Origin of the sequence: Microbispora sp. ATCC PTA-5024 (assembly GCF_000511135.2) — a bacterium.
Taxonomy (GTDB): Bacteria; Actinomycetota; Actinomycetes; order Streptosporangiales; family Streptosporangiaceae; genus Microbispora; species Microbispora corallina.
In genome coordinates this window covers 1-57,671 of sequence record NZ_KI866525.1, presented here as the reverse complement: position 1 = coordinate 57,671, position 57,671 = coordinate 1, and the positions used below count along the sequence as shown (strand labels likewise).

Here is a 57,671-nt window from a genome sequence, read left to right as displayed (position 1 = left end):
AGAATCGTGAGCCAGCCCGCTGATACGAAGCCGGACGAGACGATGGCCCGCATCGTCGCCGCCGTGGAGCTTGGCCGTTCAGGGCAGAGGGGCGAGGCCCGCGACGCCCTGACCGCCCTCTGGGACCGGATCGGCGCCGATGGCGACGCCTTTCACCGCTGCGTCCTCGCGCACTACCTCGCAGACCTTCAGGACAGCGCGGAAGCGGAACTGGTCTGGGACGAGCGCGCCCTGGCAGCCGTCGCCGACCTCACCGACGACCGTGCTCAGCGGTACCACTCCTCGCTACAGGTTCAGGGCTTCCTGCCCTCACTGCACCTCAACCTGGCCGACGTCCACCGCCGACTGGGCAACGCCGACCTGGCCCGTCAACACTTGGCGAACGCCCGTGACCTCGTCCAGCACCTACCCGAAGACCCGTACGGCACCATGGTCCGCGCCGGCATTCGAAACGTCACCGGCGCCCTCGACGCCGGCTCGACGCACCGCCTCGATTCTCACCCGTAGGAGCCGAGCCGCCGGGCCACTCTCGGCCCGGTCCCCGGCGGCCCGACGCCAGGGCGGACGCCGCATGGCTTGTGGGAATGAGTTGGGTGTAACTCTTCCTCAGTGAGTGTCTGAGCTGGGCTTCTGTGGTCGTGACTGTTTAGTCCATGAACCGCCTTCTCCTGTGAGTGCAGACGGTGATGCGGTGGTGACGGTGGGCTCGTTGCTGGAGGAGCTGGCACGGCGTGAGGCTGTGGCCCGGCAGCGGATCGCGGAGATCCGCGAGCAGATCGCCGCCCTGGAGTCACGGCTGGAGGATGAGCACGATCGGTTGTCACGGCTGGTGATCACAAGGGAGACGGTGGAGGAGATCCTGGGCGAAGCGGCCGAGCTGGCCGGTGAGTCTATGGAAACGGCCGAACTTGCAGGCGGGGGCATCGACGCGGTCGGCGCGGTTCCGGTACGGCCGCCGGTGCTCGGTGTGGCGACGGTGCCGCCGTGGCGGCCGGGCATAACGGCGGCGATGTTGCCGCGCGCGTACCGGGGACGCGGTAGAGATCATGGTCGATGCCGGGCGGGCGTTGCGGGCTGGGCAGATCGCGGTGGCGATGGGCTTGCCGGATGAGGCCGCCAAGCGGGAGGGGCTGCGTTCGAAGCTGAAGCGGCTGGTGGTCGACACCTTCTACGCCGCGCGGACGCCGCTGCCGTGCACCGCCTGCACGGTGCTGGCGATCAGCGTGGACGGCAAGGGCGTCGCGATGCGCCCCGAGGCGCTGCGGCCCGCGACCGCCAAAGCCGCCGCCCGCGCCCGCGCCACCTTCCGGACCCGGCTGGCGGCGGGTGAGAAACCGACCCGCAAACGGATGGCCACCCTCGGGGTGGTCTACGACGTCGAGCCCGCGCCCCGCCGGCCGCACGATGTGATCGCCGTCCCCGGCGACCGGGCCGGGCAGCCCCTGCCGCGCGCCAGGCCGTCCGCGACGCGCACGTGGCTGTGCGGCTCGGTCGTCACCGGCCCTGGCCCTGTGATCGCAAAGGTGTTCGACCATGCCGAGGCCCGTGATCCCGCGCATGCCCGTCCCTGGGTCGTGCTCGTCGACGGGGCCCGCCACCAGCGCGACCTGATCACCGCCGAAGCCGCCCGGCGCCGCATCCGCGTCCACATCGTGATCGATTTCGTGCACGTGCTGGAGAAGTTATGGGCTGCTGCGTGGAGTTTGCACCCGCCCGCGGCACCGGCCGCGGAGGACTGGGGCGCCGGGCATGCCCTGGCCCTGCTGGCCGGGCACACCGGCCAGGTCATCACCACGCTGACCACGCAGGCCGCCACAGCCGGCGCGCAGCACCGTGACGGCATCGACGCGTGCTTCCGCTAGCTGTCCGACAACGCCAGGCATCTGCAGTATGACCAGGCGCTGGAGGCGGGATGGCCGATCGCGACCGGGGCGGTCGAGGGCGCGTGCCGTCATCTGATCGCCGACAGGTTCGACCTGGCCGAGCGCGGTGGGGCCTGGCCGGAGCCGAGGCGGTACTGAAGCTACGCGCGCTGGTCGCCAACGGTCATCTGGAGGAGTACTGGACTTTCCATCTCGCCCGACAACACGAACGCGTCCATCAGACCGGCTACCAGGACGGATACGCCCTCACGGCTTGATCGCTTCAGCCACTCAGGAGTAGCCGCACCCATTGAATTGGGTGCAGCTCGATGCTGAGTGTCGCGATGGCATATGTCACGCACGTGGCACGACATCTGAGCTGGAGCTTTGACCGTCAACCGGCTGTGCCCCGGTCGGAGCCGCAGCCAAAGACAGACTGGCTCGCTGAGGACAACGCGGCACGCAGACGTGATCCGAGCTATCGGGTGGACCCTCTCAGCTCCTGAACCGCGTCGATCACGCTGTCCACCACCTCGGTCACCGGCTTGGATGCATCGATGATCGTCGCGCCACGACGTTCGTAGATCGCTCGCATCCGAGGATTCCATTTCAGGGTCGCTGCGAGCTCTTCGGGATGCTGACCGAACGCATTCGTAGTACGGGTCGCGAGCCGATAGCGGAGGGTGTCCTCGTCGATCACCAGGCACACGATGAGGTCGAAAAGATCACGTACGTCTGCCTCGTTCTCCACCGACCCACACAAGAATGCGATTCGGAAACGAGACTCCTCGGCGAGGGTCTCAACGCGCTCGCGATTGATCGCCCACCCGTGTCGATCGAGCCAGCCCCCGGGAACCGGATACGGAGGGTCCGTCACGACCTCGCCCTTAGTTCGGTCGATCCAGCAACTGATGCCGTCCTCGTCGGCGTCGAGCGCGACATAGCCACGCGCTCGCAACACCTCGCAGACCGTCGACTTACCAGCCCCTGAATTGCCCGTCACCCACACCAAGGTCACGCCGCCAGCGTAGAGATGACCAGCCCGGGCTAGCAACGCTATTGCCGCGTTCAGGCAAGGCGTAGCCTCGACCGAGTCACTGATCCGGCACACCCGGTGGACGGCCGAAGCTCCAGCTCAGACGGTGCCATGTGCGTGACGTACGCCATCGCGACCGGTCACTCAGCCCGAGCTGCACCCAAATGAGTTCTACTCTTTCCCGCGATCATGCTGCCGGCGGTGCCCCGGGCCAACCGGTCAACCGCCGCGCCTCGCCTGAAAGAATACGACTTACTTTCATTCGGCGTCCCGTCCTACGGCCATGTCGGCAGGCGCCAGAGAGGGATGCTCAGCGGGCCCAACGGAGCGGACGTCAGACGGAACGCGAGGTCAACGGGGGCAGGCGGAGAGCCACCGGCCGACGATGCCATCATGCTTCACTCCTGTGACAGGAAATAAGCATGCTTACTGTCTTGACAGGGTGTCAGTAACCGGATCGTAATTAGTATCCACGCCTTCGGGACACCCCCTCTTGAGGCATTCTCGCTGGTTCGACACAACGGTCGTGGGGCACCGGCCCCGGGCCCCGCGTCGACGTCCGGTCCGCCGCACCACCCCCTTGTGGCGCCGCCGGCGGGTAGCGCGCGTCTCCTGGAGAAGCACATGACTGGACGATTTCTGCGCAGGTCACCACCCCCCGCCTCCGGCACCCGGTCCGCGTCGCGGCCGTGACTCCCACACCGGGAGGCTCCTCGGCCTCATGGCCGAACTCCCCATCCCCCCATCACGGACAGCAAAGGAAGCTGCGTAACGTGAGGCACAAATCCTTCTTCACCGCGGTCGCCGTAGCGGCGCTCGTCGCCCTGGGAACGGCGGGTACGGCGCTCGGCGCCACCACGTCGGCCACGCGCGGCACCGCTGCGGCTGCGGCGACCGGCGGATGCGGCAAGGCCCCCGCGCTGGCGAGCGGTTCGCACACGATCACGAGCGGCGGCCAGAGCCGCAGCTACATCCTGCGGGTCCCCGCCAACTACGACAACAACCACCCCTACCGGTTGATCTTCGGGTTCCACTGGAACGGCGGCACCGCCAACGACGTCGACTCGGGCGGAACCGACGGGTACAACTGGTCGTACTACGGTCTGAGGCGCCTGGCCGACAACGCCGGCAACAGCACGATCTTCGTCGCGCCCCAGGGCATCGGCAACGGCTGGGCCAACTCCGGCGGCCGGGACGTGACCTTCGTCGACGACATGCTTCAGCAGATCGAAGCGGCCCTGTGCGTCGACACGGCGCAGATCTTCTCCTCGGGGTTCAGCTACGGCGGTGCGATGTCGTACGCGCTGGCCTGCGCCCGTCCGAACGTCTTCCGCGCGGTCGCGGTCTACTCCGGCGCGAACCTCAGCGGGTGCAGCGGCGGCACCCAGCCCGTCGCCTACATGGGGCTCCACGGCCTCAGGGACAACGTGCTGCCCATCTCCTCCGGACGGGCGCTGCGTGACACGTTCGTCAGGAACAACGGCTGCACCCCGCAGAACCCGCCCGAGCCCGCGCAGGGCAGCCTGACCCACATCGTCACCTACTACTCCGGGTGCCGGGCCGGATATCCGGTCGTCTGGGCCGCCTTCGACGGAGCCGGTCACGACCCCGGCCCCCGGGACGGGTGCACCTGCGACGGCTGGCAGACCTGGACCTCGGGAGAGGTGTGGAAGTTCTTCACCCAGCTCCAGAGCAACCCCTCCCCGTCACCCTCCGCCTCGCCGACCACCTCCCCGACCACCTCGCCCACGGGCAATCCGCCGGCGACGTCGGCGCTCCGGGGTGTGGGGTCGGGCCGGTGCCTGGACGTCCCCAACGCCTCCCAGAGCAACGGCACCCAGCTGGCCATCTGGGACTGCAACGGCCAGACCAACCAGCAGTGGACCTCCACCAGTGCCGGTGAGCTGCGCGTCTACGGAAACAAGTGCCTGGACGTCAACGGCGCGGGAACCGCGGACGGCACCAGCGTGATCATCTGGGACTGCAACGGGCAGAACAACCAGAAGTGGCGCCTCAACTCCGACGGATCCATCACCGCCGTCGGAGCCAACAAGTGCCTGGACGTCTCCGGCGCCGGCACCGCCAACGGCACCAAGGTCCAGATCTGGACCTGCAACGGCGCCGCCAACCAGAAGTGGACCCGCGTCTGAGTCCGCTGTCCGCGCCCTCGTGGTGCGGGAGGTCGTTTCCGACGCGATGATGTGATCGAGGGCGTCCGGCGAGAGTGCGTTCGCCGGACGCCCCCATCGCGATCGGTGACACGGGCATATTCCACGAGCCCATGCCGTGCTCGCTTCAGCCACACGGAGGACCGCGGCTTCGAGTGCCTGGCGGGCGTCCAGTCCGCCCGCCGCCGGCGGCCCAGACCACGGAATCGGCCGGTGTAATTTTCAGCTCGGTCGCTCGACGTGGTGGGGGTATGCCCAGTAAGAGCAGATGGGCGAGGTGGAAGCCGTCACCGCCACTTGACCGTCCACGAATTCATTGTATTTGCTCTAATGCGTTATCGCCCACAACTCCCGCACAGTTGTCACGATGCGCTGTTAACGCTAACAGCGTATAGAACGCATTCTGCGGTGTCTCATGAAGAATGCCGCGTGCCCCCGGACGCGTGGCATCGCCGGGACACCTCCCACCCCAGGAGGCGAGAACCCGTGGACCTGTCGCTTCTTCGCGGTCTTGGACGGCGGCCCCGGCTCGCCGCGGGCGTGGCCGTGGCCCTCGTCGGAGCCGTCCTCACGACGCCGCCCACGGCGGCCCGGGCGGCGACCCCGACCGTCAACGTCACCGTCAACGCCCGCGAAGGACTGGGCACCGTGCCCGGCACCGCGTACGGCCTCAACCAGGCGGTGTGGGACGGAAACATGAACACCCCGGCGTCGGTGGACCTCCTCGGCAAAGCCGGCGTGCAGATGATGCGCTATCCCGGCGGCTCGTACGGTGACGGCTTCCACTGGAAGACCACCACCGTCTCGGGGGGCGGGTGGGTGGCGCCCGGCACGGACTTCGACTCCTTCATGGGCACGGTCAAGGCCGTCGGCGCGCAGGCGATCCTCATCGCGAACTACGGGTCCGGCACGCCGCAGGAGGCCGCCGACTGGGTGAAGTACGCCAACGTCACCAAGGGGTACGGCGTCACGTACTGGGAGATCGGCAACGAGATCTTCGGCAACGGCTACTACGGCGCCGACTGGGAGCTCGACTACCACGACAGCAAAGGTCCGGCCGCGTACGCGAACAACCTCGTGCAGTACGCCCAGGCCATGAAGGCGGTCGATCCCACGATCAAGATCGGGGCGGTGGTCACGGATCCGGGCAACTGGCCCGACGGGGTCGTCGCCACCGGTGACAGCGCGGCCTGGAACCAGACGGTGCTGTCGATCGCGGGACCGTACATCGACTTCGTGATCGTGCACTACTACCCGAACCACACCACCGCCGCGGACGTCCTCCAGCAGGTGCGGCTGCTCCCCGGGGAACTGGCGCAGGTGCGGCAGCAGATCAACCGGTACGCGGGCCCGAAGGGCCCGGACATCGGCATCGCCGTGACCGAGACGGCGTCCAACTACCAGTCGGACACCCAGGTGGGCGGCCTGTTCACCGCGGACGTCTACTTCGCCGCGCTGGAGAACGGCGTCTTCACGGTGGACTACTGGGACACCCGCAACGGCATGGGCGACGTCAGCACCGCGCCCGACGGATCGACGTCGTACGGCGACGGCGGCCTGCTGTCGAGCGGCAACTGCAACGGCGACGGCGTCTGCGAACCGCCGCTGAACACGCCGTTCGCGCCCTACTACGCGCTGCAGATGCTCAGCAGGGTGGCGATGCCCGGCGACACCCTGGTCAGGGCCGGCTCGGACAACGGGCTCGTTTCGGTGCACGCGGCCCGCAACGCGGACGGCGGCCTCAGCGTCGAGATGGTCAACCAGGATCCCGCCAACGCCTACTCCGTGCACCTCGGCTACGACGGCTGGACGCCGAGCGGCGCCACCCCCACCGTCTACACGCTCGGCTCCGGGTACACCTCCATCGCCGCATCGAAGCAGGGCACCGCGAGCACCCAGGTCATTCCGCCGTACTCGATCGTGACGCTCAAGCTCAGGCCGTCGGCCACCAACCCGGTCAGCATCACGCTGGCCGCGCCCGGCAGCCCGACGGCCAGTGACGTCACCGCCGACACCGCGAGGATCTCCTGGCAACCGTCCACCGGCGGCGACGTCACCCGTTATGCCGTCTACCAGCAGTTCGGCACCAACAGCGTGCTGCTCGGCGAATCGACCTCGACCTCGTTCACCGCGCGGAACCTGGTACCCGGCACCGCCTACACGCTCAACGTGCTCGCCACCGACCAGAAGGGCTATCTCTCGATGCCCTCGAAGCCGGTCACCTTCATCACGGGGACGCCGCGGAACAGCACCTGCGCCGTGACCTATGATCTCGCCACGGGCTGGGGCAGCGGTTTCGTGGCGAACATCAGCGTCACCAACACCGGCACCACCCCCATCACCGGATGGACACTGGCCTTCAGCTTCCCGGCCACCACCGAGTCCGTCTCCGACAGCACCTGGAACGCCACCTTCGCCGGGGACGGGCAGCACGTGGTCGTCACCCCGGCCGGCTCGAACACCTACCTCGCTGCCAACGGCGGCAACACGGTCAGCTTCGGATTCGTCGGCAATCAGACCGGCGCCAACCCGCCGCCCGCCTCCTTCACCCTGAACGGGACCGTCTGCACCACGACCTACTCGTCCTGACGTGCTCCGGGGGGCGCGGCCTGAACGGCCGCGCCCCGCCGGCACTCTTGTGAACCGCATACTGAGTATGCATACTGAGTATCCATGTCGGTCAGGCATGGTCTGCTCGCCCTGCTCAGCAGGGGGCCCCGGCACGGCTACCAGTTGCGGGTGGAGTTCGAGGCGTCCACAGGGGCGACCTGGCCGCTCAACATCGGCCAGGTCTATACGACGCTGTCCCGCATGGAGCGCGACGGCCTGGTCACGCCGGGGGAGTCCGACGAGCAGGGTCGGGTCGTCTACACCATCACAGCGGCCGGACTGACGGAGATGGCGCGATGGTTCGCCACCCCCGTCGTCCAGTCGGAGCGGCCGCGGGACGAGTTGGTCATCAAGCTGGCCATGGCCGTCGCCGCCAGGGAGGTGGACGTCGCCGAGGTCATCCGCAGGCAGCGTACGGCGACCATGTCGGCCCTCCAGCAGCTGACCAGGGCCAAGCGAGCCGCCGCGGACGGCACCGACGGCGTGGCCCAGCGGCTCGTGCTCGATTCCATGATCTTCCAGGCCGAGGCCGAGCAACGGTGGCTGGACCACTGCGAAGCCGTTCTCAAGGAGGAGAGATGACGGTCGTACGGCTGGCCGAGGTGGCCAGAGTCCACGGGGAAGGAGCGACGGCCGTGCACGCTTTGAAGGGCGTGAGCCTCGAGGTCGATCCGGGAGAGCTGGTCGCGGTCATGGGGCCGTCGGGGTCCGGCAAGTCGACGCTGCTCAACCTCGCGGGCGGGCTCGACCGGCCCACGTCGGGGACGGTGCACATCGGCGAGCAGGACCTGGCCGCCGTGCGCGACCTGGCGGCGCTGCGGCGGCGCGCGGTCGGCTACGTCTTCCAGGACCTCAACCTCATCACGTCGCTGACGGCGGCGGAGAACGTCATGCTGCCGCGTGAGCTCGACGGCGTACGGGCACGCCTCGCCCGGGAGGAGGCCATGGCGGTGCTGGCGGAGGTCGACGTCGACGACCTGGCCGACCGCTTCCCCGACGAGCTGTCCGGGGGGCAGCGCCAGCGGGTCGCGATCGCCCGCGCCCTGGTCGGCGAGCGGCGCCTGCTGCTGGCCGACGAACCGACCGGCGCGCTCGACACGCGCACCGGCGACGAGATCATGCGGTTGCTGCGCGCCCGCTGTGACGCGGGCGCGGCGGTCCTGCTCGTCACCCATGAGCCGCGCTACGCCGCCTGGGCCGATCGGGTGGTGTTCCTCCGTGACGGGGTGATCGCGGATTCCGCGAGCGCACCGCTGGCGAGCGCGTGATGAGCGCCGTCCGCGCCGCGCTGCGCATCGCCCGGCGAACCGCATGGCGTTCCCGGGGACGGAGCGCGCTCATCATGGTGATGATCGGCTTGCCCGTGTTGGTGATCACGGCGGTGCTCACCCTCACCGAGACCATGCAGGTCAGTCCGCGGGAAGGACTGGTGGCGGAGCTCGGCGCGGCCGACGCCCGCCTCACGCAGGTACCCGAGGGCACGTCGGAGCTCCGCCAGACGCCGAACGGGGCGTCCTTCAGCACCGGCGGCCAGGGCGGCGCGCCCGTGCCCCGGCTCGGCGCCGCCGACGTGACGGCGCTGCTCGGGCCGGGCACCCGCGTGATCCCGTTCGACGCCGGCGTGCTGCGGCTGGGCACCGAGCGGGTCGACGCGCTGCGGACCGACCTGCGCGACCCCCTCACCAGGGGAATGCTGGCGCTGAGTGAAGGCAGGCTTCCCGCTGCGGCCCGCGAGGTCGCGGTGACACCCGCGCTCGGCCTGCGGCCGGGCGAGCGTCTGCAACCGTCCGGCGGGGCGCCGCTGACGGTGGTGGGCGTGGTCGAGCATCCGTTCCGGCCGTCGCTCCGAGAGGTCGTGGGCCCGGATCTCGCGGTGGAGCCGGTCGATGAGCTCTGGTCTCCTCACGGGTACGGCACCGGCTGGCTGGCCGACACCCCCAGGCCCGTGAACTGGACCGACGTGCCCGCCCTGAACAAGGCCGGCCTGTTCGTGACCTCTCGCGGCATGCTCACGGGCCCGGCGGGCGACCCGGTCCGCGCCCCGGGCGTCGACGTCCAGAGCACCGTCGGGATCGGCGCCATGGTGATCATGGTGATGCTGGAGATCGTGCTGCTGGCCGGGCCCGCCTTCGCGGTCGGGCTGCGGAGACGGCGCAGGGAACTGGCAGAGATCGCGGCACAGGGCGGCTCGGCCGGGCACCTGCGCCTGATCGTGCTGGCCGACGGACTGGTCCTCGGCGGTGCGGCCGCGCTCGCGGCGACGGTGCTGGGCATCGGGGCCGGAACGCTGGGCGCGCCGGTCGTGGCGCGCTGGGGAGGGCAGGCCGGCCCGCCGGACGTGCCGTGGCCGCCGGTTCTGGTCGTCGCCGCGCTGGGCCTGCTCACCGGGCTCGTGGCGGCGCTGGTGCCCGCCGTACAGGCGGCCCGGCAGAACACCGCGACGGTGCTGGCCGGACGCGCGGAGGCGGCGGCCGACCGGCCGGGACTGCCCGTGGCGGGGGCCGTGCTGGTGCTGGCCGGGCTGGGGGCGACCGTGGTGGCGCGCCGCCAGGCCAGCTCGATGTGGGTGCTCGCCTCCGCGGTGCCGGTCCTGCTCGGGCTGGTGATGGTGACGCCGTGGCTGGTCGGCCGTACGGGACGGCCGGCCGCGTGGTTGCGGCTCCCGCTCCGGGTGTCCGTCCGAGACGCGGTCCGCCACCGATCCCGGACGGCGAGCGCCGTGGCGGCCGTCATGGCGGTCACGGCCACGGTCGTGGCGGTGGGCATCGGCACCTACAGCGAATACGTGGACCGGCGCGACGCCTACACCTCGGCACGCCCGACCGGCACGCTGGCGATCTGGGCCGGCGCCATCGGCGACGCCGCGTGGACCGGGCTTCGCGCGGAGGTGGCCCGTCAGTTGCCGGGTGTGCCGCTGGCCGCCGGCTACCAGGCGAGGAACGCCGAGGGCCGCCGGTACGCGCTGCGGTACACGGTGCGGTGGAACGGCGTGCGGACGCGCCGCACGGCGGCCGTCGGCGACCAGGATCTGCTGGGGCTCCTGCAGGGGCGCCACGACCCGCGGGCGGCCGCGGCGCTGGCGAGCGGCAAGGCCGTGGTGTTCGACGCGGCCGCGGTGCGGAACGGCAGGCTGACGCTGCGGGCGAGCTCCACGGGAGGCCCCCCGCGCACGCTCGACGTGCCCGCGGTGGTGGCCACACCCGCCGACGAGCACCAGGGCGGCGCCCTGCTGCCGCGTGCCCTGGTCGAGCAGGCGGGTTTCTCGACGGCGGAGCGCCAGCTGTACGCCATGTACCGGCTGCCGGAGAGCTCGACGCTGCCCCGCGATCTCGCCAAGGTGACTCCCCGTGTGACCGTCGCCTTCGAGGAGGGCTATCGCAACGTGCCCGACCCCGGCCTGTGGGGCTGGCTCGTGGGGGCTCTCGTCCTGGTCGTCGGCGGCACGCTGGCCGCGACCCGCCTGGCGTCCGCCGACATGCGTCCCGAACGGGCGACGATGTCGGCAATCGGCGCCCCGCCCGGGACGCTGCGGCTGGTCGTGGCCGGCCAGGCGCTCTACATCTCCGGGCTCGGCGCGCTGATGGGGCTGGTCGCCGGAACGGTGACGGGACTGGCGCTGACCCGGCCGATGACGACGCACGGCGCCGGGGATCCCGCCACGATCGCCATACCGTGGTCGTTCGTGGTCGCCGTGGTGGTGGGGCTGCCCGTCCTGGCGAGCGCGGCCGCGCTGATCACCCGGACCAGACTGCCCCTCGCCCGCCGGCTCCCCTGACGGGAATCTCCTCGCGACGCCCCGCCGGAGCATCAGCGATGGTGGTCGTGGTCGTGGTCGTGGTCGTGGTCGTGGTCGTGGTCGTGGCCAGGGGGGCGTCGCGCCAGGACCTCGGTCCGTGCGGCGACCTCGTCCGTGGAGACGGCGCACAGACCGGCGAGGACGTCCTCCAGGGCGGCCAGCCAGAGCCGGTAGTAGTCGTAGGGATCGTCCGGCGCCGCCGCGGTCTCCCAGGCCGCGATCCTGGCGATCAGTGCGGTCTGGAACTCCGGCCAGGTGAACGCGCCCGCCTCGTACAGGCTGACGGCCATGCCGAAGGCGCGGCTCTGCCACGGCTCGGCGAACACCAGCTCGCCGTTGGAGCGGGGCGGCGCGGCCCGGCCCTCGACGTCCAGCGGCGCGGTCACGGTGCCGCCACCTTGGCCACGCCGACCATCGCGTCCCGGGTCACCAGCGGCACGAGTTCGTCCTCGGACAGGTGCTCGGTGCCGGCGGGACGTTCGGGCAGCACCAGCCAGCGCACCTCACTGGTGGAGTCGCGTACGGTGATCCGCACGTCGTCGTCGAGCTGAAGTCCCATCTCGGACAGCACCGTGCGCGGCTCCCTGACCATGCGTGAGCGGTAGGCGGGGTCCTTGTACCAGCTCGGCGGCAGGCCGAGAACCGGCCACGGGTAACACGAGCACAGCGTGCACACCACCACGTTGTGGCTGCTCGCGGTGTTCTCCACCACGACGATGTGCTCGCCCTGCGGCCCCGAGAACCCCAGTTCCGCGATGGCCGCGGTGCCGTCATCGAGCAGCCGCCGCCGGTATTCCGGGTCGGTCCACGCCTTCGCGACGACCTTGGCGCCGTTGAGCGGGCCCACGTTGGTCTCGTAGGTGGCGATGAGCCCGTCCATCACTTTCGGGTCGATCAGGCCCCGTTCGGTGAGCAGTTGCTCGAGCGCCTCGGTGCGCAGGGCCACGGGATGGGATCCGTCCGATCCGCCGGTGGTGGTCATGAGATGGTCTCCAGGTAGCTTTCGAACAGTTCCACGGTGAGCCCGAAGGGTTCGGCGGCGGCGCCCCACAACTCGCGTGAGTCGAACCGCACCGAGTAGACGTGCTGCGGGTTCTCGCCCCGGAAGTGGGCGTTGGTGTCCGGCAGCACGGCAGCGGGCTGGATGAGCTCGACGACGCCGATGTGTCCCCGCACGTAGCCCGGCAGCCGGGTGTGCCCGGGCACCGACAGGTCCTTGGCGCGTACCCGCTCGCCGACGGCGAAGGCCGGCGCGGTGCCGACGGAGCGCAGCGACCCCGCGCCGGGCGCCACGGCGGCCGGCGCGCGGTCCGTTCGGGCGGCGGGGATCGGCGGCTCCTCCAGGTGTTCGCCGCGCAGGGTGCGGACGCGGGCGTCGATCGCGCCCGGCGCCAGGACGGCGCTTTCCGTGAGCATCAGCTCCGCGCCGTTGAGCCAGCGCCCGTAGTAGCCGTCGTCCAGGTAGGCGGCCCGGTCCAGGCGCTCGAGCGCGTGCCGGAAGGCGTCCGTGTTCTGGCCGCCGCACGCGATGCGGCTGGAGAGAAGCGCCAGCGCGAACGCCCGGCCCTGCCACTCTTCCGCGAAGATCGGCTCATCACGGCTCGGTGGGTGCGTGGGTCCCCATCCCGGAGTTCCCCCCATGTCGGCGATACCGTCCATCGCATAACCCCCAGATGGTGCGATCGTGTGTCGAGAATCGGATGCAGCTGTGATCGGGAGCCTTCTGCAAGCGGGAAGGCCGCGCGTCTCTCAGCGGACGCCGGTCTGGCCGCCGGCCCGGTTCCAGCGGTGTTCGACCTTCGCGATGCGCCAGTAGCCCAGAGCGCAGGCCCACACGGCGACGAAGAGTCCGGCGATGACGAAACCGGCGTTGTTCAGGTCGACCCCGGAGATCCGGCTGGTGACCGGGTCGGTCAGGGCGAGCTGGTCGTGCAGGGATCCGACCAGCTCGATCGTGCCGATCAGGAACGCGACCGCGATGGACAGGCCGGTGACGGTCAGGTTGTAGTACACCTTGCGCACCGGGTTGGAGAACGCCCACTGGTACGCGACGTTCATGAAGGTCCCGTCGAGGGTGTCGAACAGGCTCATCCCGGCGGCGAACAGCAGCGGCAGGCAGACGACCGCGTACCACGGCAGCCCCGCGGCGGCGCCGGATCCCGCCATCACCATCAGCGTGACCTCGGTGGCGGTGTCGAACCCGATCCCGAACAGCAGCCCTACCGGGTACATCTGGCCGGGGCGGGAGACGGACCTGGTGAGCCGGCCGAGGACGCGGCTCATCAAGCCGCGGTTGTCCAGGTGCCTCGCCAGCTCGTGCTCGTCGAACCGGCCCGCCCGCATCGCCGTGAAGACCCGCCAGATCCCCGCCAGCGCCACCAGGTTGAGCGCGGCGATCAGGTACAGGAAGCCGCCGGACGCCACCGTGCCCGCCACGCCGAGGCTCTGGCGGGCGCCGGAGGTGTCGTTGGTCAACGTCGTCAGCCGCACGCCCGCGGCGATGCCCGCGGCCAGCAGCGCCACGACGGTCGAGTGGCCCAGCGCGAACCAGAAGCCGGCGGACACCGGGCGTTTGCCGTCGGCCATGAGCTTGCGGGTGGTGTTGTCGATCGCGGCGATGTGGTCGGCGTCGAACGCATGCCGCACGCCGAGGGTGTAGGCGGTCACGCCGAGCCCGAGGCCGAAGACGTCGCTGCCGACCTTGTAGTGGTGCGGAGCCACGAACGCGGCCAGGATCCCGAACGCCACGAGATGCAGCGCCGCGATCACCGCCATCAGTCCACCCGTACGCCACCAGTCCCGGCGTTCCCAGCGAACGACCGAGGCGGCGGGCGTCACGCCGGAAAGCACAACGGTGGGGGAGGAGTTGTCGGGCAGGGCCATCGGGGTCAGCCTCTCCAGGGTCTCGCGAAAGGGTCTCGCGAACGGGTCTCGTACGGTGCCGGGGCGATCGGCTGAAGAAGCGGAGCGTTCGGCATCGGAACAGTCGCCCGTACGTCCAGAGGTTCGTCGGCGTGGGAGTCGTCGCGTCCGCCGGAGCTTGGCGCGACCAGGGCTCAGGACGGTTCCGGCAGGTTGATCGTCTTCGCGAGCCGGACCATCACGTCGAACCGTGCCAGCTGGTCGTCATCGACGACCGGAGGCGGCGCCTGACCCGGCTGGACGGGTGCGGCGTAATCGGCGATGACCTGTTCCACGCCGGGGGGAGTGAACATGAAGATCATCCTTGCGGCATGGTTGCCCTTGTTCGTGAAGCGGTGGCGTATCCCCCGGGGGATGTGGATGAAGTCGCCCGCGACAGCCGTGAAGGTGTGGTCGCCGTCCAGGAACTCCAGTTCCCCGTCGAGGATGTAGAACGTCTCCTCCTCTCCGGGGTGGGCATGGGCCCCGGGACCGCCGCCCGTGGGAACGGTGGCCTCGATGAAACCGAAGCCCCCGTTCGTCTGCGCGCCGGTCGCCTTGATGGTGTAGACGTCGCCGGCCGCCCATACCGTCGGGCCCTGACCGGAGGGCACATACAGCGCACCGCGCTTGTTCCAGCGCGGGTCGGCGGAGTCCAATTCGGCAAGTGAGAAGCTCATGGGTACCTCGTTCGTTCTGGATCAACATGGAGACGAGATGTCGGCGCCGCGCCCCGGCAGGGTAGGGCCGACAGGCCGTGCTGTCTGTCGCAGGCGCCGGGGCGGCTGTGGCCAGGTGACGGCATGGTCGCCGGATACGGAGGCCCCTTCGGTGGAAGGTCTCGCCCATCTCAGGGGTGCCGTCGGAATTAGGAGCATATACTCGTATTTCCGGTACGGCAACGACAACCCCCGGGTCCACCCCGCCGCTGTCCGCCGACGGCCGGGCGGCTGCCTTCAGAGGTGCGAGCAGATGCTCCTATCCTGGGCGGGAAGGCTGTGGAGGACACGATGACGAGTGCGGCGGCGAAGGCCGACCTGTGCAACAACCTGGCACTGCGCAAGGCGAGCCGGTACCTCGGCGCGACCTACGACAAGGCCCTGACCCCTGTCGGTCTCCGGGCGACGCAGTTCAGCATCCTGCAGAAGCTCAGTGCGCACGGGGAGATGACGATCACCACCCTGGCCGACATGATCGCCATGGATCGCACGACGATGGCCTCCAACCTCAAGCCGCTGGCGCGGGAGGGCCTCGTGACCGTCGAGCCGTCGGCGGCCGACCGCCGCGCACGCGTCGTCACGCTCACACCGGACGGCCTCGCCCGATTTAGGGCGGCCCTGCCCCTGTGGCAGGCGGTGCAGGATCGGTTCGAGGAGAGTTTCGGATCCGACGAGGCAGCCCAGCTGCGCGCGTCCCTCCAAGCCGTCCTCGACACCGGGTTCGACCCCTGGGCGGAGTAAGCCGGTCGCTCGCCGCTTTCGCCCGGGTCTTCCGTGAGCGGTCGGTTGGGCGGTGACAACCGGCGTTCCCAGTTAACGTTCTTTACAATTCTCCTTCAGTGGAGCAGGCCACTTGTGCTGTGTGGCGAACCGTTTCCCCACGGCGGGCGGTAGGAGGCGCACCCCCATTTGGCACAGTTCTTTATGGATCAGGACGCAGTTTCAGGGAGCGTCATTTCAGGGAGCGTCGATGCGGCTCGGGCACGGGAGAAAATCTCCTAGCCGCAGGCACGGTTCCACCTGCTGGTGTCCGCCAGGGTCTTTGCGGACACGACGCCGCCGAAGGCGCCCCGGCTGTAGGTCTCCTGCTTCACGCCTGCGGCATCGGTGACGGCGACCACATCGTTACTGGTCCCGGCGTGCTCATAGCTCGTGGTGGTGCCGCCCTCGGTGCGGCCGGTCGGCGCCGGAGGTGAGGCGGTCGCGTTCGCCGTAGGTGAAGGTGTCCGCTCAGGCGCGGGTGCGGCTCCCGGGGAACCTCCCCGACCGCACCCGGACCACCCCGGCCACGACGAGGCAGGCAACCCCGTCACCCAGGCTTCAGCCGGGCCGCCGGTGTCACCGGTGCGTGCGCCTGCCGGTACTCTCCCCGGGGCACGGAAGACGTGATGGGGGACGGCCATGAACACAACCGCCGATCGGATGGCGGCTGCGTACTTCGACGCCATCGAGCTCCTCTGCGGGGTGACACCGAAGGGCTGGTACGCCGAGAGGGGCAGCGCCCGGGCGGCGGTGACCCACGCCGGCGTCCCGACGCTGAACGTGGCCTACGACACGACGCGGGAACCTGACCTCGGGGCGCTCGACGCGATGGCGGCCGAGGTCGGCAGGCAGGGCGCGCCCTGGTCGATCATGGTTCGTGGCGAGGCGGGCGACGGGGTCGCCGACCTCGCGGCCCGGCACGGGCTGGCCGGCCGCTCGGATCTGCCGTTGCTGGCCTGCTCCGCGGACATCGCGTACCGGGCCGGCGCGGCGCAGCGGCAGCTGGTGCGCCGGGTCGGCGCCGCCGAGAACGACCTCTACACCGACACGCTCACCCGGGCCTTTGAAGCTCCCGAGGGCGCCTTCGGCTCACTCATGGGCGGCGGCGTGCTCGACGCCGACGCAATCACGGGCTATCTGGCCGAGGAGTCCGGACGGCCCGCCGGGACGGGGCTCGGTGTGCGGACGTCCGGCGTGGTGGGGGTGTTCAACATCGCCGTCGTCCCGTCCGCGCGGGGCCGTGGACTGGGCCGGGCGATCACCGAGACCGTGCTGCTGGACGGCGTCGCGGCGGGCGCGGACGCGGCCTATCTGCACTCCAGCGCGATGGGCCGGCCGCTCTACGAGTCGATGGGCTTCCGTCTGGTGGAGACCTGGACCGTGTTCGCGTGACGGACGAGACCTCCGGGTCGAAGACGGGGACATCTCAGAGATGGAAGAGGACCATGAGCTTCAGTGAGCGCGTGCGCTCGGCGTTCCGGCGGGGTGAGACCGACACCGTGGTGCGGATGAGCGAGGCCGAGATCGAGCGGGCCCAGGCCGCCGGCGACCCGGCGGGGGAGGTGGAGGCCAGGTACAGCCTGGCCCGGGTCGCCATCCGCGGCGGCGACCTGCGTGGCGGGCAGGCCAGGGCTCTGGAGGCTCTCGAGGTCGCGCTGCGCTCCGGCGACCGCGGCCTGGAGGAACGGCCTCGCCACGTGCTGGCCGGCGTGGCCCGCATGTCGGGCGACCTGCTCCGCGCCCGGGATCTGTACCGGGAGAGCATCGCCCTCAACGAGGAGCTCGGCCGGCCCGAAATGGTCAACTCGGAGTACCACAACCTCGCGTTCTGCGAGCTGGGCCTGGGCAACCTCGACGTGGCGAGGAAGCTGTTCGCCGAGAATCGCGAGCGGGTGTTCGGCAACGGCTGGGCGGACTTCGTGCCGTACGTCTGCGTGGCGGGCGCCGCACTCGCCTCGGCCGAGGGCGACCACGTCCGCGCGGCGCGGATGATCGGTGTCACGGATGCCGCGTTCGCGGCGATCGGCCAGGTGCCCGACCCCGACGACGCGGCCGACCTCGCCAAGATGCGCGCCGCCGCGATCGGCTCGCTCGGCCCGTCCGCCTTCGACGAGGAGTACGCGCGAGGACGGCTCCTCCAGCCGCGTGAGGCCTTCGCCGACGAGCGACGCTGACGCGACGGACACCGAGGGCTCCCGCGCCGCCGGTGCCGCCCGCCGAGCGCCGCACTCCTCGCATCCGTCCGCCGGACCGCCGGATCGCGTCGGTCCGCCGGACCGCGTCCGTCCGCCGGACCGCGGCCCGGCGGACGGTCACGTCCCTCTCACAGGCGGGCAGATCGGGCTCGGGTCCTGCGCCGGGGGCTCGGTCCTGACCGGTTGCAGGGCGTCGCGGAAGTCCAGGGTGAGCGGGCCGGCGCAGCCCGGGCGGCGGATCGTGATCAGCCCGTCATGCCCGGTGGAGCTGAGGAAGGGGCCGTCGGCCAGCGGCAGGGACGTGAGGTCGTCCGGCTGCTTCGTGCCGTCGATCTCCAGGAGGTCGGACAGGTACTTGCCGCCGGGCCGGTACAGCTGGAAGCGGTACGTGTGCCCGTCGGGGGCCTGGAAGGTGTACGGCGTGCTGATGTCCAGGTAGCGGGGGAGATCGGCGTTGAGCTCCTTGGTCTTCGTGGCGAAGGTGCTGAACGGCATGGCCGTGTGCTCCACGGCGTAGAAGAATCCGCCGTTCTGGTACGGCGGCAGGACGCCGTTCGGCTGGTCGATGTGCACGGCCACGTAGAAGCCCAGCCCCTGGCAGCCTTCCAGGTCCAGCAGGAGCCACTGGCCGTCCGATTCGGGGCCGGCGCAGCGCAGCCAGCGGTGCGGGACCACGCCCTGGACGCCGCAGGCGAAGCCGCCGGAGACGCAGGTGTTGACCACGGAACGGTCCGGCGGGTCGCTGACGTCGCGCCGCGCCCCCTCGAACCGGATCAGGTCGGCCGCCTCCACGTCGGCCCCGGTCGGCATCAGCGTGGTCGGCTGGGCGACGCCGCGGTCCTTGAACCCCCTGATCCTGTCGGAGCGGTAGCCGCTGTTGAGGAACACGCCACCCGCCGTGATCATGAAGGAGGGCGAGCTGGAGTAGATCTCCACGCCGGGATCGGCGTCGTCCGCGTCGGGGTGGATCTTCGGCCGGTTCCCCTGGAAGAAGGTCTGCTGGTACGGCGTGCCCTTGTTCATGGCCAGTTCGTACGCGGCCCTCGGCGGCCGGTAGGAGGAGAGCCCGGCGATCATGGCTTCCAGCCGCCAGTGCGCCGGGATCTTCCCACCCGTGTGGTCCGACAGGCCGGTGTAGGCGAGGAAGAAGGCGGTCTGCGGGTCGGAGTCGCCGGAGTAGTAGCTCTTGTTCGCCGCGTCGGTGTGGTCCGCCAGCCGCCGGAAGGGCCCGCTCCGCCGCAGCATGTTGCTGGACGTGGCGAACTTCGTGGTGGTGTAGTCGAGGACGATCTGTGCGCCGGTGCGCACCGCCCTCTGCCGCGCGAAGTCGTACAGGTTCAGCAGTCCGTTGATCGAGTACCGCTGGTAGGGCCGGGCGTTGAACTCCAGGAAGTCGTGCTGGGCGATCGTGTGCATGAAGCGCAGCAGATAGGCGTCCATGCCGTTGACGTGGTTGTCCCAGACCGCGTCCTGCGTGGCGTCGAAGAACAGCTGGTTGGTCAGGTACCGGGCCGTCTCGATCAGCAGGACGTGGTTCTCCGACTCGGGCGACACGAACAGGCAGATGGACTTGCCCTCCTCCGCCACCGAGTGCGGCCCGCTCATCGTGAGCAACTCGTGCAGCAGGCGGTACCACACGTCGTAGTCGAGCAGGTCCCGCTGCCTGTACGCGATGTAGACCAGCCCCTTGAGGAAGGTGTCGTAGTCGCCGACGGTCTTCTCCTCGATCGGGCAGTCGTCGGTCTCGGTGCCCACCGGTTTGGTGGGGACATCCCGGAGGAACTCGTTGACGAGGAGACGGCTGGGCAGGTCGCCGTCGCACGCGTCGTCGGGGCCGTCGAGCCTGAGCCGCTGCAGCCGGGCGACGAGCCGCCCCGCCTCGCCCTCGCCCGGTGACGGGTCGTCCAGGTCCAGCGCGTTCAGGCAGGAGTACGACCGGACCGCCGCGTCGGTTCGCGCCTTCTGGGTCGCCATGGCCGTCGCGGGGTCCTTCGCGGACGCCGCGGAGATGTCGACGTCGCCGTCGACGGGCTTCGGCCGTACGGTCACCGGGATCGTCCATTTCTGCCGGCAGGTCGAGCCGGACAGGAGGCCGCCCTTGTCACAGCCCTCCACCGTGAAGGTGACCGGCTTCCCGCCGGACGGCAGCCCCACCCGCAGCCGGCCCGACACCCGGGATCCGGTGACCGTCCGCTGCTGCGGGTCGGTGCCGTCGCTGTCCCAGCGCACCAGGAAGCGGTCGTAGTCGAACCGCGGCCGGGTCGGCCCCCATTCGACGACGGCCCCGTCGGCCTCCTGGTAGGCGGCCACGACCATGCTCTCTCCCTGTTCGGGCGACCAGGTGATCTGCCCGCCCTGGAAGGTCTGCCGCATGCCGCGCCGGCCCGGAACGTCCTCCTCCGGGCCCGTCGGGCAGCCGAGGAACCCGGCGGGCCCGCGTAGCTCCAGCCACCTGTCACGGATCAGCCCGACCGGCTGCTGTCCGCAGAGCGGCTCGGACGCCGGCTGGAAACGCAGCCGGACGGGCACGGTCCACTTCTGCCTGCAGGTGGCTCCGCCGAGGAAGCCGCCCCTGTCGCACCCCTGGACGGTGAAGCCGTACTCGCCGAACCCCTGCAACCGCGCGGTCCACCGCCCGAGGTCGCCGTCCGCCGGCGACATGCGCCTCGCGTCACGCTCGTCCTGCCCCAGGTTGACGCCGTCCCTGTCCCAGCGGATCTGCCAGAAGTCGTACGTGTACGGGGTCGAGGGCCCCCAGTCCACGCTGACCCGGTTGCCCAGGAGATAGGCCGCCACCGTCATGTGCTCGCCCTGCTCCGGCGACCAGACGATCTGTCCTCGTTCGAAGTTCTGGCGCTTGCCCCGGTGTCCGGGGACGTCCTCCTCCGGGCCGGTGGCGCACCCGAGCGGGCCGGAACGCGAGCCCATGTCGAACCACTTGACGCCGATCTCGCCCTGAGGCCGTATCGGGCACTCGGGGGGAACTCCGTCCTGGGACCCGCCGCCGCCCCTGTCGAGCCGGGTGCTGACCGGGATCGTCCAGCCCTGCCGGCAGGTCGAGCCCTCGTACCTGCCCTGGTCGCAGCCCTCCACGATGAAGGTGTAGGTGCCGTTCCTGTCGGGGTAGATCACGTGCGACCCGGAGTCGGACCAGCTGAACCTCGCGCTGTCCTGGCCGAGGTTCTGGCCGTCGCGGTCCCAGCGCACCAGGAACTTGTCGTAGTGGTACGGGCCGGTCGGCCCGAACTCGACGACGGCCGACTTGCCCAGCAGGTACGCGGCCACCGTCATGGCCTCGCCCTGCTCCGGCGACCAGGCCACCTCGCCGCCCTCGAACGCCTGGCGCTTGCCGCGGTGCCCCGGCACGTCCTGCTCAGGACCGGTGGGGCAGCCCAGCGGCCCGTCCCTGCCTTCGAGCAGGACCCACCGCGTGTGGATGGGACCCACGGGGAGCAGCGCGCACGTGCCGGCCGAGGCGGCGGTGGCGGGCGGCACGCCCAGTGCGGACGCGATCAACGCCAGGACGACGAGAAGCCGAGTGACCATGGTGGCAGTGTCATCCGCCCCTCACGGCGGTCACATGAGTACCCGCCTACTCAACCGGCGGGCTTAACCGTTTGCCCGCGGCCGGCGTGCGTTGAGATGCTCGGCCGGGCAGGAACGGAGAGGAAACCGCGACGTGGCCGTCACCGGATCCAGCAAGCCGTCTTCCAGCGAGCCGTCAGCCGGCGAGCCTTCATCCAACGAGCCGTCTTCCATCGGGCCGTCAGCCGGCGAGCCGTCGTCCCGCACGCCGCCGGAGTCCGAGCCGGAGGTCCGTACGGTGGCCGGCGTCCTTCGCGGCGGCCGGGAGGCGGGCCTGGCGGTCTTCCGCGGCGTCCCGTTCGCGGAGCCGCCGGTCGGGGCCCTCCGGTTCGCCGCGCCGCGGCCGGTGCGCGGCTGGGACGGGGTGCGCCCGGCGGTCGCGTACGGCCCGCCGCCCCCGCAGTCCGGCCTGCTCGGGGCGTCCCAGGACGCCGCCGGCGACGACTGGCTGACGCTCAACGTCTGGACACCGGACCCGGATCCCGAGGCGGGGCTTCCGGTGATGGTGTGGATCCCCGGCGGCGGGTACGCCATGGGCACCTCCAGCCTCCCTGAGTACGACGCCGGGCACCTGGCCCGGGGCGGAGTCGTGGTCGTGACCCTCAACTACCGTCTCGGGATCGAGGGTTTCGCGCAGATCGAAGGAGCACCGGCCAACCGGGGCCTGCTCGACCAGGTCGCGGCCCTGCAGTGGGTGCGGGACAACGTCCGGATGTTCGGCGGCGACCCCGACCGGGTCACGATCTTCGGTCAGTCGGCGGGCGGCGGATCGGTCGCCGCGCTGCTCGCCATGCCGCGCGCCTCCGGGCTGTTCCGCCGGGCGGTCGCCCAGAGCGTGCCGGGGACGTTCTTCTCTCCTGAGCTGGCCGCCGACGTCGCCGCCGCCTGCGCCGCCGAGCTGGGGGTTCGGCCCACGGTCTCGAGCCTGTCGGAGGTGTCTCCGGCCCTGCTGCCCGCGGCGGGCGACGCGATCGCCGCCACGACGGTCCGGCGGCGGGAGCGCTGGGGGCGGATCGCGCACCGGCCGATCCCGTTCGCCCCGGTTGTCGACGGTGACGTCCTGCCGGCGACCCCCTGGCAGGCGCTGGCCGGCGGCGCGGCCCGGGACGTCGGGCTCCTCGTCGGGCACACTCGTGACGAGCACCGGCTGTTCAGCCTGATCGACGGCGTGCTCGGCCAGGTCACGCGCGAGCAGACGGAGACCGCTCTGCGCATGCTCGCGCCCGGCCCGGACGGCGCACGCCGGTACCGTGAGGCGTTCCCGGCCGCGGCCGACGAGGAGCTGTACGAGCTGGTCAACGCCGACTGGCTGTTCCGCATGCCGAGCCTCCACCTCGCCGGCGCGCAGATCGCCGGCGGCGGCCGGGCCCACCTCTACGAACTGACCTGGCCCGCCCCGGGGTTGGGCGGCGCCCTCGGCTCGTGCCACGGCCTGGACGTGCCGCTCGTCTTCGGCAACCTGAGCAGCGGGCAGCCCGCCGTCCTGATCGGCGATCCACCCTCCCCGGCGGCGGAGGAGCTGTCCGCGCGGATCCGCGGGGCCTGGACGGCGTTCGCCGCCCAGGGCGACCCGGGCTGGCCGCCGTACGACGCCGGCCGCCGCCTCGCACAGCTCTTCGACACGCCGTCGACGGTCGCCGCCTACCCCGAAGAGACCTCGCGGCTGCTGTGGCAGGACCACACCTTCCCGCCGCTCCCGCTGCTCGCAGGGTGAGACATCGTCCCGCCGGGTGGCCCCCGGGCGGCGCCGCGACGGGGAGTGATTGACTTGTTCGCATGAAGGTTGGTGTCACAACGTTCATGACGGATGAGGGCATCGGACCTGCCGCGCTGGCCACGGCGTTGGAGGAGCGCGGTTTCGACTCGCTCTTCCTGCACGAGCACAGCCACATTCCCGTGGAGCGGGAGACGCAGTTCCCTGGGGGCGGCGATCTTCCCAGGGTGTACTACCGGACCCTCGACCCGTTCGTCGCGTTGACGGCGGCCGCCACGGTGACCCGCGACCTGCTGCTGGGGACCGGGGTGGCTCTGCTGGCCCAGCGCGATGTGATCCATACAGCCAAGGAGGTCGCCAGCCTGGACCTGGTGTCCGACGGCCGGGTGATCTTCGGCGTGGGCACGGGCTGGAACCGCGAGCAGATGCGCAATCACGGCACCGATCCACGCAGGCGGGGAGCCCTGCTGAACGAACGGCTGGCCGCGATCAAGGAGATCTGGACCAGGGACAAGGCCGAGTTCCACGGCGAGTACGTCGACTTCGCCCCGATCTTCTGCTGGCCGAAGCCGGTACAGCACCCGCATCCGCCCGTCTACATCGGCGGCGACGGCCAGGCGGCGCTGGGCAGGGTGGCGGCGCACGGCGACGGCTGGATGCCGCACGCGGTGGGGCACCCGGCCCGGGTCCGGCCCCAGTTGGACCGGTTGGCCGAGGTCGCCGGGGACGTGCCGGTGATCGTGGCGTCCGTGCCACCCGATCCCGAACTCGTCGCCGCCTACGCGGAGGCGGGGGCCGGCCGCGTGGCGCTTTCGCTGCCGACCCAGCCCGAGGCCGAGACTCTGCGCACGCTGGACGCGTTCGCCGCGCTCGTCGGTGACTGCCGGTAGCCACGCGCCCGGCGGGGTCCACGCGATCACCCCTCGTCGCGGGGCACGAGGCCGGAGACCTCGGCACGCCTGGCCGTACGCCGGTCTCATGCAGGGTGGCCGGGCCCGTTCGACCTGGCGATGGCCGCGAGTCGTGCGAACTGTTCCCCCATGCCGCGCGTCCCGCTCAGCGGCGCCCGGGCGTGCGGCCAGATCGCCCGGGCCAGGGTCACGTGTCGCGCGCCGCCGAGGAGCACGACAGGGTCGAGGCGGGCGAGTCCACGCCGCCCCGCCTGATCCAGCAGTAGCCCGGCCGTGACGGCGTCGGCTGTGCCGTGCGGGGTGTCGTACGGCTCGATGACGTCGTCCGGATCGAGCAGCCCGTAGCGGGCGGACAGGATGATCAACCGGTCCGGCCGTAGCGCCTCGGCCGCCTTCCGGCATGCGCGGTGATAGGAGCCGATGTACATGTCGGCCGCCCGGGCGGCGTGATCGAGTTTCCGGCTGCCGCACGGGATCACGACCAGTTCGGGACGGACAAGGCCACGGTGGTCGCTCATCGTCACGCCGGCCGTCCCAGCTCGGCGTCTCCGCGCGCATCAGGCCGTCCACGGTGGGTCACGTCGCCTCCTGGAGTCGAACTCTGGGCCGCTGACCCGCGGCCGACGGGTACAACGGGGCGGCGGGCGGCGTCGATGGCGGGTGGTCCGGACCCGGGACCCTCGGATCCGGACACGCGAGCCCGCCGGAGAGCGGCGGACGGCCCCGGTGCGGACCGGCTCGGGGGAGCGGCTCGGGCGGTCGCGTCGGGCGATGTCCTGATGTGCCGCAGTTGTGGCGCGCTGAACTGGGGTTTTGGGCACCGATGCCGCCCTAGGCTCGAAGAGCCCGCCGCGACCGTCCGGGCGCCGTCGATCCGGCTGCCGTGCCCGCGACGACGGCGGGTCGGCCGCGTCGCGCGACTGCCCGGCACCAGGAACACTTCTGCCCCACGTACATGACGTGTGGGAGTTCCACGCGTCCCCCCGACCGGTGCGGAACCCCAGGCCTGCCAGGGAGAGGAGAGACCACGCATGACCCTGCTGGACGATGTCAACGAGCCATCCGACCTGCGGCGCCTGAGCCATGCGCAACTGGCCGCCCTCGCCAGGGAGATCCGCGCCTTCCTCGTCCGGCATGTCGCGAAGACCGGAGGGCACCTCGGGCCCAACCTGGGAGTGGTCGAGCTGACCTTGGCGCTGCACCGGAGCTTCGACTCCCCACGCGACGCCCTGCTCTGGGACGTCGGCCACCAGGCGTACGTCCACAAGATCGTTACTGGTCGTGCCCGCCGGTTCACCGAGCTGCGGCGCCGTGGCGGCCTGTCCGGTTACCCCAGCCGCGCGGAGTCCCCGCACGATCACATCGAGCACTCACACGCGTCGGCTGCGCTTTCCTACGCGGACGGCATGGCGAAGGCTCGCGAGCTGTCCGGGGAGACGGACCGGCGCGTCGTGGCCGTCGTGGGTGACGGCGCCCTGACGGGCGGCCTGGCCTGGGAGGCCCTCAACAGCATCGCGGCGGCGCCCCACCGCCCCGTGGTGATCGTCGTGAACGACAACGGACGCTCATACGCCCCCACCGTGGGAGGTCTCGCCCGGCACCTGGCCATGCTCCGTTCGGGCGGCGAGCGCCTCCCGGACGAGGGCGAGCAGGAACCCGGCGGCGCGGGTGCGACAGGCCGGACCGTCCGGGTGCTCTTCGAGGATCTCGGCCTCACGTATCTGGGCCCGGTCGACGGGCACGACATCGCAGCCCTGGAGGAAGCGCTGGAGCGCGCCAAGGCATGCGAGGCCCCCGTCGTCGTCCACTGCGTGACGCGGAAGGGCCTCGGCTACCGGCCGGCCGAGGAGGACGACGAGGACCACCTCCACGGTGTCGGGGTGATCGACCCGCTCACCGGCCGGCCACCGCGCCCGGGCGGGCTCAGCTGGTCGGCGGCCTTCGGGGACGAGATGGTCTCGCTCGCCGCCGAGCGCCGGGACCTCGTCGCCATCACCGCCGCCATGCCGGGATCGGTGGGGCTGACGAGGTTCGCCGAGGCGTACCCGGCACGGTGCTTCGACGTCGGGATCGCCGAGCAGCACGCGGTGGCGTCGGCCGCCGGGCTTGCGATGGCGGGTCTGCATCCGGTGGTCGCGCTCTACGGCACCTTTCTCAACCGGGCCCTCGACCAGGTGCTGATGGACCTCGCGTTGCACCGGCTGGGTGCCACCCTCGTCGTGGACCGGGCGGGGGTCACCGGAGACGACGGCCCGAGCCACAACGGGCTTTGGGATCTCGCCCTGCTCCAGCCGGTTCCGGGTCTGCGCATCGCGGCCCCACGCGATCTGCCGACGCTCCGCGAGGAGTTGCGCGAGGCGATCGCCGTGACCGGCGCGCCCACCGCCGTCCGATTCCCGCGAGGCGCCGTCGGAGCGGACATCCCCGCCCTCCGCCGCACCGGCGGCGTCGACGTGTTGCGCGAGTCGCACGACGGAGTCCTGGTGATCGCCGTGGGAGCGATGGCCCAGGCGGCCCTGGACGCGTCGCGGCGGTGCGCCCCGCACGGCGTCGAGACCACGGTGGTCGACCCGCGGTGGGTCAAGCCGCTGCCCGTGGAGCTGATCCGGCTGGTCACCCGGCACCGCGCGGTGGTCACTGTCGAGGACGGCCTGCGCACCGGGGGCGTCGGCTCGTCGCTCGTTCAGTCGCTGCACGACGCCGGAGTCCGCGCCCACGTCCAGGTGCTGGGCGTGTCCGAGGGCTTCCCCGGCCAGGGCACTCGCGCGGAGATCCTGGCCGAGGCCGGTCTCGCCGCGGAGTCCGTCGCCGAGGCCGTCATCGCCGCCGCAGCGGCGACACTGTGACGCGAGCCGGGGCGCGGCAGGGAACCAGAGGCCGGTCAGGCGGCTGGGGGAGGGGTCACGCCACCACGACGCCGCTGCGCCCGGCGGTCTCGGGCACGGCGGCCCTGTCCACGCCGGCGGTGCGGAAGCTCGCTCTGACGATGCCCGGGGTGACCCCCAGATTCCGCGCGAACGCCCTGCGCATCGACTCGGGGGAGCCGAAGCCGGTGCGGCGGGCGATCACGTCCATCGGATCGTCGCAGGTCTCCAGCATCGCCTGCGCCGCTTCGAGCCGGACCTGTTCGACGTAGCGGGCCGGAGTCGTCCCCACCTCGTCGGAGAAGAGCCGGCTGATGTGGCGGGCGCTGACACCGGCTCTGCGGGCCATGGCGGCCAGCGTGTGGTCGGCATCGGGATTCTCGACGACGGCGTCGAGCACCCGCCGGAGCATCTCCTGCCGGGTGTGCGGGGCACGCGCGCGGACACTGAGCTGGGACTGTCCTCCGGGCCGTTGCATGAAGACGACCATGTCCCTGGCCACCGCACGGGCCACCTCGGCTCCGTAGTGGTCCTCGACGAGCGCCAGGGAGAGATCGATGCCGGCGCTGGCCCCGGCCGACGTCAACATCCTGCCGTCCTGGACGAAGATCGCGTCCGGGTCCACCTGGACGCCGGGGAAGCGCAGCGCGAGTTGCCGCGCGTGCCGCCAGTGGGTCGCCGCGCGACGGCCGTCAAGAAGGCCGGCGGCCGCCAGCAGGAACGCGCCCGTGCACAGGGAGGCCGTGAACCGGGCGCTCCCGTCCAGTCTCCGCACGGCCTCCAGCAACGCGTCGTCCCTGATCGGCCTGTCCCACTCGGGTCCGCCGGGGACGACCAGGATGTCACCGGCCTGCCGCAGGTCGCCGACGGACAGATCGGCGCTGAGACGGGTCCCCGACGACGTCGTCACGTCCGCCCCGTCGACGGACACCGTCCGCACCCGATAACGACCGCCGAACTCGTTCGCCGACGCGAACACGTCGAGCGGCCCGGTCACGCCCAGCAGCCGGACCCCCGGATAGATGAGGAACGTCACCGTGAGCGGCCCTGTTCCGGCTGGTCTGTGACTCACTCGCTCCCTCCGGGCCGTGCTCTGCGAACCCCCCGATGCTATCCGTAGTGAGTTCGCATTCCAAACCAACTAGGATGACGGCATGGACGACGCCGGGCCTCGCGCCTGCCCCATCGCCGGGACCCTCGACCTCGTGGGCGAGCGGTGGTCGCTCCTCGTGCTGCGCGAGGTGTTCCTGGGCGTCCGCCGGTTCGCCGACATCCGTGCCAACACCGGCGCGCCCAGAGACGTCCTCACCAAACGGCTGCGGTCCCTGGAGTCGGCCGGGATCCTGGAGCGCCGCCCGTACCAGGACCGGCCCCCGCGCTTCGAGTACAACCTGACGCACGCGGGGCGGGATCTCGAGCCGGTGCTGATCGGGCTGCGGGAGTGGGGCCTCCGGCATCTGGCGGACCCGCCGCCGACTCCGCGGTTCCGGCACACCTGCGGCGCCGACGTCGAGACACGCGTCGTCTGCGCGGCCTGCGGCGAACCTCTGGAGGGATCCGGCCTCGTCACGGTCCACGAGGAGGCGGGTATCGCGACCGGGTGACACCGGCGGACGGAACGACGGCGTCGTATTTACAATACAGTACAGAGCTGTATTGTAATCCGCGTGGTGGAGACGGAGCCGGACCGGCCGCCGGGGCGTCCGCGCAGCGCGGACATCGACGCGGCGATCCTCGCGGCGGCCGTGGACCTGCTGATCGAGCGCGGAGTCGACGCCGTCACGATCGAGCAGGTCGCCCGCCGCGCCGGTGTGACCCGGGCCACCGTGTACCGGCGGTTCCCGGACAAGATCCGGCTGCTCGTCGCCGCCATCGCCGCGGGCCAGGACGCCTCACCTCCGCCGCCGGAGCCGGTCGACATCGAGGAGATGCTCGCCGCCTGGGCGCACCACCTGGCCCGGCCCCGGCTGCGGCAGCTCACCCGCCGCCTGATGACCTCGCTCCACGACCACCCGGCCCTGCGGGAGGCGTACTGGAACGCCGGCATCCGGCGGCGGGAGGAGGCGATCCGCGCCAGCCTGGAGGACGCACGTGATCGCGGGAGGTTTCCCCCCTCCGCCGACCTCGGCGTCATCCAGACGATCCTCACCGGCGCGGTCGCCACGCACCTCACCACACAGCCCGACACCGCCGGCGAGGGCGAGATCCTCGACTTCCTGCTGGCCGTGCTCCGGCAGACCGGCTACCGCGACGGCGGGTGACCGGCGTCACCACTGGGAGGACCGGATGGACAAGATCCCCGTCACCTTCACCGGAGTGCGCGTCACCGCGCTCCTGGAGCTCTACCTGCGCTGGCTCGACAGCCGGGACCGCAACCCGATCCTCGGCGACGAGACGGCGCAGCAGGCGATCGACCGGCTCGACTTCGACTTCGACCAGTTCAGGCCGCTCCGCGTGGGACGCTTCGCGGTCGGGGTGCGCTCCAGGACGATCGACGACTGGATCCAGGCATTCCTCGCCCGCACGCCGGACGCGGTCGTCCTGGACATCGGCAGCGGGTTCGACAGCCGCGTCCGGCGCGTCCGCCCGGGGGACGGCCACCGTTGGTACGACGTGGACTTCCCCGACATCGTCGAGATCGCCGGCCGCCTGTACGGCCCCTGGCCGGGCCACACCTACGTCGGCGCGTCGGTCACCGAGCCCGGCTGGCTCGACGCGATCCCGGGGGACCGGCCCGCGATCGTGGTCGCCGACGGTCTCCTGAACTTCCTCCCCGAGCACGACGTGCGGCACGTCCTCTCCGGGATCGTCGAGCACTTCCCGAGCGGTGAGATCGCCTTCAACATCACCTCGCCCGTGGTGCGAAAGCAGCGGGAGAGACGGCCGGTCCCTCTTTTCGCGAAGTTCGGGATCGTCGAACAGTGGTTTCCCGGCGACCCGCGCGACGTCGAACGGTTCCATCCCCGGCTCCGCCTCGCGGAGGTCGGCAGCCTCGGCGACGCCACCCTGCTCAGGCGCTCCCCGCTGTACTACCGGCTGCTGACGGTCCTGATCGGCCTGGTCCCGGCCTGGCGGAACGCCGGATGGATACCGCGCTACCGCTTCTGACGCGGGCTCGGCGAGCAGTAGCACGAGACCGGGGCCGGCCTTTCCGTGTCCCAGGCGGGATCGGCCCCGAGCTGGGTGTACAGCTCCAGCTGGTCGAAATAGAGGCGGTGGGCGGTGATCAGGCCGTTCTCCACGGTGAACACCCAGCACAGGCTGACGCTCACGGGCCGGCCGGACGGCTCCAGGATCCGGCCTCCCGCGACCAGGAAGGACCCGGTGTGCGTGCCGTTGAACATCCCCTCGAGCGCCACCCGATCCCCTGTGACTATCCGGTCCCACACGGTGATCAACAGATCGGGGAGCCCGGTCCAGACATGGGCGTGGTAGCACTCGATCTGGTCGCGGCCTTCGGCCTGCATCTCCGGCCCCACCATGGTGGCGTCGGGGCTGTAGCAGCGAACGCAGGCATTCAAGTCGTGTGCGTTCACCGTCTCTATCAGGCGGTCGACGACATCGAGCATCGAGAATGCCCCCTTCTGTGCTTTCGGGGGGATGAGGCATAGGTTATGTCGTGCCGTCCGCTGCGCGCACCATGCCCTGACCTGGCGGAACGCACGGTTTCGAGGACTCGGGTCGCCTCTGCCGACGAGCTTATGCGCTGCCGTTCCGACATGGAAACCGGCGGGCCCATCCGGTGCCGTACGTACGGCTGTTCGAGCGTGCCGGCGCGCCCGTTCAGTGATCGGACAACGCCAGCCGCAGGCCGAAGCCGACGAGAACCACGCCCGTCATCCGGTCGGTCCAGCGGTGGACCCGCTCGCCCGAGAGCCGGCGCCGGGCCACGGTCGTCCCGAAGATCAGTACGGTGAACCACGCGAGGCCCTCGACGTTGTGCACGAGCGCGAGCAGCAGCCCCATCAGCAGGTGCGGCGAGCCCTTCGGGATGAACTGCGGCAGCATGGCCACATAGAACACGCCCACCTTCGGGTTCAGGAGGTTGGTCGCGACACCCCTCATCCAGGCCCGGTACGCGCCCCCGGAGGCGGCCGTGACCGCCGGACCCGGCTCGGCGGCGCCCCCGGACAGCGACCGCCGTACCAGCGTGACACCGAACCACACCAGGTAGGCCGCCCCGGCGTAGCGGAGCACGGTGTACGCGACCTGGGACGCCGTCAGAAGCGCTGTCACCCCGAGCGCGGCCCCCGCACCCCAGAGCAGGACGCCCGTGTTGATGCCGAGCGCCGTCGCGAAGGCGTGCCTGCGTCCCCTCGTCATGGCGGACCTCAGCACAAGGGCCGTGTCGAGCCCCGGAATGATCGTCAGCATGCCTGCCACGAAGGCGAAGGAAACAAGCGCTGAAACGGGAGTCATGCGGCAATCCTGCCGGAAGGGGACCCTGACGAATGTCATGGATCAACGAGGCGTGATCGCACTGCCCCGGCGCCGGTGCCCGCGATCACGATGGTGGGCATGACAGACGAACGGCACGTCCCCGTATCCGGCGCCGACCCCGCCCACCCCGGCAGCCTCAAGGCGTTCACGACCATCCGGCTGCTCACCGGGGGGTACCTCGCGCTCAGCGCGCTGACCCTGATGGTCATCGCCCTGCGGCACGACGACGCGACCATGGTCAACTCCGCCGTGTGGGTCCGCGGCGTCATCGTGACGGTCAGCGCGGCGTTCACGTACGCCTTCGCGGTCCGCGCGGCGCGTGGCTCCCGTGGCGCGTACCGCAGGCTGCGCGTCATCGCCGCGGTCATGGTGGTCGCGATCGTGGTGATCATCGCGCTGCCCGGCACGTTCCCGGTGTGGATGAAGCTGGAACAGGCGGTCTGCGGGCTGTTGCTGCTCGGCGTGGTCGCGACGGCCTTCGGGCGGCGCCTGCGGTCGGTGTTCGCCGGCGCGTGAGCCCCGCCACCCGCACACCCGAGAACGCCGTCTACCATGCCGTGGTCGGCACCGCCGGCCGGGCACGGCGGACGGCGGAGGAAACCAGGTGACAGACATGCCGGACCGCGATCCGCAGCGATGGGCCCAGGGCTGGCGGCGCGTCTTCCTCGCGGCCGGAATGCTGGTCTTCCCGGCCGTGGCCGCCTCCGGTGTGGCCGAATACGCGGACGGCGTCACGGCGATCGCCGGGTACGCCATCGTGGCCGTCTTCTGCGTCGCGTACGTGCTGACCGGCCTGGCCTTCGCGCGGAACCGGCCGGTCAGGGTGTGGACGCTGCTCGGGCTCATGACCGTGCTCTTCGCGGCCGCGTTGCCCATCGCCCGTGACTTCGCCTTCTATCTGGGCGTCGTCGTCGTCTCCCTGGCCGCGATGATACGGCGCCGACACCTGGTGCCGATCATCGCGGGCGGAGCCCTCGCGGCGCTCGTGGTGCCCTGGGCGGTGCGTCCCTGGCATCTCGGGTTCGGCTGGACCCAGGCGGTCATGATCATTTTTACCGGCCTGACGGTGGTCGGCTTCTCCGAGATCGCCACCAGTAACCGTGCCCTGCTGGAGGCCCGCGCCGAGGTCGCCCGGCTGGCCTCGGAGGCCGAACGGGCCCGCATCTCGCGCGACCTGCACGACCTGCTGGGGCACTCGCTGACCGTCATCACCGTCAAGAGCGGTCTGGCCCGCCGGCTCGCCGCGAGCGGATCGCCCCGCGCCGTCGAGGAGATCGCCGCCGTCGAGGGCCTGGCCCGTCAGGCGCTCACGGACGTACGGGCCGCCGTGTCGGGCTACAGCGAGGTGACCCTCGCCGGTGAGCTCGCCCGCGGCCGGGAACTGCTGCGCGCGGCGGGCGTCGTGGCCGACCTGCCCACGGCCGCCGACCTGGTCGAGCCCGCCCACCAGGAGCTGTTCGGCTGGGTCGTGCGGGAGGGGATCACCAACGTGGTGCGCCACGCGCGGGCCACCCGGTGCACGGTGACCCTCTCCCCGTTCCGTGTGGAGATCCGCGACGACGGGACCGGCGCCGCCGCGCCCAACGGCAACGGCCTCAGCGGGCTGCGCGAGCGGGTCGCCGCCGCCGGAGGGACCGTGCAGGCCGGGCCGGCCGGCCCCCGTGGCTGGCGGTTGCGCGTCACCCTCGGCCCGTACGAACCGGCGGCCCCTTCGGCGTCTTCGGCGTCTTCGGCGACGACAGGAGACGAGCCCGTATGACCATCCGACTGCTGCTCGCCGACGACCAGGACCTGATCCGCGCGGCCCTGTCCGCGCTGCTCGACCTGGAGGACGACTTCGAGGTCGTGGCCTCGGTCAGCCGGGGCGACCAGGTCGTCGACGCGGCCCGCGTCCACCGGCCCGACGTGGCCCTGCTCGACATCGAGATGCCCGGCCTCGACGGGCTCGCCGCGGCCGCGGTGCTCACCGCGCAGGTACCGCACTGCCGAGTGATCATCCTGACCACCTTCGGCCGCGCCGGCTACCTCCGCCGGGCGATGACCGCGGGCGCCGTCGGCTTCGTCGTCAAGGACGCTCCGCCCGAGGCCCTGGCGGACGCCGTTCGCCGGGTCATGCGCGGCGAACGCGTCGTGGACCCCGTGCTCGCGGCGGCGACCCTCGCCGCCGGCGACTCCCCGCTGACCGGACGGGAGCGCGACGTGCTGAACGCGGCCCGCTCCGGCGCCACCGTCGCCGAGATCGCCGCCAAGCTGTACCTGTCCGAGGGCACCGTGCGGAACTACCTGTCGGCGGCGATCGCCAAGACCGGCGCGCAGAACCGGATGGGCGCGGTACGCGTCGCCGACGACCGCGGCTGGCTGTAGACACCCGTCGCAGCGTGGGCGGGGCCGTCCAGCGGCAACGGCTCGGTGAAGCGGGGAGTCGGTCAGTCTCCTGCCGTGCAGTCAGGCTGTGAGACGGTCTCGAGCTCAGTGCGCCGGCCTTCAGCGGATCAGGGCGGCGAAGAAGTCTTGCGTCTTCGGATCGAGGGAGTAGATCGCGGTGCCGATCATCCCCCGGGTGAGCAGCACCTTGTAGGTGTTGCGGATCAGCCGGTCGGCCTGTTCAGCGGTGACGGACTTCTTCTTCAGGGCCGGGTCCCGGCTGGCCGAGGGCATCGTCACCAGCCGGCCGTCACGATAGACGAGGTCGGGGCCGAAGATGACGCCGTTCCAGTCGTACTCGAAGCCTTGGGCGGTATACACGCAACCGACCTGTTCGAAGCCGCCGGGCATGGTGGCCCAGAGCGCGCTGGGAGGGGCGGTGCCGACGGCGCGGTCGTCTTTGACGTTCCACGGCTTGGACCAGTCGTCGATCTGGACGTCGGCGACGAGAGCGTCGCCGTCCGGGTTGCTCCAGCGCCAGCAGTAGCCCGCGGTCATCCGGGCCGAGTAGCCCTCGTTCAGTCTGCCGCGCAGCAGGGCTTCGAGTTCGTACGGCGACTCGGCCAAAGTGACCTCGAAGTGGTCGTCGCCGGTCCAGGGCTGCGGGTCGCCGCCGTCCAGGCCGAGCAGACGAATCACCCACTCCTCGTACTCGCGGCTGCCGCCGCAGCGGAACTGAGCGTCCAGATCCACCTGGTGGACGGCCAGACCGAGGGATTGCGCATGGGCCCTGATCTCGGCGACGGTGCCGGTCTCGCCGGGCCGCACCACCTGGTGCTCGTCCAGAAGGAACACGGGCACGCGGGCGGCGGCGACCAGCTCGTCGAGCTGGGACCGCCCGCTGCGCTGCGCGGCCCTGGTGAAGCGGTTGGCCGAGGTCTCCCGGATGCGGTGCGCCTCGTCGCAGATCAGCACGTCGAGGTCATTGGGTGTGGCGGTCATGAAGTTGTTGAAATATTTGAACATCGCCTTCGTGCGTGCCGACCCCTTCGCCACGTGCCGTCGCATGGTCTCGGTGAACGACCGCGAGCCCGTGGCGTGATGCGTGGCGTAGCCGCGCCCGGCCAGTTCGCCGAGCAGGGACAGGGCGATGACGCTCTTGCCCGACCCGGGGCCGCCGGTGACCACTACGACTTCCTTGGAGTTGGCCGCGCGAGCCTTCTCCACCGCGTGCAGCACCAACTCGTATGCCAGGCGCTGCTGGTCCAGCAGGACGAACTGGTCGCGGTTCCTGATCTCGGCCGCGGCGACCTTGAGCAATTGTTTGGACGGCCGGATGGCCGACGCCGACAGCCGGTCGGCGGAGCCGGCGCCGGACTCGGGAGCGAACTGGGCCTTGAGGTAATCGACGAACCTGCCGCGGCGGCTCTGGCTGAACAGGCGGGTCCGCTCGTCCTCCACGTGATCGTAGAGATCGTGGATGTCCAGGTCGTTCGCGTTATGCAGGTAGGCGACGCCGCGGACGGCATCAGGGCGATGCTCCAGGGCGCCGACGAAGTCGGCCAGGTAATCGCAGTAGCCCCGCACCTGGAGCACGGGATGGAGCTTGGGCCGGTCGCCCATGCCCCCGACGAGGACCAGATCGGGGTCGTCCTCGTACAGCTCTGCCTGGCTCCACTGTTTGAGCTCCACGATCACGTACGCGTCGGCGCCGCTCTGCCGGTCCACGCCGGCCAGGATCACGTCGGCGCGCTTGCTGGTCAGCGGCAACTGGTACTCGACGAGCATCTCGACGCCCCCGAGCCCGGCGTCGACGAGGTCGCGGGCGAGAACAGGCAGGCTGCGGTCCCACGACTTCCGCTCGCTCCTGCCGGGATTGATGCCCTGAGTGAACTGGAGCTGTTCGGCGATCACCTCGCTGAGCACCCTCTCCGGCACGGACGCGAGCTGAAGCAGACCTTCCGCGGAATGCCGGACAACCGCCACGGACCTACCCCCAGGCAGCACGAGAGACTCGTGCGGTATGGGGGCGTGTCCGCTCTCACAGGAGGTGCGGAAGCCCGTCGGGCCGCATCACCGATACGCCCGAAAGATTACAAGATTCACGCTCGTAGATCATGGCGAAGCGCGCATCCCGATGGCCGGCTGACGTCGGCTGCTCGTCGCACCAGGGCGGGCACGCCGACCGAGGGCAGCTCTTTCGTGGCGATAGCTCGCGCGTGGCAGTGACTGCGCGTGCCGGGGCGGTCAGGTGAGCGGGACGGTGGTCGACTCGCGGACCACCAGCCGGCAGGGGTGGGCGTGGCGGCCGGGGGAGGGGGAGCCGTTGATGGCGGCGAGGAGCATCTCGGCCGCCGAACGGCCGAGCCCCTCGAGGTCCAGGTCGATGCTGGTGAGCGGCGGCTGGCAGGCCTCGGTCATGACGTCCCAGTTGTCGAACCCGATGAGGGCGACGTCCTGGGGGACCCGCCGGCCGGCGGCCCGCAGCGCGTCGCAGACGCCCCGGGCGATCTGGTCGCTGCCGCAGAAGACGGCGTCGAACTCGGTCCGGCCGGCCAGGAGGATGCCGACGGCCTGACGGCCCCACACCTCGCTCCATCCGCCGAACAGCGGCGCAGCGACCAGGGAGAGCCCGTCTTCGCCGAGCCGCTCCGTCGCCGCGGCCGCGCGGACCCGGGCGGAGTTGTGGTGCTCGGGCCCCGTGATGTGGGCGATCCGGGTGCGGCCGACGGCCAGGAGATGCTCCACCGCCTTGCGGGCGCCGCCCGCCTCGTCCGGGACCACCGAGCAGTCCTGCGGGTCGGCGGAGCTGATGAAGGCGTAGACCACGGGCACGGGCAGGTTCGCGCTGATGGGCGCCCGTGCCTCGGTCCGCCGGCCGGTCACGATCATGCCGTCGACCCGGCGGCTGAGGAGGGTCCTGACGTAGTACTGCTCGCGGATGGGATCGTCGCGCCCGTCGCAGAGGAAGACCGACATCTCCCCGGCGCCCAGCGCGTCCTCCGCGCCCATCAGCACGGGGATGCTGAACCGCCCTATCGTGTCGGTGGTGATCATGCCGACCGTGTAGGTGCGGCCCGAGTGCAGGCTCCGGGCGCCCGCGTTGGCCTCGAAACCGAGCTGCCGGGCCGCCTCCCGCACCCGTACCCGGGTCTCCTCCCGCAGCGATCCGCGCCCGTTGAGCGCCTTGGAGGCCGTGCCCACCGACACCCCGGCCAGCGCCGCGACGTCGGAGATCGTGGCATGACGCTCCAGCTTTCCCACGTTTCCTCCACTTTCCTAGAGTCGGTTGCCGTGCGGGCCCACTCTACAGGTCGTGTGTACGCCCGGGAATCGCCGTAACAACGCGGACACAAGCTATTGACCGGTCCGGAACGGCTTGGATACCGTGACGGCAATCGTTTTCCTAGTTTCCTACCGCGGGTGACACGCATCCCTCGAATCACCCGAGCGGTCCGCCGTTCCCCGTTCCACGAAAGATGAGGCATGACCGAGCAGAAGTTGTCAGACACGTCTGCCGCTCCCGGCGTCCGGCCGATCGGGACGCCGGTCCCGTCCGGCCCGCACGGCTCCGCCGGGCCGGTCGCTCCGGGCCCCGGCGCCGTCGCCGCGCTGCGGCCGCTGGGCGTGGGCCAGGCCCGTCTCGACGCGGACGGCCTGCTGGGGCGGTGGCGGCGGCGCAACGCCGAGGACACGTTGCCGCACTGCGTGGACAACCTGCACCGCGCCGGGAACATCGGCAACCTCCGGGCCGCCGCGGGCGAGTCGGACGAGGCGTTCGCCGGCATGTGGTTCGCCGACTCCGACGTCCACAAGACCCTGGAGGCCGCGGCCTGGGAGCTGAGCGTCTCATCGGGCGACGGGGCGCTGCGGTCGTTCGTGGAGGACACGGCGGCGCTGCTCGCCCGCGCCCAGCAGGCGGACGGCTATCTCAACTCCTACTTCACCGTGGCCGCGCCGGACGAGCGGTGGCGCAGGCCCGACTGGAGCCACGAGCTGTACTGCGCGGGTCACCTGATCCAGGCGGCGGTCGCCGCGGCCCGCACCGGGGTGGGCCCGGAGCTCGTGGCCGTCGCCCGGCGGTTCGCCGACCTGCTGGTGGAGCGGTTCGGCCCGGACGGGGTGGAGGAGGTCTGCGGGCATCCGGAGATCGAGACCGCGCTCGCCGAGCTGTACCGGCTGACCGGTCACCGTCCGTATCTGGACCTGGCGCGCCGGTTCCTCGACCTGCGGGGACGGGGGCTGCTCGGGCCCGGGCGGTTCGGGCCCGCCTACTACCAGGACCACCTGCCCGTACGGGAGGCCCGTGAGGTCACCGGCCACGCCGTACGCCAGCTCTACCTGCTGGCCGGCATGGTCGACGTGGCGGTGGAGACGGGCGAGCCCCAGTTGCTGGAGGCGGCCGAGCGACTGTGGGAGGACGCCGTCCACCGGCGCACCTACGTGACCGGCGCGCACGGCTCGCGCCACCGGGACGAGGCGTACGGCGACCCCTACGAACTCCCGCCCGACCGGGCCTACGCCGAGACCTGCGCGGCGATCGCGAGCGTCCACGTGAACTGGAGGCTGCTGCTGGCGACCGGCAGGGCCCGCTACGCCGACGAGATGGAGCGGGCGCTGTACAACGGCGTCGCCGCCGCCGTCTCGTCCGACGGCAGGCACTTCTTCTACTCCAACCCCCTGCAGGTGCGCACCGGCCACACCGGCTCGGGGGAGGAGGCGGCGGCGCGGCGGCTGCCCTGGTACTCCTGCGCCTGCTGCCCGCCCAACATCGCCCGGCTGATGGCCTCGCTGCACGGCTACCTGGCCACCGCCCACGACGACGGCCTGCAGATCCACCTGTACGCCTCGGGCAGCGTCAGCGCCGAGGTCGCGGGCTCCGCCGTACAGGTGGACGTGCGCACCGAATACCCCTGGCAGGGCCGGGTCGAGCTGACCGTCGCCTCCGGACCGGGCGTTCCCTGGACGCTCGCGCTGCGGGTGCCGGCGTGGTGCGACGCCTACACGGTCCGGATCGACGGCGGACCGGTCATGGCCCCCGCCCGGGACGGCTACATCCGGCTCACCCGGGCCTGGGCGCCGGGCACGACGGTGGTTCTCGACCTGGAGATGCCGGTCCGGCAGGTGAGCGCGCATCCGCGGGTGGACGCGGTGCGGGGCTGCGTCGCCCTGGCCCGGGGACCGCTCGTGTACTGCCTGGAGCAGGCCGACCTGCCGCCGGGCACGGTGCTGGAGGACGTGCGGCTGGACCCCGCCGCCGAGGTGACGGCGGCCGGCCGGGAGGACCTGCCGGGCAGCCCGGTCGTCCTCACCGCGCGCGGCTCGCTCGCCGACGCCGGCGACTCGCTGTACACCGCCGGGATCAGGCGGGAGCGCGGCGGCGCCCCGCTCACGTTCACGGCGGTGCCGTACTTCCTGTGGGGCAACCGGAGCGAGGGCCCGATGCGGGTCTGGATCCCGGTCGCCGCCACAGGATGACCAAGGCGGGCCGGCCCCGCCAGGCCCGGCCCGCCCGCATGGGGACCGTCCACGGCGTCAGCCGGCTCGGGGAGGAACGGTCCCGCTCCACCTCCTGCTCTCCCCCCACCTGAGCACAGAAAGAGCGAGGTCGTTCATGCGCAGACCCCGATCCCCGTCCAGACGCGCGGCAGGGCTGACGGCGCTGCTGGGCGCGGCCCTCGGCGTCCCCGCGGCGCCTGCCGAGGCGGCCGGCGCCACCCTCACGGTGAACGTCGCCCAGCCCTTCCGGCCCGTCGCCCACGTCGCCGCCGGCGGCCTGTACGGCCTGGCGGAGAACAACCGGCCGGCCGACTCCGCCCTCCTGCCGCTGAAGCTCAACTCGCTGACGCAGCCCGCGCCGGGCGTGGGGCAGCGGCCCAACGGCCAGCCGCCGGGAGGCGACTCCCTGCTCGTGGCTCCGCAGGCCACCCGGGCCGGCGCCGGGGAGTTCATCCGGATGCCGGACATCTACCCCGACTTCCCGTACAAGTGGGTGAGCTGGGACGACTGGCTGGCCAAGGTGAACACCATGGTCCGGGCCAGGCTCAACGCGACCTCGGTGACCAATGTCCTGGGCTGGGAGCTGTGGAACGAGCCCGACGGGACGTGGAACACCTCCGCGGCCGGGCCGTTCAACGACGGGTGGACGCGCACCTACCGGGCCGTGCGGGCGCTGGACACCACGACGCCGATCGTCGGCCCGAGCATCTCCTACTACAACCACTCCTGGTTGTCGTCGTTCCTGAGCAGCGCCAAGGCCGCGGGCACACTGCCCGACGTCGTCTGCTGGCACGAACTGGGCGGCGACCCCAGCGGCATCGCCGCGCACGTCGCCGACTACCGCTCGCTGGAGTCCTCGCTCGGCATCAGCCCGCGCCGCATCGCGATCAACGAGTACGCCGCGACGAGCGAGGTGGACGTCCCCGGCCGGATCGCCAGTTACGTGGCGAAGTTCGAGCGGACCGGCGTCGAGATGGCGCACCGGGCGTTCTGGTACGAATACGGCACACTGAACGGGCTGGTGGTCAACAACAGCCAGCCCACCGGCACCTGGTGGCTGTACAAGTGGTACGGCGACATGGCCGGCCGGATGGTGACCACCACCCCGGCCACCCAGACCGGGCTGGACGGCTTCGCCTCCTACGACTCCACCCGCAAGGTCGTCGACGTCGTCTTCGGCAACGAGTCGGGCACCAACACGATCCGGGTGACCGGCCTCGGCGCCCTGGGCTCCTCGGTCCGGGTGACCCTGCAGTCGACGCCCGCGAGTGGCCGGTTCACCGCCGTGACCGCGCCCACGACCATCTCCACCAGCACGTACACCGTGAGCAACGGGCAGATCAGCGTGTCGGTGCCGAACATGTCGGCGACGAGCGCCTACAACCTGGTGATCCAGCCCGTCAGCGGCGTGCCGTCCTACCCGCAGCGGTACGAGGCTGAGAACGCGTCCGTCTTCCGCGCGCAGCGGTTGACGAGCTCCAGTGCGTCGGAGGCCGGGTACGTCGGCCGCATCGACAACAACACGGGCAACCACGGCCTGGACAGCTACGTCGACTTCGTGGTGAACGTCCCCACCTCCAGGACGTACACCATGACCATCGGATACGCCAACGCCACCGGGGCGACCGCCACCCAGGGGCTCGCGTACAACGGCGGAGCATGGACGACCGTCGGCTACCCGCCCACCGCCGCCTGGGGCCAGTTCGGCGCCACAGTCGGCACGACCGTCAATCTCCAGGCCGGCTACAACGTGATCCGCCTGGCCAAGGGGTCCCCCTCCTTCGCCGGCGGCACCGGCTACGCCGAACTGGACTACATCCAGCTGACCTGATGCGCCCGCGAGTCCGCACCCTGGATGTGCGGGCCGCGGCGGTGATCGCGATGATATCGGCCGGACGCCGGCCGTCGAAAGGAAGAACGATATGGAAAGCCTCGACAGGGGCCGGCGCGTCGCCGGCCTGGGCCTGGTGGTCCTCGTCGTCGCGGGCGGCCTCACCGCGTGCTCAGGGGACTCCGGCGGTGACGGCGCCGGCGCCTCGGCGGGCGCGAGCCAGGCCGCCGGCGGCGGGACCTACACGATCTGGGACCCCTACCCGCAGTTCGACGACTCCTCCGACTGGGTGAAGCTGCTCACCCAGTGCGGGACCCAGGCGGGGGTGACCGTCAAGCGGACCGGCTACGACACCACCGACCTGACCAACAAGGCGCTGCTGGCGGCCCAGCAGGGCAACTCCCCGGACGTGCTGATCGTGGACAACCCGGTGGTCTCGACCCTCGCCGACGCGGGGGTGCTGACCTCGACGGACGAGACGAAGATCGACACCTCGGCCGTCTCGCCCAACCTGCTGGCGGCCGGCCAGCTCGGCGGCAAGACCTACGGCATCCCGATCGGGGCCAACACGCTGGCGCTCTACTACAACAGCGACGTGCTGAAGAAGGCGGGGGTGGAGGCCGACGGCATCAAGGACTGGGCGTCGCTGACCGCGGCGCTGGAGAAGGTGAAGGCGGCGGGCAAGAAGGGCATCACGTTCTCCGCGATCGGCACGGAGGAGGGCAGCTTCCAGTTCCTGCCGTGGTTCTGGGGCTCCGGCGCGCAGCTCACCAAGCTGGACTCGCCGGAGGGCGTGGCGGCCCTGTCGCTGTGGACCGACTGGCTGAAGAAGGGGTACGCCCCCAACTCGGTGATCAACAACACCCAGACCACGAGCTGGCAGGAGTTCGCCACCGGCGACTTCGCCTTCGCCGAGAACGGCACCTGGCAGCTGGCCAACGCCAAGAAGACCGGCTTCCCGTACGGCATCATCCCCATCCCGGCGAAGGACGGCGGGACCGCGCCGGCCCCGACCGGCGGCGAGTTCGTCAGCATCCCGGTGCAGAAGGACACGGCCCGTTACGCCACCACCCAGAAGCTGGTGACGTGCCTGACCAGCACGGACAACTCGCTCACCACCACGACCACGCTGTCGTACATCGCCCCGACCGACCAGGTGCAGACCAAGCAGGTCGAGCAGAACCCGGAGCTGAAGGTGTGGGTGGAGGCGGTCAAGGCGGCCAAGGGCCGTACCAGTGACAACCTCGGCACCAAGTACCCGAAGATCTCCGAGCCCATGTGGAAGGCGACGCAGGCCGCGCTGAGCGGCTCGCAGCCGCCGCAGGAGGCGCTGACGGCCGCCCAGAGCGCGGCGGCGAGCGCCACCCAGTAGGCACGCGCGGTGCGCGCGGGCCGCCTCCGCCCGCGCGCACACCGCCGTCCCGCGGACGTCAGATGAAGGAAAGCATGAAACACGCAACACAGACGCCGGCTCCGCCCGCGGCCGGCGACAGGCGGGAGCCCGCATCGGGCCGGGGGGCCGGGAGCACCCGCCGCAGGCCCGCGCGGCGGTCGGGGCAGTGGGCGGCGTGGGCGTTCCTCGTGCCGGTGGTGGTCTACCTGCTCGTGTTCTACGCCTACCCGCTGTACCGCAACGTCGACCTGAGCCTGCGCAACTACACGGTCCGCTCGTTCGTGCAGGGCGACGCCCCGTTCACCGGGCTCGCCAACTACGCGAAGGTCGTCCGCGACGCCACGTTCGGGCCGGCGCTGTGGCACACGGTGGTGTTCACCGTGGTGTCGCTGGCCTTCCAGTTCACCATCGGGCTCGCCCTGGCGGTGTTCTTCACCCGGAACTTCCGCCTGTCGGCCACCCTGCGCGCGCTGTTCCTGGTGCCGTGGCTGCTGCCGCTCATCGTGTCGTCCTCGACCTGGTCGTGGATGCTCGACAGCGAGTCGGGCGTGGTCAACGCGACGCTGAAGGCGGTGGGGCTCGACCCGGTGAACTGGCTGACGTCCCCGGACTGGTCGCTGTGGTCGGTGACCATCGCCAACATCTGGATCGGCATCCCGTTCAACCTCGTCGTGCTGTACAGCGGCCTGCAGGCGATCCCGTCGCACATCTACGAGGCGGCGGCCCTGGACGGCGCGGGCGGCTGGCAGCGGTTCCGCAGGGTGACATTCCCGCTGCTGCGGCCGGTCTCGGCGATCACGCTGCTGCTCGGCCTGGTCTACACACTCAAGGTGTTCGACATCATCTGGATCATGACGAAGGGCGGCCCCAGCGACGCGTCGACGACGCTGGCCACCTGGTCGTACCGGCTGGGATTCGGCAACCTGCTGCCCTCCTTCGGCCCCGGCGCGGCGGTCGGCAACCTGCTGATCGTCATCGCGCTGGTCTTCGGCCTGATCTACATCCGCGCGCAGCGAAGGCAGGTGGGGGCATGACGACGACCCGGCGCGGCTGGTGGCGGACCGGCCTGGGCGTGGTCTTCACCGCGCTCATGCTCTTCCCCGTCTACTGGATGATCAATGTGTCGTTCACCCGCGACCAGGACATGCGCAAGTCGCCGCCGTACTGGTTCCCGGTCCACGGCACCCTGGAGGGCTACCGCGCGGTCCTGGAACAGCAGGGCCCGTATCTGGCCACCAGCCTCGTGGTGGGGCTGGGCACCGTGGCCCTGACACTGGTGATCGCGGCGCCCGCGGCGTACTCGCTGGCCAGGCTGCGCCCGCGCGGCGGCGGCGTGCTGAGCTTCGTGCTGCTGATCGCGCAGATGATCCCCGGTGTGATCATGGCGATGGGTTTCTACGCGATCTACCTGAGCACCGGGGTGCTCAACACCGTGCCGGGGCTGATCGTGGCCGACTCCACGCTGGCCGTGCCGTTCGCGGTGCTGATCTTCACCGCGTTCATGTCCGGCATCCCCGAGGAGCTGCTGCAGGCGGCCCGGGTGGACGGCGCCGGAGTGCTGCGCACGTTCCTCTCGGTCGTGCTGCCGGTCTCCCGCAACTCGATCATCACCGTGTCGCTGTTCGCCTTCCTGTGGGCCTGGTCGGACTTCGTCTTCGCCAGCACGCTCGACCAGGGCGGCGGCCACCAGCCGATCACGCTCGGCATCTACCACTACATCGGCAACAACAACCAGCAGTGGAACGCCATCATGGCCACCGCCGTGGTCGCGTCCATCCCCGCGACGCTGCTGCTCATCGTGGCCCAGCGCTACGTGGCCGCCGGGGTGACCGCCGGCGCGGTGAAGGACTGAGGAAGGTCCCCTCCCGTCCGCGGCCCGCGGCACCCCTTGATTGTTAACGCTAACATTCCCCGTCGTCACGACCCCTTCCCCGACGACGGGATGTGAACGTCCTCTCCCTCACGCAAGGCAAGGAGATCACGCATGTCCTGGACAGCATCGCCCCCGGCGAGGGCGTCGGCCCCACGCGTCCGCCTGAACCGGGCCGGGAGCGCGTCCCTGGCGGCCGCGCTCGCGATCGCGGCCACGGGGTTCGTCGCCGCCCCGCCCGCCTCCGCGGCCCCGGTCGCGGCCCCGGCGTCGACGCTCGTGGTGAAGGCCGACCAGCCGTTCCGCCCGGTCACGCATGTCGCGACGGGGTCCCTCTACGGGCTCGCCGACGACGCGACGCCCTCCGACGCCCTGGTCAAGGCCATCAAGCCGAACACGTTCGTCCAGATGGCCGTGGGCGGCAAGCAGCAGGCGAAGGGCGACGTGCTCGTGGTCGCCGGCAAGGCGGCCCGAGCGGGTGCGAAGGTCGTGAACCGCCTGTCGGACTACTACGCCGGCTGGCCGTACCAGTTCAGCTGGGACACCTGGCCGGGCGTCGTGGAGCAGCAGGTCAAGGCCGTCCAGGCGTCCGGGGCCACGAACATGGCGGCGTGGGAGCTGTGGAACGAGTCGGACAACACCTGGCTCGCGTCCAACGGCACCTACGAGGACTTCTGGACCAAGACCTTCCGTCAGGTGCGGTCGCTCGACCCCACCACGCCGATCCAGGGCCCGAGCTTCTCCGACAACATCAACGACATGGAGAACTTCCTGGAGAACGCGGTCGCGACCGACACCGTTCCCGACATCATCTCCTGGCACGAGCTCATCAACTCGGGCAAGATCGTGGGTGACCTCGCCAAGGTCACCGCCATCATGAAGAACCTCGGCATCAGCCCCCGCCCGATCTCGATCGAGGAGTACGCGGCGCCCTCCGAGGTCGGCATCCCCGGCGCCCTCGTCGGGTACATCGCGAAGTTCGAGCGCTACGGCATCCACGACGCGGAGCTCGCGTTCTGGAACGGGTACGGCGCGCTCGGCGACCTCCTGACCGGCACCGGCGGGAGCCCGAACGGCGCCTACTGGCTCTACACGTGGTACGCCGACATGAGCGGGGACATGGTCACCACCACCCCGCCCAACGCCACGACCGGCCTCGACGGCGCCGCCGCCGTGTCCGATGACAAGAAGCAGGTCAGCGTGGTCTTCGGCGGCGGCAGCGGCGCCACCGCCGTCAAGGTCGACGGACTGGACAAGCTCGACCTGGGCGGCACCGTCCACGCCAGGCTCGAGTACACCCCGTCGTACGGGCGGACCAACCCCGTCGCCGGTCCGATCACCATCTCCGACACCCTCTACCAGGTGACCGACGGCTCCATCACCGTCCCGGTGGCGATGGGCTCCGCCAACGCGTACCACCTGGTGATCAGCGGGGCCGGCACGGCGACCGACCTCGAGAGCACCTACCGGATCACCAACCTGAACAGCGGGCTCGCCCTGGGCACCCGGGACGCGGGGACGTCGGCGGGGACCCTCGTGAACCAGGCCGCCGTCGCGGAGGGCGCCACCCAGAGGTGGAAGCTGGTCTCCGCGGGCTCCGGCCTGTACAAGGTGGTCAACGCGGCCGGCGGCTTGGTGCTCGGGGTGAAGGACGCCTCGTCCGGCAACGGCGCGTCCGCCGAGGTGGAGACCGACACGGGCGGCAACGGCCAGCTGTGGCAGGTCGTCCCTGACGGCAAGGGCCACAGCAAGCTCGTGAACTACGACACCGGTCTCGTGCTCGCCGTCGACGGCATGAGCAAGGACTCGGGCGCCCAGGTCGTGCAGTGGAGCGACACCACCGTCACCTCCTCCGGCATCGGCGGCACGCGGGTGACCGGCAAGCTCGGCAAGGCCGTCGCGCTGTCGGGAGCCAACCAGTACGTCAACGTTCCGCGCGGCGCGGTGAGCGGCGTCACCGGCGACTTCACGGTCTCGATGTGGGTCAACCCGGCCAAGAACACGACGTGGTCGCGCGTGTTCGACTTCGGCACCGGCACGTCGAACTACATGTTCCTGACGCTCAACAAGAACACCGGGCTCCGCTTCGCCATCACGACCGGCGGCGCCGGCGGGGAGCAGCAGATCAGCTCCACCACGACGCTTCCGCTCAACACCTGGTCGCTGGTGACGGTGACGGTGTCCGGCACGACCGGCACCCTCTACGTCAACGACCAGGTCGCGGGCACCAACGCCAATGTCACTCTCCATCCCTCCAGCCTCGGCAGCACCACCCAGAACTGGATCGGCCGTTCGCAGTACTCGGGGGACCCGTACCTGGCCGCCGCGGTCGACGACTTCAACGTGTACAGCCGGGCGCTGACCGCGTCCGAGGTGTCGGCCCTCGCCACCGGTCAGGCCGGCGCGGGCGACGTCCTGCGCTACACGTTCGACGAGAGCACGGGAACGGCCGTCGCGGACGCGTCGGGCAACGGGCGCAACGCGACCCTCGTCGCCAGCCCGGCTCCCGCGACAGGCGACGCCTCGGTCCCGGACCACTTCTGGACGCTCACGCCCTACCTGGCGATCAAGGGCGTGTCCGTGGCCGACGGCGCCTCCGTCTCCGGCACGCCGACCTTCACGGTCGACCTCGGCGGTGCGGCGTCCGACGTGTCCTACACCTACATCGAACTCAACCGCGGCGGCGTCTGGCTGACCGACAACACCAAGGCGCCCGGCAGCCACAACGACGGGCTCCACCCCACCCTCGTCGTCGACACCACCGCCTACCCGAACGGCACGTACCAGCTCAAGATCGACGCGGTCGGCGCGAACGGGCTGACCACCGAGCAGACCGTGTCGATCGTGATCGACAACCCTCCGGCCTGGGCCGCGACCACGGTCTACAACACCGGCGACCAGGTGTCCTACCACGGATCCGTCTGGCGCACCCTGTGGTGGACGCAGAACCAGACCCCCGGCGATCCGTACGGGCCCTGGCAGCAGATGGTGACCACGGCGGACGGCACGGCCGTGTGGACCCCGTCACGGGTCTTCGTCGCGGGCGACCGGGCCGACTACCAGGGCGTCGTCTACCAGGCGCAGTGGTGGACGCGCAACCAGACACCCGGCACCCCCAACGGCCCCTGGAAGCGACTCGGATGAGGCCGGCCGGCTGATGCCACGGGGCCGGGCGCACTCCACGCGCCCGGCCCTCCGCCTTCCGGGGCCTGTCCCCGGGGCACTCGCCATGACCATGGGCCCGGAGGGGAATCACCATCCCGGGGTCGGGAAGCGGCGCGGGGGTCTCGCCTCTCGAAGGGTGGTGGATCATGCACATGAAGGTGCGCGACGTCATGACCGCGAACGTCGTCTCGGTCACGGGGAGCACGTCGTACCGGGACGTGGCCCAGGTCCTCATCGCCCGGGGGGTGAGCGCGCTCCCGGTGGTCGATCCGCGGGGCCATGTGATCGGCGTGATCTCAGAGGCGGACCTGCTGCGCAAGGAGGAGTTCCGCAAGCAGTTCTACGGTGAGGACTACCGTCCTCCGCTCCGTCTCCGGCTGCGTGAGCAGTTCGGCGGCCGGGGGGCGACCATGGAGGACAGGGCGCGGGGGGAGACGGCCGCCGAGCTGATGTCGGCCCCGGCGGTCACCACCCGTCCGTTCACCAGCGTCGTCAGCGCGGCCCGGCTGATGAGCGAGCACGGCGTCAAGAGACTGCCCGTCGTCGACGACGAGGGCCGGCTCGTCGGCATCGTCAGCCGCCACGACGTGCTCAAGGTCCTCGCCCGCTCCGACGACGACATCGCCCGGGAGGTGCGCGAGGAGGTGGTGGACGGCGCGCTGTGGGCGGACCTCTCGCAGGTCCGCGCCGACGTGGCGGGCGGTGTGGTGACGCTCAGCGGGCGGCTGGACCGCCGCGGCGACGCCCGCACCCTGGTGCACATGATCGAACGGGTCAACGGTGTGGGCGAGGTCGTCGACAGGCTGGAGTGCGCGGAGGAGGGCTCCGGCCTCAGGGCCTGACCGGCGGTTCCACGGTGGCCGGGAGGCACGGGAGGCCGGTGTCCGCGGGGCGGGCGTCAGGCGTGGACCAGCAGCTCGTCGAGCGGCTCGTCACGGTGCAGCCGCCCGATCGCGTCCGCCAGGAGCGGGGCGATCGAGCACACCCGGCGCGTGCGCGGCCCATCGCGCTGCGGCAGGGTGTCGGTGACCACCACGTCGTGGATCTCCGGCCGCGCCAGCCGCCGGGCGGCGGGCTCCACGAGCACGCCGTGGGTCGCGGACACGGCGATGTCCGCCTGCGCTCCGCCTGCCAGCAGGACGTCCACCGCCGCATCGATCGTGCCACCCGTGGTGATCATGTCGTCCACCAGCAGCGCGGGCCGTCCCGACACCTCACCCACCAGTCCCTCGGTCATCACGTCCGCCCCCGTCAGCCTCGTCTTGCGCACCATCACGACCGGGCGCGACAGCAGCCGGGCGTAGTGCCGGGCGAGCCTGACCGCGCCGAGATCGGGGGCGACGACGACCGCGTCGGCCGGGAGCCGCTCCCACAGGGCGTTGGCGAGGACGGGCACCGCCGTCAGCGCGTCCGTGGGCATGGCGCAGACCGCTTCGATCGCGGGCATGTGCGGATCCACCACGACGAGGCGCCCCGCCCCGGCGGTGGCGAGCGCGTCCGCCATCACGCGAACGCCGATCGCCTCCCCGGGCCGTCGTCGCCGGTCCTGCCGCGCGTACCCGAAGTAGGGCGCGACGACGGTGACCCGCCCGGCCCGGTCGCGCCGGCACGCGTCGAGGAGCAGCAGCAGTTCGATCACGTGGTCGTTCACCGGGGGGCCGGTCGGCTGGACGAGGTACACGTCGGCCCCCCGCACGTTCGCCACGACGGGACGGAGCTCGCCGTCCGGGAACCGCTCCACCTCGGACGCCGCCGGCTCCATGTACAGCTCCGCCGCCACGGCCTCGGCCAGGCCGCGGTTGGCGGTCCCCGCCACGATACGCAACGTCATGACGATCACCCGCGCACTCCCCGGAAGGCGGCCCTCCACGGTGCGTGCCCCGCAGCGGCGTGCGCATAACGGACTACCGGGGCAGACGGGGTATGCCTCGTCAGGAGGGCTCCGTGGCGGCGGACTGGGACGGACCCGGGCCGGTCCTTCAGGGGGTGCGTCATGACCATGCCGATAGTCGTCGGCGCCGACGGCTCGCCGGCCTCGCTCCAGGCCGCGGAGTGGGCCGGGCACGAGGCCGTGGTCCGCGAGGCCTCGCTGTGGATCGTGCACGTGCCGCCCCGGTGGTCCTACGGCGTACCGCTCGTCCCACAGCCCGGGCGCTGGGCCGCGGCGGTCCAGGCCGAGGGACGGCGGATCCTCGAGGAGGCGACGATCCGCGCCCGCGCGGGCGCGCGGCGTCTGCGGGTCGACACCGCGATCCTGGAGGGCGTGGTGCCCGAGACGCTCGTGGCGGCCGCCGGGGCGGCCCAGCTGATCGTCGTGGGGGACCGGGGCAGGGGAGGGTTCGCCGGGTTGCTGCTCGGCTCGGTGGCCCGCCACGTCGCCGCCCGGGCGCCCTGCCCCGTGGCCGTGATCAGGCAGGCGGTCGGGCAGGCGGAGACCGGCGACCACGGGGAGATCGTCGTGGGCGTCACCGGGCGGCCCGACCAGGAACCCGTTCTGGACTTCGCGTTCCAGGAGGCCTTCCTGCGGAAGGCCCGCCTCCGCGCCGTCCGCGCCTGGACGCACCCCACCGTGACCGGGCCGGGGGACGCGCGGCCACTGTTCTACGACGTGGAGGAGGTCACCGAGCAGGAGACGCGGTCGCTCGCCGCGACGCTGGCCACCCGGGCCGGCGGGTACCCCGGCGTCCCGGTGACCCGGCAGGTCGTCCACGAGCATCCGGCGAAGGCCCTGATCGACGCGTCGGCGACGGCCGACCTGCTGATCATCGGGGTCCGCCTCAGGACACCTGCCGTGCTCGGGCTCGGAGCCGTCGCCCACGCCGTCCTGCATCACTGCGCCTGCCCGGTCGTCGCCGTGCGCCACTGACACGTCGCGCTCGTGGTGCCGCCTGCGGTGGCCGCTCAGCCCGCGGCGTTCGGCGCGGACGGCGCGGAGACCAGGGAGAAGTACGCCTCCTCCTCCTGCGCGAAATGCAGGGTGAGCACCGCGTACAGGCCGTACAGGCACGCCCGCAGGTCGTCGAGCTGGTCCGCGCGTGGGCCCCGATCCGCCGCGAGGTCGAGATGGCGGCTCAGGCGCCGGACCAACCTGTCGATCTCGGCATGGGCCCTGCTCATCGTCACGGTCGCCTCAGGGCCGCCGAGCAGACGCGCCATGGCTGGATACAGCCGCGACTCCTCGTCATGCTCGTGCGGCAGCAGGTCGCCGGTCAGGAACGCGTGCACGCGCCGCAGGTCGGCCAGCGCCTCCCCGGGCTCGCCGGGGCGCAGCCGGTCGGCGACCTCGCGGATCAGCTCCAGCGGCGGCCGGAGCTCCGCGTGCTCGCGCTCGAAGCGGCGCAGCAGGTCGAAGGTCGGCCTGTCCAGCGGCAGCCGCGTGCCCCTTGCCGCACGCAAAGCGCGAAGGGCGTTGAGGATCACGGCGACGTCGATGACCTCCTGGAGCACGGCGCCGGCGGTGGGCGGGAGCGCGCCGGCCGCGGCGGCGGCCATGGCCACCAGCGACAGGGCCATGCCGGCCCCCGCGCTCTGCAGGGCGATCCGGCGGGTGCGGCGGGCGACATCCATGGCGTCGGCGAGCCGGTCGATCCGGTCCGCGGTCAGCACCACGTCGGCCATCTGGACGGAGGCGGCGGTCCCGCGGGCTCCCATCGCCACGCCGAGATCGGCGGCGGCCAGCGCCGGCGCGTCGTTGATCCCGTCGCCCACCATCATGGTCGTGGCCCGCCGCGCCTCGTCCCGTACGCCCTCGACCTTGTTCGCGGGCGTCTGCTCCGCCAGCACGCGGTCGACGCCGAGCACGGCGGCGACGCTCTCGGCGACCTCGGCCCGGTCGCCGGTGAGCATCACGACCCTGTCGATCCCCGCGCTCCGCATGCGCCGCAGGGTGCGGCCGGCGTCCCCGCGGACGGCGTCGCGCAGCAGGATCACCCCGGTCACCTGGTCGTCCAGGCTCACCCACACCGTCATCGCGCCGTCGAGCGCGGCCCGGGCGCGCTGGGCGCCCTCCCAGGCGGACGAGCGGGAGCCGGGCGCCTTGCCCACGCGCACGCGGCGTCCTTTGACCAGCGCGGAGGCGCCCGTCCCCGGCACCTCGGACACGTCCTCGGGCGTGGGCAGGGCCAGCCCGCGCGTGCGGGCCGCGCGCACGATCGCGGCGGCCAGCACGTGGGAGGACATCTGGTCGACGGCGGCCGCGAGACGGAGGACCTCCTCCGGATCCCCTCCCGGAGCGGCCAGGACGTCCACGACCTGCGGGCGGCCCTCGGTGAGAGTGCCGGTCTTGTCGAGCACCAGTGTCCGAGCCCGGCCCAGCGTCTCCAGCGCTCCGCCGCCCTTGACCACGACACCCTGCCGCGCCGTACGGGACAGGCCGGAGGCGATCGCGGCCGGCGCGGCCAGCAGCAGCGGGCAGGGCGTGGCCACGACCAGGACGGCGACCGCCCGCACGGCGTCCCCGGAGATCAGCCAGGCGCCCCCGGACGCCAGGAGCGTGGCCGGCACGAACCAGGCAGCGAACCGGTCGGCCAGGCGGACGATCGGGGCGGAGCCGGCCTCGGTCTCCCGTGCCAGCCGTACCAGGCCCGAGTAGGCGCTGTCGGCCGCGCTCGCCGTCGCCCGCATGTCGAACGGCGGTCCGGCGTTGACCACGCCGCTGGGCACGCTCTCGCCCTTCCGGTGCTCCACCGGCAGCGACTCGCCGGAAAGGGCGGACTCGTCCAGGAGCGCGCCCTCGGACTCGACGACGCCGTCGACGGGCACCATCTCGCCGCTGGGCACCAGCAGCCGGTCGCCCCGCCGCACCTCGTCGGCCGCGACCCGGCAGGGGACGCCCTCCTCGTACCGCCGGGCCTCTCGCGGCGCCCGCTCGTACAGGGCGGTCAGATCACGGCGGGCCCGCCGCAGCGCGTAGTCCTCCAGGACCCGGCCGCCCGCGAGCATCACGCCGATCACCGCTCCGGCGAGGTACTCCCCGACGGCCAGGGCGCCGCCCAGGGCGAGCACCGCGATCGCGTCGACCCCGAGCCGGCCGGCGCGCAGCGCGGACACCACCCACCACAGCGCGGGGACGAGCGCGACGACGGTGCCGACCGCCCAGACGGCGTCACCGGCGGTCGCCTCTCCCAGAAGGCGCAGGACGCCCCCGGCCGTCAGGGCGCCCACGGTGCCCGTCAGCAGCGCGATCCGTCTCACCTGTCCAGCCTCCCCTCGCCACGAGGACGCGGATAGGGCCGGTATCCCCGTTTTCGCGGACGAAAGGCCTTGCGGTGGCCGGGGACGGAGCGCGACGGGTTCGGGCAGAAAGGAGCGCCCGCCGAGACGATCGGCGGGCGCTCCGGTCCTCACGGCCTCGTCGCCTCACGGGCGCGGGGCCGTCATGCCTCTCAGGGGGTGGTCAGGTCGAACCGGCGGACGGTCACCGAGCCGCCGAGGGCCTGGGTGGCGTAGTTGAAGATCCCGAACCGGTAGCCCATGAAGAACTGCCAGGCGTTGTTCAGGGTGAAGGCCGGGCCGAGCGTGGTGAAGTTGACGCCGTCAGTGCTGTAGGAGAACTTGGCCTGGCGGCCCGACCCCGGCCGGATGTCGGCGTTGACGCGCAGCCAGATCCGGCCGCCCGACACCGCGGCCGAGGCCGCCTCGCTGCCGGTCGACGTGGTCTGCCAGCTCCCGTTCATCGTCAGGTTGTTGGTCATCACGACCCGGTACGCGCCGTTGTCGCGGCGCACCCCGATCCAGGCCGAGGAGTCGCGCAGCATCGCCAGGCCCGCCCGGTCACCGTTGGCCATCGCGGAGTAGTCCAGCTCGATCGTCGCGGTGGACGAGGGCCCCTGGATGCGGTGGGTCAGCGTGTTGCGCGCGTTGTACAGGTCGTCGGTGACGGTCGCCGTCTGCAGCCGCAGCCCGCTGCCCGACGACCACTTGGTGTTGTCGGGGTTGTGGTTCCACTCCCAGCGAGGGTCGAGCGCGCTCGTGCTGAACGTGTCCGGGCCGATCATCGATTTGACGGTCTTCGTCGTGGAGATGTTCGGCTTCGGGTACGTGGCGCCCCAGCCGCCGTTCACCGTCTGCACCGACGGCCACCCGTCGGAGCTCCACGAGATCGGCGCCAGCACCGGCACCCGGCCGCCGGGGTAGGCGTCGACGAACGCCATGTAGTACCAGGAGCCGTTCTGCGTCTGCACCAGGCCGCCCTGGTGCGGCACTCCGCCGCCCGAGATCGGGCTCGGCATGTCCAGCAGCACCTGCCGCATCTCGTACGGCCCCCACGGGCTGGTCGAGCGCAGCACGTACTGGCCGTTGGCCGGGCGGGTCATCCAGATGTAGTAGTAGCCGTTGCGCTTGTAGAAGCGGGAGCCCTCCAGCGTGCCGACGCTGGACGGCGTGCTGAACACCTGCTGGGTCCGCACCTGGCTGAGCCCGTCGGCGGACAACTGGGCCACGCTGACGTTGGTGTTGCCGTAGGCGACGTACATGGTGTCGTTGTCGTCGATCAGCAGACCGGCGTCGTAGTAGCAGTTGTTGATCCGCGAGCGCTTGGTCCACGTGCCGTCGACGGCCGACGCGGTGTAGACGTAGGTGCGGTTGAACTCGGTGCAGCCGATCCAGTAGTACGTGCTGTTGCTGGGCCGGTAGTTGAACGCCGAGGCCCAGATGCCCTTGACGTAGGCGCGTCCGCCGCTCAGGTCGTAGGCGCTGGAGTCGAAGTCCAGCCGCGGCACGGAGTGGCCCGCGTACTCCCAGTTGACGAGGTCGTAGGAGCGCAGGATCGGCGCGCCGGGAGAGTAGTGCATCGTCGAGGCCGAGTAGTAGTAGGCGTCGCCGACCCGGATGATGTCGCCGTCGGCGAAGTCCTGCCAGACGACGGGGTTGTTGTACTGGCCCGTCGGCGTGGGGGTGGGGGTCGGGGTCGCGCCGTCGACGCGGACGAGTTGCCACTGCTGGTTGTTGCCGCCCCAGTCGTCGTACTGGACGACGTTGGCGTTGTCGGCGGTGGAGGCGTTCTGCACTTCGAGAGCCTTGTTGCTGTTGCGGTTGATGAAGCGGACGTAGCCGCCGGAGGAGTCGGCCAGGCGCCACTGCTGGTTGGTGCCGTTGCCGTCGGTCCACTGGACGACGGAGCCGCCGTTGGCGGTCGACCGGTTGTACACGTCGAGCACCTTGCCCGAGTGGCGGGCCTTGATGCGGTAGTAGCCGCCGCCGGAGTCGACGAACTGCCACTGCTGGTTGGGGGTGTCGCCCCGCGTCCACTGGGTGACGCGGGCGCCGTCGTTGGTGGCCTGGCCGTAGACGTCGAGCACCTTGCCGCTGTTGCGGTTGACCAGCACGTACCAGGCGGACGTGTCGACGGTCGCCGCCGATGCAGCGCCCGTGTTGAGCACGAGCATCGAGCCGGCCAGGACGGCCGTGACCACGGCGGCGATCAGGGCTCGCCAGGGGCGCTGCCGGGGGAGGGCCTTGGGGACCTCGCCGAGGGCGATCATGTGTTCTCCTTCGATCTCCGGGCCGAACGGCCCAGGGGGGATGTGGAACCCGGGCGGGGCGCGCTCGCCGCGTCACCGGGACTCTTCGGCGTGGAGTTCCGCCACCTCCGTGTGAGGGCGATCGACCGGGCCGACGGGCACGGTGAAGAGCCGTCTCCGCGTGCGGAGACGGCTCTGTCACGCGGCTTCCGGGGTCAGCTGCGCAGACTCCACTGCTGGTTTGCTCCGCCGTTGCAGGCCCACAGGATGATCTTGGTGCCGTTGGCGGTGGCGGCGTTGTTGGCGTCGAGGCAGAGCCCGGACTGCACGCCGGTGATGGTGCCGTTGGAGTTGATGTTCCACTGCTGGTTGGTCTGGCCGTTGCAGTCCCAGATGATCACCTGGGTGCCGTTGCTCGTGCCCTGGCCGTAGGCGTCCAGGCACTTGTTGCCGTACACCTGGAGCTGCTTGCTGGAGGTGGAGGTCCAGCGCTGGTTGGTCTGGCCGTTGCAGTCCCACAGCTGCACCTGGGCGCCGTTGGACTGGGAGACCCCGGTGACGTCGAGGCACCGGCCCGACTGGCCGCCCACGATCTGCTGACCGCCCGTGGTGCCACCCGTCGAGGTGGCGTATCCGGCGGCGACGATGTTGGCCTGGACGGCGTTCTCGGTGGCGTCGCTGGGGTAGCCGGAGGTCATGACGCCTTCGTAGAAGGTGCCGGCGGAGCCATGGCTGTTGTCGCCGCCGATGCCGAGGATGATGGCGCCTTCCTTCTTCATGGGGTTGTAGCCCGACACGTTGGGGCGGGACCCGTTGTAGAAGGTGGACAGGCTGCCGGATTGGGCGTTGCCGCCGCGGATGGCCCAGTGGTTGGACTCGCCCTTGATGATGGCGGTCAGGAAGCGGTGGCCGATGGTGGGGTCGTTGGCGTTGTAGCCGGCGTTGACGCCGGAGAACAGGCCGTTCTCGAGGTCGGCCATGATCCAGGGGCCGTTGCCGGTGCCGTAGCCCCAGACCTTGATGTTGCCGAAGTAGATGGCCTCCATCGTGCCGTTGCCGTTGTCGCGGCTGTTGGTCTCGGCGTTGCCGTAGTCGAAGCAGCAGCCGCCGTTGTAGTGGGTGCCGTCGAAGATGGCGTACATGCCTTCGGGCTGGTCGCCCTTGGCGACGCCGTTGGTGGCGTTGTTGCGGTAGCCGGTGCCCGCCGCGACGTACACGCCGTAGGCCTTGTGCCCACCGACGGTGATGGGGGCGGCTTTCGCGTCGGCCAGGTTGTCGTAGCCGCCGGCGGCCGGGCCGGCGAACCCGCCGGGAGGCGCCTGGGTCAGGCGGTTGTTACGGCCGGACTGGTCGTAGATGACCGTGATGACGCAATTGGTGTTGGCGCAGAAGGAGTCCTGGGCGGCGGAGTCGGCGACCCCGCCGGCGCTGAGGACGCCGATGTCGCGGGTGGTGTTGTCGGAGGAGCGCCGCACCTGGTACAGCGGGCCGGTGTAGGCGGCGTACAGGGCGCGGGTCGTGCTGTGCGCGGCCACACACGGGGTGCCGCCCGCGGCGTAGATGTCGCACGGCTGGCTGGTGGCGGCCTGGGAGGGGGCGGCGACGCCGGTCAGCGCGCCCGCGGCCAGGGCGGCCGCGGCGCCGGCCGACAGCAGCGTCTTTTTGAGGTGCCGTAATCCGGACCCGACAGTCATGGGGGAACCTCTGCCTTTCAATTGGGGGGTGTGTCGCGAATGCCGCGGCGATTTCGGGCGTGCGTCATCGGCGAAAGGCGTCGGTGACGGTCCCGTCGCCGCTATGGGGTCGGGCATGCGGGGGCGTGTGTGAAGGGCATGCCTCAGGGCCTGCGGTTTCGCGACAGGGAGGGAAAGGGGAGTGTTTTGTTAGCGTTAACATCCGTGGGTGCTATACGGCCTCCGACATGATGACGCCTGTGGGGTTGACGGCCTCACTATGGAACGGAACCGTATGTTGCGTCAAGGTTTCGGACGGGTTATCAAAATACGGCGAGGCCCGGCGGCCTGAATGGAGACGGGCCTGTCCGCCCTGCCCGCGACGCCGCCCGCGTCCGGCCGCCCGGGGTGTCGTGCCGAGAACGCAGGACCCGCCGTGCCGGCGTCGCGGGGACGATCGCGGTCGCGTCGGGCGGGGCGTCGTCGGCCGTTTGCGGGAGTCCGACGATGAACGTTTCATCGCGGCCCGGTCGCCGTCGGCCGCCCTGCGGAGGTAGGCGGGCGACGGTGCGGAGCCGGGCGGGCGGGGGAGTGGCCGGGGGCTTGACGCGGCGTCGGCAGATCGTATTTGCTCCGCCGCACCACCACCTACGAGTACGCCTCCATGGAGCGGGGCCGGTCCGGGCGTGATTGTTAGCGCTAACAGAAGGGCTGTTCAGGCCCGGCCCCGTCCTCCGTCCACCCAGGATCCAGGAGTTCGCCCATGAAGATCAGCCGCTTTGGGCGCCGCCCCGCCGCGGCCGCCGCGACCGGACCGGCTCGGGTCGCCGATGCGGGAAGGGGGCGGTGAGCG

The 57,671-nt window shown here is 71.2% G+C and carries 46 protein-coding genes (1 of these 46 running past the window's edge); 29 read left to right on the top strand and 17 right to left on the bottom strand.

The annotated features are described in order from the left end of the window. From MPTA5024_RS42610 to MPTA5024_RS26285, 4 genes are all read left to right on the top strand, one after another. A protein-coding gene (locus tag MPTA5024_RS42610; protein WP_036329628.1) for a hypothetical protein crosses the window boundary here: on the top strand, window positions 1-23 show its 3' portion. The gene continues 259 nt to the left of window position 1, outside the view; the window shows 23 of its 282 coding nt (coding positions 260-282); the start codon falls outside the window, past its left edge; the stop codon is at window positions 21-23. Next, on the top strand, window positions 7-507 hold the full coding sequence (locus MPTA5024_RS26295; RefSeq protein WP_198167401.1) for a hypothetical protein: 501 nt from the start codon (window positions 7-9) through the stop codon (window positions 505-507). Before MPTA5024_RS42610 ends, MPTA5024_RS26295 begins: the two co-directional genes overlap by 17 nt. A gap of 184 nt (window positions 508-691) precedes the next feature. After that, window positions 692-1,111, top strand: a complete 420-nt coding sequence (locus MPTA5024_RS26290) for a hypothetical protein (RefSeq protein WP_051458699.1) — start codon at window positions 692-694, stop codon at window positions 1,109-1,111. After that, window positions 1,047-1,862 (top strand): hypothetical protein, encoded by an 816-nt coding sequence (locus tag MPTA5024_RS26285; RefSeq protein WP_198167400.1) that lies wholly within the window; start codon window positions 1,047-1,049, stop codon window positions 1,860-1,862. The genes MPTA5024_RS26290 and MPTA5024_RS26285 overlap by 65 nt, the downstream gene beginning before the upstream one ends. A gap of 478 nt (window positions 1,863-2,340) precedes the next feature. Here the strand turns inward: MPTA5024_RS26285 and MPTA5024_RS26280 are convergent, their stop codons facing one another. Further along, on the bottom strand, window positions 2,341-2,880 hold the full coding sequence (locus tag MPTA5024_RS26280; protein WP_157099736.1) for an AAA family ATPase: 540 nt from the start codon (window positions 2,878-2,880) through the stop codon (window positions 2,341-2,343). 791 nt (window positions 2,881-3,671) lie between these two features. Between MPTA5024_RS26280 and MPTA5024_RS26275 the strand changes: the two genes are divergently transcribed. The 5 genes from MPTA5024_RS26275 to MPTA5024_RS26255 all read left to right on the top strand — a co-directional run bounded on the left by MPTA5024_RS26275 (window position 3,672) and on the right by MPTA5024_RS26255 (window position 11,451). Next, window positions 3,672-5,048: a lectin gene (locus MPTA5024_RS26275; protein WP_036329624.1), complete on the top strand. Its 1,377-nt coding sequence runs from the start codon at window positions 3,672-3,674 to the stop codon at window positions 5,046-5,048. A 504-nt stretch (window positions 5,049-5,552) separates the two neighbouring features. Then, window positions 5,553-7,655 carry a cellulose binding domain-containing protein gene (locus MPTA5024_RS26270; RefSeq protein WP_051458697.1) on the top strand — a complete coding sequence of 701 codons (2,103 nt, stop codon included), beginning with the start codon at window positions 5,553-5,555 and terminating at the stop codon, window positions 7,653-7,655. An 84-nt stretch (window positions 7,656-7,739) separates the two neighbouring features. Next, window positions 7,740-8,258, top strand: coding sequence for a PadR family transcriptional regulator (locus MPTA5024_RS26265; protein ID WP_036329622.1), 519 nt, complete (start codon window positions 7,740-7,742; stop codon window positions 8,256-8,258). Then, window positions 8,255-8,944 carry an ABC transporter ATP-binding protein gene (locus MPTA5024_RS26260; RefSeq protein WP_036329620.1) on the top strand — a complete coding sequence of 230 codons (690 nt, stop codon included), beginning with the start codon at window positions 8,255-8,257 and terminating at the stop codon, window positions 8,942-8,944. The genes MPTA5024_RS26265 and MPTA5024_RS26260 overlap by 4 nt, the downstream gene beginning before the upstream one ends. Continuing rightward, window positions 8,944-11,451 carry an ABC transporter permease gene (locus MPTA5024_RS26255; protein WP_036329618.1) on the top strand — a complete coding sequence of 836 codons (2,508 nt, stop codon included), beginning with the start codon at window positions 8,944-8,946 and terminating at the stop codon, window positions 11,449-11,451. Before MPTA5024_RS26260 ends, MPTA5024_RS26255 begins: the two co-directional genes overlap by 1 nt. A 32-nt stretch (window positions 11,452-11,483) precedes the next feature. Here the strand turns inward: MPTA5024_RS26255 and MPTA5024_RS26250 are convergent, their stop codons facing one another. The 5 genes from MPTA5024_RS26250 to MPTA5024_RS26230 all read right to left on the bottom strand — a co-directional run bounded on the left by MPTA5024_RS26250 (window position 11,484) and on the right by MPTA5024_RS26230 (window position 15,032). Then, window positions 11,484-11,858, bottom strand: coding sequence for a nitrile hydratase accessory protein (locus tag MPTA5024_RS26250; protein ID WP_036329616.1), 375 nt, complete (start codon window positions 11,856-11,858; stop codon window positions 11,484-11,486). Continuing rightward, a complete protein-coding gene (gene nthA / locus MPTA5024_RS26245; RefSeq protein ID WP_036329615.1) occupies window positions 11,855-12,454 on the bottom strand; it encodes a nitrile hydratase subunit alpha in 600 nt (199 codons plus the stop codon). The genes MPTA5024_RS26250 and nthA overlap by 4 nt, the downstream gene beginning before the upstream one ends. Further along, window positions 12,451-13,131: a nitrile hydratase subunit beta gene (gene nthB / locus MPTA5024_RS26240; protein ID WP_036329614.1), complete on the bottom strand. Its 681-nt coding sequence runs from the start codon at window positions 13,129-13,131 to the stop codon at window positions 12,451-12,453. The genes nthA and nthB overlap by 4 nt, the downstream gene beginning before the upstream one ends. Window positions 13,132-13,221: 90 nt before the next feature. Further along, a complete protein-coding gene (locus MPTA5024_RS26235; protein WP_036329612.1) occupies window positions 13,222-14,355 on the bottom strand; it encodes a HoxN/HupN/NixA family nickel/cobalt transporter in 1,134 nt (377 codons plus the stop codon). A 173-nt stretch (window positions 14,356-14,528) separates the two neighbouring features. Next, window positions 14,529-15,032, bottom strand: a complete 504-nt coding sequence (locus MPTA5024_RS26230) for a cupin domain-containing protein (protein ID WP_232326649.1) — start codon at window positions 15,030-15,032, stop codon at window positions 14,529-14,531. A 351-nt stretch (window positions 15,033-15,383) separates the two neighbouring features. Between MPTA5024_RS26230 and MPTA5024_RS26225 the strand changes: the two genes are divergently transcribed. From MPTA5024_RS26225 to MPTA5024_RS26215, 3 genes are all read left to right on the top strand, one after another. After that, the gene (locus MPTA5024_RS26225; protein ID WP_036330734.1) at window positions 15,384-15,833 is read left to right on the top strand and encodes a MarR family winged helix-turn-helix transcriptional regulator; all 450 of its coding nucleotides are present in this window, start codon (window positions 15,384-15,386) and stop codon (window positions 15,831-15,833) included. A 660-nt stretch (window positions 15,834-16,493) separates the two neighbouring features. After that, the gene (locus tag MPTA5024_RS26220; RefSeq protein ID WP_036329608.1) at window positions 16,494-17,246 is read left to right on the top strand and encodes a GNAT family N-acetyltransferase; all 753 of its coding nucleotides are present in this window, start codon (window positions 16,494-16,496) and stop codon (window positions 17,244-17,246) included. Between the two features lie 53 nt (window positions 17,247-17,299). Next, window positions 17,300-18,028, top strand: coding sequence for a hypothetical protein (locus MPTA5024_RS26215; protein WP_036329607.1), 729 nt, complete (start codon window positions 17,300-17,302; stop codon window positions 18,026-18,028). Between the two features lie 138 nt (window positions 18,029-18,166). On the opposite strand, the gene MPTA5024_RS26210 is transcribed toward MPTA5024_RS26215, so the two are convergent. Next, window positions 18,167-21,595 carry an LGFP repeat-containing protein gene (locus MPTA5024_RS26210; RefSeq protein ID WP_051458695.1) on the bottom strand — a complete coding sequence of 1,143 codons (3,429 nt, stop codon included), beginning with the start codon at window positions 21,593-21,595 and terminating at the stop codon, window positions 18,167-18,169. A gap of 133 nt (window positions 21,596-21,728) precedes the next feature. Here MPTA5024_RS26210 and MPTA5024_RS26205 point away from each other — a divergent pair, with 133 nt between their 5' ends. Next, window positions 21,729-23,348, top strand: a complete 1,620-nt coding sequence (locus MPTA5024_RS26205) for a carboxylesterase/lipase family protein (protein WP_269750631.1) — start codon at window positions 21,729-21,731, stop codon at window positions 23,346-23,348. Window positions 23,349-23,410: 62 nt separating this feature from the next. Continuing rightward, a complete protein-coding gene (locus MPTA5024_RS26200) occupies window positions 23,411-24,238 on the top strand; it encodes an LLM class F420-dependent oxidoreductase (protein WP_036329605.1) in 828 nt (275 codons plus the stop codon). An 86-nt stretch (window positions 24,239-24,324) separates the two neighbouring features. Here the strand turns inward: MPTA5024_RS26200 and MPTA5024_RS26195 are convergent, their stop codons facing one another. Beyond that, the gene (locus MPTA5024_RS26195; protein ID WP_157099735.1) at window positions 24,325-24,777 is read right to left on the bottom strand and encodes a DUF6884 domain-containing protein; all 453 of its coding nucleotides are present in this window, start codon (window positions 24,775-24,777) and stop codon (window positions 24,325-24,327) included. A 513-nt stretch (window positions 24,778-25,290) separates the two neighbouring features. Between MPTA5024_RS26195 and MPTA5024_RS26190 the strand changes: the two genes are divergently transcribed. Next, on the top strand, window positions 25,291-27,105 hold the full coding sequence (locus MPTA5024_RS26190; RefSeq protein ID WP_051458694.1) for a 1-deoxy-D-xylulose-5-phosphate synthase: 1,815 nt from the start codon (window positions 25,291-25,293) through the stop codon (window positions 27,103-27,105). A 55-nt stretch (window positions 27,106-27,160) separates the two neighbouring features. Here MPTA5024_RS26190 and MPTA5024_RS26185 read toward each other — a convergent pair whose 3' ends face one another. After that, window positions 27,161-28,195 carry a GlxA family transcriptional regulator gene (locus tag MPTA5024_RS26185; protein ID WP_051458693.1) on the bottom strand — a complete coding sequence of 345 codons (1,035 nt, stop codon included), beginning with the start codon at window positions 28,193-28,195 and terminating at the stop codon, window positions 27,161-27,163. Window positions 28,196-28,277: 82 nt separating this feature from the next. Here MPTA5024_RS26185 and MPTA5024_RS26180 point away from each other — a divergent pair, with 82 nt between their 5' ends. The 3 genes from MPTA5024_RS26180 to MPTA5024_RS26170 all read left to right on the top strand — a co-directional run bounded on the left by MPTA5024_RS26180 (window position 28,278) and on the right by MPTA5024_RS26170 (window position 30,231). Further along, window positions 28,278-28,727, top strand: coding sequence for a winged helix-turn-helix transcriptional regulator (locus MPTA5024_RS26180; RefSeq protein WP_036329601.1), 450 nt, complete (start codon window positions 28,278-28,280; stop codon window positions 28,725-28,727). Between the two features lie 63 nt (window positions 28,728-28,790). Then, window positions 28,791-29,384, top strand: coding sequence for a TetR/AcrR family transcriptional regulator (locus MPTA5024_RS26175; protein WP_036329599.1), 594 nt, complete (start codon window positions 28,791-28,793; stop codon window positions 29,382-29,384). Between the two features lie 25 nt (window positions 29,385-29,409). Next, the gene (locus MPTA5024_RS26170; protein ID WP_051458692.1) at window positions 29,410-30,231 is read left to right on the top strand and encodes a class I SAM-dependent methyltransferase; all 822 of its coding nucleotides are present in this window, start codon (window positions 29,410-29,412) and stop codon (window positions 30,229-30,231) included. On the opposite strand, the gene MPTA5024_RS26165 is transcribed toward MPTA5024_RS26170, so the two are convergent. Together MPTA5024_RS26165 and MPTA5024_RS26160 are read right to left on the bottom strand one after the other, a co-directional pair. Further along, entirely contained in the window at window positions 30,219-30,692 is a 474-nt protein-coding gene (locus MPTA5024_RS26165) for an ester cyclase (protein ID WP_051458691.1), read from the bottom strand. The two genes, MPTA5024_RS26170 and MPTA5024_RS26165, sit on opposite strands and share 13 nt — an antisense overlap. 214 nt (window positions 30,693-30,906) lie before the next feature. After that, a complete protein-coding gene (locus MPTA5024_RS26160) occupies window positions 30,907-31,542 on the bottom strand; it encodes a LysE family translocator (protein WP_036329597.1) in 636 nt (211 codons plus the stop codon). A 99-nt stretch (window positions 31,543-31,641) separates the two neighbouring features. Between MPTA5024_RS26160 and MPTA5024_RS26155 the strand changes: the two genes are divergently transcribed. The 3 genes from MPTA5024_RS26155 to MPTA5024_RS26145 all read left to right on the top strand — a co-directional run bounded on the left by MPTA5024_RS26155 (window position 31,642) and on the right by MPTA5024_RS26145 (window position 33,927). Then, a complete protein-coding gene (locus MPTA5024_RS26155) occupies window positions 31,642-32,079 on the top strand; it encodes a hypothetical protein (RefSeq protein WP_157099733.1) in 438 nt (145 codons plus the stop codon). A 97-nt stretch (window positions 32,080-32,176) separates the two neighbouring features. Then, window positions 32,177-33,322 carry a sensor histidine kinase gene (locus tag MPTA5024_RS26150; RefSeq protein ID WP_036329595.1) on the top strand — a complete coding sequence of 382 codons (1,146 nt, stop codon included), beginning with the start codon at window positions 32,177-32,179 and terminating at the stop codon, window positions 33,320-33,322. Continuing rightward, on the top strand, window positions 33,319-33,927 hold the full coding sequence (locus MPTA5024_RS26145; protein ID WP_036329593.1) for a response regulator transcription factor: 609 nt from the start codon (window positions 33,319-33,321) through the stop codon (window positions 33,925-33,927). The genes MPTA5024_RS26150 and MPTA5024_RS26145 overlap by 4 nt, the downstream gene beginning before the upstream one ends. A gap of 120 nt (window positions 33,928-34,047) precedes the next feature. Here the strand turns inward: MPTA5024_RS26145 and MPTA5024_RS26140 are convergent, their stop codons facing one another. Further along, window positions 34,048-35,865 carry a DUF2075 domain-containing protein gene (locus MPTA5024_RS26140; protein WP_232326648.1) on the bottom strand — a complete coding sequence of 606 codons (1,818 nt, stop codon included), beginning with the start codon at window positions 35,863-35,865 and terminating at the stop codon, window positions 34,048-34,050. A 309-nt stretch (window positions 35,866-36,174) separates the two neighbouring features. Then, window positions 36,175-37,191, bottom strand: a complete 1,017-nt coding sequence (locus tag MPTA5024_RS26135; RefSeq protein WP_051458690.1) for a LacI family DNA-binding transcriptional regulator — start codon at window positions 37,189-37,191, stop codon at window positions 36,175-36,177. A 222-nt stretch (window positions 37,192-37,413) separates the two neighbouring features. Between MPTA5024_RS26135 and MPTA5024_RS26130 the strand changes: the two genes are divergently transcribed. From MPTA5024_RS26130 to MPTA5024_RS26100, 7 genes are all read left to right on the top strand, one after another. Continuing rightward, a complete protein-coding gene (locus MPTA5024_RS26130; protein WP_084370025.1) occupies window positions 37,414-39,405 on the top strand; it encodes a glycoside hydrolase family 127 protein in 1,992 nt (663 codons plus the stop codon). Window positions 39,406-39,541: 136 nt separating this feature from the next. After that, window positions 39,542-41,257, top strand: coding sequence for a CBM35 domain-containing protein (locus MPTA5024_RS26125; RefSeq protein ID WP_051458689.1), 1,716 nt, complete (start codon window positions 39,542-39,544; stop codon window positions 41,255-41,257). A 91-nt stretch (window positions 41,258-41,348) separates the two neighbouring features. Continuing rightward, window positions 41,349-42,629: a sugar ABC transporter substrate-binding protein gene (locus tag MPTA5024_RS26120; protein ID WP_036329589.1), complete on the top strand. Its 1,281-nt coding sequence runs from the start codon at window positions 41,349-41,351 to the stop codon at window positions 42,627-42,629. Between the two features lie 74 nt (window positions 42,630-42,703). Then, the gene (locus MPTA5024_RS26115; protein WP_036329587.1) at window positions 42,704-43,684 is read left to right on the top strand and encodes a carbohydrate ABC transporter permease; all 981 of its coding nucleotides are present in this window, start codon (window positions 42,704-42,706) and stop codon (window positions 43,682-43,684) included. After that, entirely contained in the window at window positions 43,681-44,502 is an 822-nt protein-coding gene (locus tag MPTA5024_RS26110; RefSeq protein WP_036329585.1) for a carbohydrate ABC transporter permease, read from the top strand. The genes MPTA5024_RS26115 and MPTA5024_RS26110 overlap by 4 nt, the downstream gene beginning before the upstream one ends. Window positions 44,503-44,634: 132 nt before the next feature. Continuing rightward, window positions 44,635-47,664, top strand: a complete 3,030-nt coding sequence (locus tag MPTA5024_RS39070; RefSeq protein WP_063794778.1) for a LamG-like jellyroll fold domain-containing protein — start codon at window positions 44,635-44,637, stop codon at window positions 47,662-47,664. Between the two features lie 167 nt (window positions 47,665-47,831). Further along, window positions 47,832-48,527 (top strand): CBS domain-containing protein, encoded by a 696-nt coding sequence (locus MPTA5024_RS26100; RefSeq protein ID WP_036329583.1) that lies wholly within the window; start codon window positions 47,832-47,834, stop codon window positions 48,525-48,527. Between the two features lie 56 nt (window positions 48,528-48,583). On the opposite strand, the gene MPTA5024_RS26095 is transcribed toward MPTA5024_RS26100, so the two are convergent. Beyond that, the gene (locus MPTA5024_RS26095; protein WP_036330722.1) at window positions 48,584-49,516 is read right to left on the bottom strand and encodes a ribose-phosphate diphosphokinase; all 933 of its coding nucleotides are present in this window, start codon (window positions 49,514-49,516) and stop codon (window positions 48,584-48,586) included. Window positions 49,517-49,678: 162 nt separating this feature from the next. Here MPTA5024_RS26095 and MPTA5024_RS26090 point away from each other — a divergent pair, with 162 nt between their 5' ends. Next, entirely contained in the window at window positions 49,679-50,551 is an 873-nt protein-coding gene (locus MPTA5024_RS26090) for a universal stress protein (protein WP_036329581.1), read from the top strand. Window positions 50,552-50,586: 35 nt separating this feature from the next. On the opposite strand, the gene MPTA5024_RS26085 is transcribed toward MPTA5024_RS26090, so the two are convergent. The 3 genes from MPTA5024_RS26085 to MPTA5024_RS43795 form a co-directional block, all read right to left on the bottom strand. Continuing rightward, entirely contained in the window at window positions 50,587-52,878 is a 2,292-nt protein-coding gene (locus MPTA5024_RS26085; RefSeq protein ID WP_084370024.1) for a heavy metal translocating P-type ATPase, read from the bottom strand. Between the two features lie 191 nt (window positions 52,879-53,069). Further along, window positions 53,070-55,166: a family 43 glycosylhydrolase gene (locus MPTA5024_RS26080; RefSeq protein WP_051458687.1), complete on the bottom strand. Its 2,097-nt coding sequence runs from the start codon at window positions 55,164-55,166 to the stop codon at window positions 53,070-53,072. A 194-nt stretch (window positions 55,167-55,360) separates the two neighbouring features. Continuing rightward, complete coding sequence (locus MPTA5024_RS43795; protein ID WP_084370023.1) at window positions 55,361-56,839, bottom strand: arabinofuranosidase catalytic domain-containing protein; 1,479 nt, start codon at window positions 56,837-56,839, stop codon at window positions 55,361-55,363. Window positions 56,840-57,671 lie beyond the last annotated feature (832 nt).

Bases quoted from the DNA above. Each gene is read 5' to 3' on its own strand.
- MPTA5024_RS26200 (WP_036329605.1), top strand. From the start codon at position 23,411: ATGAAGGTTGGTGTCACAACGTTCATGACGGATGAGGGCATCGGACCT.
- MPTA5024_RS26195 (WP_157099735.1), bottom strand. From the start codon at position 24,777: ATGAGCGACCACCGTGGCCTTGTCCGTCCCGAACTGGTCGTGATCCCG.
- MPTA5024_RS26260 (WP_036329620.1), top strand. From the start codon at position 8,255: ATGACGGTCGTACGGCTGGCCGAGGTGGCCAGAGTCCACGGGGAAGGA.
- MPTA5024_RS26165 (WP_051458691.1), bottom strand. From the start codon at position 30,692: ATGCTCGATGTCGTCGACCGCCTGATAGAGACGGTGAACGCACACGAC.
- MPTA5024_RS26220 (WP_036329608.1), top strand. From the start codon at position 16,494: ATGAACACAACCGCCGATCGGATGGCGGCTGCGTACTTCGACGCCATC.
- nthB (WP_036329614.1), bottom strand. From the start codon at position 13,131: ATGGACGGTATCGCCGACATGGGGGGAACTCCGGGATGGGGACCCACG.
- MPTA5024_RS26110 (WP_036329585.1), top strand. From the start codon at position 43,681: ATGACGACGACCCGGCGCGGCTGGTGGCGGACCGGCCTGGGCGTGGTC.
- MPTA5024_RS26255 (WP_036329618.1), top strand. From the start codon at position 8,944: ATGAGCGCCGTCCGCGCCGCGCTGCGCATCGCCCGGCGAACCGCATGG.
- MPTA5024_RS26095 (WP_036330722.1), bottom strand. From the start codon at position 49,516: ATGACGTTGCGTATCGTGGCGGGGACCGCCAACCGCGGCCTGGCCGAG.
- MPTA5024_RS26215 (WP_036329607.1), top strand. From the start codon at position 17,300: ATGAGCTTCAGTGAGCGCGTGCGCTCGGCGTTCCGGCGGGGTGAGACC.
- MPTA5024_RS26180 (WP_036329601.1), top strand. From the start codon at position 28,278: ATGGACGACGCCGGGCCTCGCGCCTGCCCCATCGCCGGGACCCTCGAC.
- MPTA5024_RS26190 (WP_051458694.1), top strand. From the start codon at position 25,291: ATGACCCTGCTGGACGATGTCAACGAGCCATCCGACCTGCGGCGCCTG.
- nthA (WP_036329615.1), bottom strand. From the start codon at position 12,454: ATGACCACCACCGGCGGATCGGACGGATCCCATCCCGTGGCCCTGCGC.
- MPTA5024_RS26090 (WP_036329581.1), top strand. From the start codon at position 49,679: ATGACCATGCCGATAGTCGTCGGCGCCGACGGCTCGCCGGCCTCGCTC.
- MPTA5024_RS26210 (WP_051458695.1), bottom strand. From the start codon at position 21,595: ATGGTCACTCGGCTTCTCGTCGTCCTGGCGTTGATCGCGTCCGCACTG.
- MPTA5024_RS26145 (WP_036329593.1), top strand. From the start codon at position 33,319: ATGACCATCCGACTGCTGCTCGCCGACGACCAGGACCTGATCCGCGCG.
- MPTA5024_RS26170 (WP_051458692.1), top strand. From the start codon at position 29,410: ATGGACAAGATCCCCGTCACCTTCACCGGAGTGCGCGTCACCGCGCTC.
- MPTA5024_RS26125 (WP_051458689.1), top strand. From the start codon at position 39,542: ATGCGCAGACCCCGATCCCCGTCCAGACGCGCGGCAGGGCTGACGGCG.
- MPTA5024_RS26265 (WP_036329622.1), top strand. From the start codon at position 7,740: ATGTCGGTCAGGCATGGTCTGCTCGCCCTGCTCAGCAGGGGGCCCCGG.
- MPTA5024_RS26100 (WP_036329583.1), top strand. From the start codon at position 47,832: ATGCACATGAAGGTGCGCGACGTCATGACCGCGAACGTCGTCTCGGTC.
- MPTA5024_RS26155 (WP_157099733.1), top strand. From the start codon at position 31,642: ATGACAGACGAACGGCACGTCCCCGTATCCGGCGCCGACCCCGCCCAC.
- MPTA5024_RS26120 (WP_036329589.1), top strand. From the start codon at position 41,349: ATGGAAAGCCTCGACAGGGGCCGGCGCGTCGCCGGCCTGGGCCTGGTG.
- MPTA5024_RS26285 (WP_198167400.1), top strand. From the start codon at position 1,047: ATGGTCGATGCCGGGCGGGCGTTGCGGGCTGGGCAGATCGCGGTGGCG.
- MPTA5024_RS26080 (WP_051458687.1), bottom strand. From the start codon at position 55,166: ATGATCGCCCTCGGCGAGGTCCCCAAGGCCCTCCCCCGGCAGCGCCCC.
- MPTA5024_RS26225 (WP_036330734.1), top strand. From the start codon at position 15,384: ATGACGAGTGCGGCGGCGAAGGCCGACCTGTGCAACAACCTGGCACTG.
- MPTA5024_RS26160 (WP_036329597.1), bottom strand. From the start codon at position 31,542: ATGACTCCCGTTTCAGCGCTTGTTTCCTTCGCCTTCGTGGCAGGCATG.
- MPTA5024_RS26130 (WP_084370025.1), top strand. From the start codon at position 37,414: ATGACCGAGCAGAAGTTGTCAGACACGTCTGCCGCTCCCGGCGTCCGG.
- MPTA5024_RS26115 (WP_036329587.1), top strand. From the start codon at position 42,704: ATGAAACACGCAACACAGACGCCGGCTCCGCCCGCGGCCGGCGACAGG.
- MPTA5024_RS26150 (WP_036329595.1), top strand. From the start codon at position 32,177: ATGCCGGACCGCGATCCGCAGCGATGGGCCCAGGGCTGGCGGCGCGTC.
- MPTA5024_RS43795 (WP_084370023.1), bottom strand. From the start codon at position 56,839: ATGACTGTCGGGTCCGGATTACGGCACCTCAAAAAGACGCTGCTGTCG.
- MPTA5024_RS39070 (WP_063794778.1), top strand. From the start codon at position 44,635: ATGTCCTGGACAGCATCGCCCCCGGCGAGGGCGTCGGCCCCACGCGTC.
- MPTA5024_RS26235 (WP_036329612.1), bottom strand. From the start codon at position 14,355: ATGGCCCTGCCCGACAACTCCTCCCCCACCGTTGTGCTTTCCGGCGTG.